Source organism: Clostridium sp. LS (assembly GCF_002760435.1).
In the GTDB taxonomy this organism is placed as follows: domain Bacteria; phylum Bacillota; class Clostridia; order Clostridiales; family Clostridiaceae; genus Clostridium.
The window spans coordinates 1-41,187 of sequence record NZ_AUUU01000091.1; the positions used below are offsets into that span (position 1 = coordinate 1).

General features: G+C 29.1%; 41 protein-coding genes. 27 read left to right on the forward strand and 14 right to left on the reverse strand.

Annotation, left to right across the window (positions count from 1 at the left end; all coding sequences use genetic code 11):
• Positions 1 to 412 precede the first annotated feature (412 nt).
• From gyrA to dnaA, 7 genes are all read right to left on the reverse strand, one after another.
• Positions 413 to 2,893 (reverse strand): DNA gyrase subunit A, encoded by a 2,481-nt coding sequence (gyrA, locus tag COL3_RS18840; protein ID WP_008419057.1) that lies wholly within the window; start codon positions 2,891 to 2,893, stop codon positions 413 to 415.
• Between the two features lie 22 nt (positions 2,894 to 2,915).
• Positions 2,916 to 4,823: a DNA topoisomerase (ATP-hydrolyzing) subunit B gene (gene gyrB, locus COL3_RS18845; RefSeq protein ID WP_008419056.1), complete on the reverse strand. Its 1,908-nt coding sequence runs from the start codon at positions 4,821 to 4,823 to the stop codon at positions 2,916 to 2,918.
• 51 nt (positions 4,824 to 4,874) lie between these two features.
• Positions 4,875 to 5,135 carry an extracellular matrix/biofilm biosynthesis regulator RemA family protein gene (locus COL3_RS18850; protein WP_008419054.1) on the reverse strand — a complete coding sequence of 87 codons (261 nt, stop codon included), beginning with the start codon at positions 5,133 to 5,135 and terminating at the stop codon, positions 4,875 to 4,877.
• Between the two features lie 14 nt (positions 5,136 to 5,149).
• Positions 5,150 to 6,232, reverse strand: a complete 1,083-nt coding sequence (recF, locus tag COL3_RS18855; protein ID WP_008419052.1) for a DNA replication/repair protein RecF — start codon at positions 6,230 to 6,232, stop codon at positions 5,150 to 5,152.
• A gap of 54 nt (positions 6,233 to 6,286) precedes the next feature.
• On the reverse strand, positions 6,287 to 6,493 hold the full coding sequence (gene yaaA, locus COL3_RS18860) for a S4 domain-containing protein YaaA (RefSeq protein WP_035282308.1): 207 nt from the start codon (positions 6,491 to 6,493) through the stop codon (positions 6,287 to 6,289).
• A gap of 36 nt (positions 6,494 to 6,529) precedes the next feature.
• Positions 6,530 to 7,630 carry a DNA polymerase III subunit beta gene (dnaN, locus tag COL3_RS18865; protein WP_008419048.1) on the reverse strand — a complete coding sequence of 367 codons (1,101 nt, stop codon included), beginning with the start codon at positions 7,628 to 7,630 and terminating at the stop codon, positions 6,530 to 6,532.
• Positions 7,631 to 7,890: 260 nt separating this feature from the next.
• Positions 7,891 to 9,240, reverse strand: a complete 1,350-nt coding sequence (gene dnaA / locus COL3_RS18870; RefSeq protein ID WP_008419046.1) for a chromosomal replication initiator protein DnaA — start codon at positions 9,238 to 9,240, stop codon at positions 7,891 to 7,893.
• A gap of 498 nt (positions 9,241 to 9,738) precedes the next feature.
• Between dnaA and rpmH the strand changes: the two genes are divergently transcribed.
• The 12 genes from rpmH (at position 9,739) to COL3_RS18930 (ending at position 19,476) form a co-directional block, all read left to right on the forward strand.
• The gene (gene rpmH / locus COL3_RS18875) at positions 9,739 to 9,873 is read left to right on the forward strand and encodes a 50S ribosomal protein L34 (RefSeq protein ID WP_008419045.1); all 135 of its coding nucleotides are present in this window, start codon (positions 9,739 to 9,741) and stop codon (positions 9,871 to 9,873) included.
• A gap of 61 nt (positions 9,874 to 9,934) precedes the next feature.
• A complete protein-coding gene (gene rnpA, locus COL3_RS18880) occupies positions 9,935 to 10,312 on the forward strand; it encodes a ribonuclease P protein component (RefSeq protein ID WP_008419040.1) in 378 nt (125 codons plus the stop codon).
• Positions 10,284 to 10,493 carry a membrane protein insertion efficiency factor YidD gene (gene yidD, locus COL3_RS18885; protein ID WP_008419038.1) on the forward strand — a complete coding sequence of 70 codons (210 nt, stop codon included), beginning with the start codon at positions 10,284 to 10,286 and terminating at the stop codon, positions 10,491 to 10,493. Before rnpA ends, yidD begins: the two co-directional genes overlap by 29 nt.
• 22 nt (positions 10,494 to 10,515) lie before the next feature.
• The gene (locus tag COL3_RS18890) at positions 10,516 to 11,283 is read left to right on the forward strand and encodes a membrane protein insertase YidC (RefSeq protein WP_008419036.1); all 768 of its coding nucleotides are present in this window, start codon (positions 10,516 to 10,518) and stop codon (positions 11,281 to 11,283) included.
• 38 nt (positions 11,284 to 11,321) lie between these two features.
• Positions 11,322 to 11,951 carry an RNA-binding cell elongation regulator Jag/EloR gene (gene jag / locus COL3_RS18895; protein WP_008419034.1) on the forward strand — a complete coding sequence of 210 codons (630 nt, stop codon included), beginning with the start codon at positions 11,322 to 11,324 and terminating at the stop codon, positions 11,949 to 11,951.
• Between the two features lie 167 nt (positions 11,952 to 12,118).
• On the forward strand, positions 12,119 to 13,501 hold the full coding sequence (mnmE, locus tag COL3_RS18900; RefSeq protein ID WP_008419032.1) for a tRNA uridine-5-carboxymethylaminomethyl(34) synthesis GTPase MnmE: 1,383 nt from the start codon (positions 12,119 to 12,121) through the stop codon (positions 13,499 to 13,501).
• A 15-nt stretch (positions 13,502 to 13,516) separates the two neighbouring features.
• Complete coding sequence (mnmG, locus tag COL3_RS18905) at positions 13,517 to 15,397, forward strand: tRNA uridine-5-carboxymethylaminomethyl(34) synthesis enzyme MnmG (protein WP_180277958.1); 1,881 nt, start codon at positions 13,517 to 13,519, stop codon at positions 15,395 to 15,397.
• A gap of 19 nt (positions 15,398 to 15,416) precedes the next feature.
• Complete coding sequence (rsmG, locus tag COL3_RS18910; RefSeq protein WP_008419028.1) at positions 15,417 to 16,136, forward strand: 16S rRNA (guanine(527)-N(7))-methyltransferase RsmG; 720 nt, start codon at positions 15,417 to 15,419, stop codon at positions 16,134 to 16,136.
• Positions 16,137 to 16,252: 116 nt separating this feature from the next.
• Positions 16,253 to 17,035, forward strand: a complete 783-nt coding sequence (gene noc / locus COL3_RS18915) for a nucleoid occlusion protein (RefSeq protein ID WP_008419025.1) — start codon at positions 16,253 to 16,255, stop codon at positions 17,033 to 17,035.
• 266 nt (positions 17,036 to 17,301) lie between these two features.
• On the forward strand, positions 17,302 to 18,063 hold the full coding sequence (locus COL3_RS18920; protein ID WP_035282319.1) for an AAA family ATPase: 762 nt from the start codon (positions 17,302 to 17,304) through the stop codon (positions 18,061 to 18,063).
• 8 nt (positions 18,064 to 18,071) lie between these two features.
• Positions 18,072 to 18,932 (forward strand): ParB/RepB/Spo0J family partition protein, encoded by an 861-nt coding sequence (locus tag COL3_RS18925; RefSeq protein ID WP_008419021.1) that lies wholly within the window; start codon positions 18,072 to 18,074, stop codon positions 18,930 to 18,932.
• A 19-nt stretch (positions 18,933 to 18,951) separates the two neighbouring features.
• On the forward strand, positions 18,952 to 19,476 hold the full coding sequence (locus COL3_RS18930; protein ID WP_008419019.1) for a DUF4446 family protein: 525 nt from the start codon (positions 18,952 to 18,954) through the stop codon (positions 19,474 to 19,476).
• A 2,070-nt stretch (positions 19,477 to 21,546) separates the two neighbouring features.
• Here COL3_RS18930 and yyaC read toward each other — a convergent pair.
• The 3 genes from yyaC to COL3_RS18945 all read right to left on the reverse strand — a co-directional run bounded on the left by yyaC (position 21,547) and on the right by COL3_RS18945 (position 24,045).
• Complete coding sequence (gene yyaC / locus COL3_RS18935; protein ID WP_008419017.1) at positions 21,547 to 22,122, reverse strand: spore protease YyaC; 576 nt, start codon at positions 22,120 to 22,122, stop codon at positions 21,547 to 21,549.
• Between the two features lie 108 nt (positions 22,123 to 22,230).
• Positions 22,231 to 23,388: an aminotransferase class V-fold PLP-dependent enzyme gene (locus tag COL3_RS18940; RefSeq protein WP_008419015.1), complete on the reverse strand. Its 1,158-nt coding sequence runs from the start codon at positions 23,386 to 23,388 to the stop codon at positions 22,231 to 22,233.
• Between the two features lie 9 nt (positions 23,389 to 23,397).
• Complete coding sequence (locus COL3_RS18945; protein ID WP_008419013.1) at positions 23,398 to 24,045, reverse strand: LysE family transporter; 648 nt, start codon at positions 24,043 to 24,045, stop codon at positions 23,398 to 23,400.
• A gap of 166 nt (positions 24,046 to 24,211) precedes the next feature.
• Here COL3_RS18945 and COL3_RS18950 point away from each other — a divergent pair, with 166 nt between their 5' ends.
• From COL3_RS18950 to COL3_RS19000, 11 genes are all read left to right on the forward strand, one after another.
• On the forward strand, positions 24,212 to 24,454 hold the full coding sequence (locus COL3_RS18950) for a DUF3343 domain-containing protein (protein ID WP_008419010.1): 243 nt from the start codon (positions 24,212 to 24,214) through the stop codon (positions 24,452 to 24,454).
• A gap of 15 nt (positions 24,455 to 24,469) precedes the next feature.
• Positions 24,470 to 25,312, forward strand: coding sequence for a mechanosensitive ion channel family protein (locus COL3_RS18955; protein ID WP_008419009.1), 843 nt, complete (start codon positions 24,470 to 24,472; stop codon positions 25,310 to 25,312).
• A gap of 42 nt (positions 25,313 to 25,354) precedes the next feature.
• Positions 25,355 to 25,549: a DUF951 domain-containing protein gene (locus COL3_RS18960; protein WP_008419006.1), complete on the forward strand. Its 195-nt coding sequence runs from the start codon at positions 25,355 to 25,357 to the stop codon at positions 25,547 to 25,549.
• Positions 25,550 to 25,650: 101 nt separating this feature from the next.
• On the forward strand, positions 25,651 to 25,938 hold the full coding sequence (gene rpsF, locus COL3_RS18965; protein ID WP_008419004.1) for a 30S ribosomal protein S6: 288 nt from the start codon (positions 25,651 to 25,653) through the stop codon (positions 25,936 to 25,938).
• A gap of 13 nt (positions 25,939 to 25,951) precedes the next feature.
• Positions 25,952 to 26,398 (forward strand): single-stranded DNA-binding protein, encoded by a 447-nt coding sequence (locus COL3_RS18970; protein WP_008419003.1) that lies wholly within the window; start codon positions 25,952 to 25,954, stop codon positions 26,396 to 26,398.
• 23 nt (positions 26,399 to 26,421) lie between these two features.
• The gene (rpsR, locus tag COL3_RS18975) at positions 26,422 to 26,682 is read left to right on the forward strand and encodes a 30S ribosomal protein S18 (RefSeq protein WP_008419001.1); all 261 of its coding nucleotides are present in this window, start codon (positions 26,422 to 26,424) and stop codon (positions 26,680 to 26,682) included.
• Between the two features lie 178 nt (positions 26,683 to 26,860).
• On the forward strand, positions 26,861 to 27,181 hold the full coding sequence (locus COL3_RS18980) for a MazG-like family protein (RefSeq protein WP_008418999.1): 321 nt from the start codon (positions 26,861 to 26,863) through the stop codon (positions 27,179 to 27,181).
• Between the two features lie 21 nt (positions 27,182 to 27,202).
• The gene (locus COL3_RS18985) at positions 27,203 to 29,143 is read left to right on the forward strand and encodes a DHH family phosphoesterase (RefSeq protein ID WP_008418996.1); all 1,941 of its coding nucleotides are present in this window, start codon (positions 27,203 to 27,205) and stop codon (positions 29,141 to 29,143) included.
• 2 nt (positions 29,144 to 29,145) lie between these two features.
• Positions 29,146 to 29,592 (forward strand): 50S ribosomal protein L9, encoded by a 447-nt coding sequence (gene rplI / locus COL3_RS18990; RefSeq protein ID WP_008418994.1) that lies wholly within the window; start codon positions 29,146 to 29,148, stop codon positions 29,590 to 29,592.
• A 12-nt stretch (positions 29,593 to 29,604) separates the two neighbouring features.
• Positions 29,605 to 31,500, forward strand: coding sequence for a Lon family ATP-dependent protease (lonC, locus tag COL3_RS18995; RefSeq protein ID WP_008418991.1), 1,896 nt, complete (start codon positions 29,605 to 29,607; stop codon positions 31,498 to 31,500).
• Positions 31,501 to 31,635: 135 nt separating this feature from the next.
• The gene (locus COL3_RS19000) at positions 31,636 to 32,973 is read left to right on the forward strand and encodes a replicative DNA helicase (protein ID WP_008418990.1); all 1,338 of its coding nucleotides are present in this window, start codon (positions 31,636 to 31,638) and stop codon (positions 32,971 to 32,973) included.
• A gap of 123 nt (positions 32,974 to 33,096) precedes the next feature.
• Here COL3_RS19000 and COL3_RS19005 read toward each other — a convergent pair whose 3' ends face one another.
• Positions 33,097 to 33,435, reverse strand: a complete 339-nt coding sequence (locus tag COL3_RS19005; protein WP_008418988.1) for a hypothetical protein — start codon at positions 33,433 to 33,435, stop codon at positions 33,097 to 33,099.
• A gap of 145 nt (positions 33,436 to 33,580) precedes the next feature.
• Here COL3_RS19005 and proC point away from each other — a divergent pair, with 145 nt between their 5' ends.
• Positions 33,581 to 34,387, forward strand: coding sequence for a pyrroline-5-carboxylate reductase (proC, locus tag COL3_RS19010; RefSeq protein ID WP_008418986.1), 807 nt, complete (start codon positions 33,581 to 33,583; stop codon positions 34,385 to 34,387).
• A 228-nt stretch (positions 34,388 to 34,615) separates the two neighbouring features.
• Here the strand turns inward: proC and COL3_RS19015 are convergent, their stop codons facing one another.
• Both COL3_RS19015 and COL3_RS19020 read right to left on the reverse strand, forming a co-directional pair.
• Positions 34,616 to 35,131, reverse strand: coding sequence for a hypothetical protein (locus tag COL3_RS19015; RefSeq protein WP_008418984.1), 516 nt, complete (start codon positions 35,129 to 35,131; stop codon positions 34,616 to 34,618).
• 372 nt (positions 35,132 to 35,503) lie between these two features.
• Complete coding sequence (locus tag COL3_RS19020) at positions 35,504 to 36,679, reverse strand: malic enzyme-like NAD(P)-binding protein (protein WP_008418983.1); 1,176 nt, start codon at positions 36,677 to 36,679, stop codon at positions 35,504 to 35,506.
• Positions 36,680 to 36,929: 250 nt separating this feature from the next.
• Here COL3_RS19020 and COL3_RS19025 point away from each other — a divergent pair, with 250 nt between their 5' ends.
• The 3 genes from COL3_RS19025 (at position 36,930) to COL3_RS19035 (ending at position 39,504) form a co-directional block, all read left to right on the forward strand.
• Entirely contained in the window at positions 36,930 to 38,216 is a 1,287-nt protein-coding gene (locus COL3_RS19025) for an adenylosuccinate synthase (RefSeq protein WP_008418980.1), read from the forward strand.
• Between the two features lie 105 nt (positions 38,217 to 38,321).
• Positions 38,322 to 38,504 (forward strand): DUF1858 domain-containing protein, encoded by a 183-nt coding sequence (locus COL3_RS19030; protein ID WP_008418977.1) that lies wholly within the window; start codon positions 38,322 to 38,324, stop codon positions 38,502 to 38,504.
• A gap of 238 nt (positions 38,505 to 38,742) precedes the next feature.
• The gene (locus COL3_RS19035; protein WP_008418975.1) at positions 38,743 to 39,504 is read left to right on the forward strand and encodes an acyl-ACP thioesterase domain-containing protein; all 762 of its coding nucleotides are present in this window, start codon (positions 38,743 to 38,745) and stop codon (positions 39,502 to 39,504) included.
• Positions 39,505 to 39,574: 70 nt separating this feature from the next.
• On the opposite strand, the gene COL3_RS19040 is transcribed toward COL3_RS19035, so the two are convergent.
• The gene (locus COL3_RS19040; protein ID WP_008418973.1) at positions 39,575 to 40,819 is read right to left on the reverse strand and encodes an NAD(P)/FAD-dependent oxidoreductase; all 1,245 of its coding nucleotides are present in this window, start codon (positions 40,817 to 40,819) and stop codon (positions 39,575 to 39,577) included.
• Positions 40,820 to 41,187: the final 368 nt, after the last annotated feature.

Genomic DNA, 41,187 nt, shown 5'->3' on the forward strand with positions numbered 1-41,187 from the left:
CTGTTCAATTTTCAAAGACCATTTTCTTTCTTACAACTACTGTTGTAATTTGTTTTAATTTTTTGTCACCCTCAAGCGACTTTTTTAGTATATCATTTAATATTCGTACTGTCAACATATTTTTTAAAATCTTTAAAGATTCGTATTTAAATTTTTTAAAGATCCTATGTCTCTTGACGACGTTTTTTATCTTAACATATTATTTACTAGTTTTTTTACTATACAACCTTACTATCTTAATTTAAATTTAATTTTCTTCAATTTACTCTATAATATTCATTATTTCTCACAAGGATACACTAGGTTCATATGATATCAATTTATTTATTTTATATATAAAACTAAGGCATTTAACAGTATTGTAAATATGCTAAATGCCTTAATTAAATATTCTATAATCCTATAACTAACTTTATTCTTCTATATTACCAGTTTCAATATCAATTATTTCACCTGCTTGTTCTTCTGAATCATCGCTGCTTAGTATCTTAGCTATAGCAACAACTTTTTCATCCTCACTAGTTCTCATTAGCGTTACTCCCATTGCAGATCTACTTGTAACTGATATATCAGATACATTAATTCTAATAACTACCCCACTAGAATTAATAAGCATTAATTCATCGTCAACTTTACAGATTGTAGCTCCTGCAAGTTTTCCAGTTTTCTCACTAATCTTATAAGTTATTAATCCTACTCCTCCCCTATTCTGAAGCTTATATTCAGCGATAGGAGTCCTCTTTCCATAGCCATTTTCACTTATTACTAGTAGCTCTTCACCATCAACAGCTATATCCATACACACAGCTATATCATCTTCTTTTAAATTTATCGCTTTAACTCCAGATGCAGTTCTTCCCATAGATCTAACATCTTTTTCATTAAACTTAACAGCATAACCATTTTGAGTTACAACCATTATGTTTGCATCCCCATAAGTATTCTTTACTTTTAATAGTTCATCTCCATCTTTTAGACTTATTGCAATTAAACCATTTTTCCTTAAGTTTTTAAATTCACTTAATGGAGTTTTCTTTACTATGCCTTGTTTAGTTCCCATAAATAAGAAACCTTCTTTTTTCTCATCTGTTACAGTTAACACTGTTTGAATTTTTTCATCAGATTCTATTGCTATAAGATTTATTAAATTTGTACCTTTTGCTTGTCTTCCAGCATCAGGAATTTCATAAGCTCTTAATTTATACACTCTTCCCTTATTAGTAAAGAACAACACATCAGAATGTGTTGATGTTATCATTAAATGTTCAACAAAATCATCTTCCTTTGTTGTCATTGCCTGAATTCCTTTTCCACCTCTTCTTTGAGCTGAATAAGTATCGGCTGAAATTCTCTTTATATATCCTGAGTGTGTTAATGTTATAACGACATCTTCTTCCTGTATTAAATCTTCTATGTCGATTTCATTAACAATTTTTTCAATATAACTGCGTCTTTCATCAGAATATTTAGCTTTTATTTCTAAAAGTTCACTTTTTATAACACCTAATAATTTTTCTTCACTCGCTAGTATAGATTTTAAATATTCTATTTGCTTCATTAGCTCGTTATATTCTTCCTCAATTTTGTCTCTTTCTAGACCAGTTAATCTTCTCAATCTCATTTCTAATATAGCTTGAGATTGCTTCTCTGAAAGATTAAATCTTTCCATTAAAGTGTTCTTCGCAATTTCACTAGTACTAGAATTTCTTATAATACTTATTACTTCATCTATATTATCTAATGCTATTTTTAAGCCCTCTAATATATGTGCTCTAGCTTCTGCTTTATTTAAATCAAATACAGTTCTTCTTGTTATAACTTCTTTTTGGAATTCTATATAATGTTCTAATATTTGCTTTAAATTCAGAACTATCGGCTCATTGTTGACTAATGCCAACATAATGATACCAAATGTATCTTGAAGTTTTGTATGCTTATACAATAAATTTAATACTACATTGGGATTAGCATCCCTTTTTAGCTCAATTACAATTCTCATACCATCCCTATCTGATTCATCCCTTAAATCAGATATTCCAGTAATTTTTTTATCTTTTACTAAATCTGCAATATTTTCTATTAGTTTTGCTTTGTTTACTTGATATGGTATTTCTGTGACAATTATTGTATGTCTTCCGTTCTCTTCTTCTATTTCAGCCTTTGCTCTTACAATAATTTTTCCCTTACCAGTTTCATAAGCCGCCCTTATTCCTGATTTACCCATAATAGTAGCTCCTGTAGGGAAATCTGGTCCTTTAATTTTTGTCATAAGATCCAATACTGTAACTTCTGGATCATCTATAAGCATAACAGTTCCATCAATTATTTCTCCTAAATTATGTGGAGGTATATTGGTTGCCATACCAACTGCTATTCCTGATGAACCGTTAACTAATAAATTAGGAAATCTTGATGGCAATACTACTGGTTCTTGTTCTTCACCATCAAAATTAGGCATAAAATCAACTGTGTTTTTGTTAATATCTCTCAGCATTTCAACAGCTATTTTATTCATCTTTGCTTCTGTATATCTCATAGCTGCTGCGCTGTCCCCATCTACAGAACCAAAATTTCCATGGCCATCCACTAGCATATATCTCATCGAAAAATCCTGTGCCATTCTTACCAATGCATCATAAACAGAAGTATCACCATGTGGATGGTATTTTCCTAAAACATCTCCAACTATTCTTGCACATTTTCTATATCCTTTTTCCGGAGTTAAACCCAATTCTTGCAAAGAATAAAGTATTCTTCTATGTACAGGCTTTAAACCGTCTCTAACATCAGGTAGTGCACGACCAACTATGACACTCATTGCATAATCTATATAACATTTTTTCATTTCATGTTTAATATCTACGGGTATAACTTTTCCCTCATTAAAATCCATGTACTCACCTCATATTTCAGTACTAAATATCTAAATTAACAACATTTTTAGCATTTTGCGTAATAAATTCTTTTCTTGGCTCAACCTTTTCACCCATTAAGATAGTGAAAATTTCATCAGCTGCCATTGCATCTTCTATATTGACTTTCAATAAAATTCTCTTTTCTGGATCCATTGTTGTATCCCATAATTGAGATGCATTCATTTCTCCAAGACCTTTGTATCTTTGAATATCCGTTGAATTATCTTTTCCACCTAATTCAGATAAAACATTCTCTAATTCAGAATCACTATATGCGTAATAATCTTTCTTACTCTTGCTAACTTTATATAATGGCGGCTGTGCTATGTATACATGCCCATCATCTACTAACTGTCTCATATACCTATAGAAAAATGTTAATAATAGTGTTCTAATATGAGCTCCATCAACATCAGCATCTGTCATAATTATGATTCTGTTATACCTAATTTTTTCTACATCAAAATCATTTCCAATTCCAGCACCAAAAGCGGTGACCATAGATCTAATTGTATCTGCATTTAAGATTCTATCCAATCTTTGCTTTTCAACATTTAATATTTTTCCTCTTAAAGGTAATATAGCTTGAAATTTTCTGTTTCTTCCCTGTTTTGCTGATCCACCTGCTGAATCTCCTTCGACAATGTAAATTTCACATTCTCTAGGATCCTTCGAAGAACAATCTGCTAATTTCCCAGGTAATGTAGATCTTTCCAATACCGATTTTCTTGTTAACTCTCTCGCTTTTCTAGCTGCATCTCTAGCTCTAGCTGCCATCAGTGCTTTATCAACTATCATCTTTCCAATATTAGGGTTCTCTTCTAAGAATACTCCTATATTTTCACCAACAATTGAATCAACAATTCCTCTAACTTCACTATTTCCTAATTTAGTTTTAGTTTGCCCTTCGAATTGTGGTTCTTCTATTTTTACTGATATTACAGCTGTAAGACCTTCCCTTATATCATCTCCAGTAAAATTTTTATCATTTTCCTTTATATGACCAAACTTTTTAGCATAATCATTAAATACCCTAGTTAATGCAGTTTTAAACCCAATTAAATGAGTTCCACCTTCAACAGTATCGATATTGTTAGCAAAAGTAAAAATATTTTCAGTGTAGCCATCATTATACTGAAGTGCTATTTCAACAGATACATTATCCTTTAATCCCTCAATATATATTGGTTCTTCATGAAGTGGTACTTTATTTCTATTTAAATAACTAACAAATGATTTAATTCCACCTTCATAATGAAAAACTTCTTCTTTGTCATATCTTTTATCTATTAGTTTTATATATATTCCCTTATTTAAGAAAGCTAATTCTCTTAATCTTTGTGATAAAATTTCAAAATCATATATTGTTTCATCAAATATTTCCACATCCGGTTTAAAATACGTTTCTGTTCCAGTTTCATCACTATCGCCTATTTGGGTAAGTTCATTTAATACCTTCCCTCTACTATACTTTTGTTGCCATATATGACCATCTCTTTTGACTGTAACAGTACACTCTTCTGAAAGAGCATTAACTACAGATGCACCTACCCCGTGTAATCCACCTGAAACTTTATATCCTTCACCACCAAATTTACCGCCTGCATGCAATATTGTCATTATAACTTCAACAGTAGACTTTCCCATTTTAGGATGTATTCCTACTGGCATACCTCTACCATCATCAGTTACTTTTATTGAGTTATCTTCATTGATGTTAACTTCTATTTTCCTACAATATCCAGCTAATGCTTCATCAATACTATTATCAACTATTTCATAAACCAAATGATGAAGACCTCTAGAACTAGTACTTCCGATATACATTCCTGGTCTTTTTCTTACTGCTTCTAACCCTTCAAGAACCTGTATCTGATTTTCATCATATTTCTTATTATTTTGTTCCAAATCAGACTCCTCCTAAACTTTTAAATATTAAAATTATCAACTATTATGAAATTAAAAATTGTATTCCATATCAGTTCTCTTCGTTAATGTTGTTGAAGATATTGGTGAAAAATAGATTTTACTTTTATTATCTACTTCAGCTATAATAAACGACTTTGGTTTTTCATCTGTAATCCTTTCTACAAAACCGTCTTCTTCTGCCAATCTTAAAAATTGTATTGTATCAGAACTATACATTGTGTTCTGCAGATCAAATATTCCAATAATATCTTTAATAGGAACTACAACATTTTCACCTAAATGTAAGAACACCAAATATTCCTCCTTTAATTTAAAATTTGCCCGCTTGATACAGTAAATAATTTAGATTTATCGTCTAAATGCTCTCCTAAATCATCTATTCCAGTGCATGTTATTATTGTTTGAATATCTTTGATTGTACTCAATATATATTTTTTTCTATTTATATCAAGTTCAGAAAGCACATCATCTAATAATAAGACAGGATATTCTCCAGTAATCTCTTTAATAATTTTTAGAGATGAAAATTTCATAGTTAAAATTGATGTTCTCTGTTGTCCTTGCGATCCAAATGTTTTAGCATCTATATCATTTATAAAAACTTGAAAATCATCTCTGTGAGGTCCTATTGATGTTAAACCTTTTTCTTTATCCCTAAAAATATTATCTTTTAATTTTTTCAAATAGTTATCTTTAAAATTGCTTAAATTAACAGTACAATTATATTTAAATTCAATTTTTTCTTTACCAGATGTTATATCCTTATGAATTTCATTACCATAAAAGTTTATCTTATCTATATATTCTAACCTTTTTGAAATAATATAATCAGCATATTCAATTAATTGTGTATCATATACTTCTAACATATCCTCGCTGAATTTATTACTTTTTAGTAGGGTATTCCTTTCATTTAAAATTTTATGATATTGAACTAAATTAAAATAATACTTTGAGTTTATTTGTGATAGCTCCATATCTAGTAATCTTCGCCTTAAATTAGGAGCCTCTTTTATAATTTTTAGATCTTCTGGAGAGAACATAACTACGTTAAATGTTCCAAATAGCTCACCGATTTTATTCACTTTTATATTATTTACCTTAATAGCTTTTTTGCCATCTCTTAATATACTTATATCAATCTTCTTATCAATCCTGTTCTTGCCAATAAGTAAACTTATATAAGCTTTATCTTTCTTCCAATTTATTAATTCTTTATCTTTTGAAGTTCTATGGGATTTTGCAAAAGCACCATAATAAATAGATTCTAAAACATTAGTTTTTCCTTGAGCATTATCTCCAATAAATACATTGACATTTTTATCTAACTCTATAGTTAAACTTTCGTAATTCCTATAATTAACTAAAATTATATTTTTGACATACATAAAACTACACCTGTAACAATTATATCATAATAAAATAATTGTCTATTTATTATTTTATATTATTTCAAATTCTGAATCCTCAAAACTCACAATATCTCCAACTTTTAATTTTTTTCCGCGTTGAATGCAAATTTCATTATTCACTTTCACTAAACCATCTTGTATATAAAGCTTCGCTTCTGAACCTGATCCAACAATAGCGGCCCATTTCAAAAAAGCATCTAACTTTATAAATTCAGTATTAATCTTTATTTTATTCATCATTTTTGTATAAATATTAAAATAATATTTATCCTCCTATCTCATTAGTCTTACTGGTAAAACTAAATATTTTGCATTTTCATTATCTTTTTCTTCAATTACACATGGACTTACACTTGAAGTCATTTTCATTACAACATCATCTTCTTCCATGTTTTTTAATACATCTAATAAGTATTTTGAATTAAATGCAATTTGTATTTCTTCTCCTTGCAATTTTATTGAAATTTCTTCTCTTACTTTTCCCAATTGAGAATTGGATGTTATAATTAAGTTGTCTTGTTGTAAATCTAATTTTATTAAATTTGTATTTCCTTCTTTAGCCATTAAAGATGCTCTCTCAATAGCATTTTGTAATTCTTGTCTATTAACATTAACAAATAACTTATGCTCTTGTGGCAATAATGAGTTATAATTTATGAATTTCCCTTCTAATAATCTCGATATTATTTTAGTTTTTTCTAAATTAAATAGTATATGATTATTAGTAAATGTTATATCTACAATATCTTCAATATCCTCCAATATCTTTGACACTTCATTTAAAGTTTTTCCAGGAATGACAACTTCTATATCTATATCTGTCTCAAGAAATTCACTTTTTACTGCTAATCTATATCCATCAAGTGCAACTAAATTTAAAATCTTATCTTTTACTTCGAATAGTATTCCTTGAAGAATTGGTCTGGTTTCATCTTGAGCAATAGCAAAAGATGTACCTTTTATCATATTTTTTAAGATATTTTGATTTACTGATATTTTTAAATCTTCATTAATTTTAGGTAACTCTGGAAATTCATTAGCATTCATATAAACTACATCAAATACAGATTTTTCGCAAGTTATTTTAATTAACTGGTTTTCAATAGTTTCTATTTTGATAGTTGAGTTTGGTAGTTTTCTTATTATTTCTCCAAACATTTTAGCATCAATAACTATATTACCTTCTTCTATGATTGTAGCATCCACGCATGTTTGAATACTTACATCCATATCTGAACCTATTAAAGTTAGTGTTGATTTATTTGTATTTATATATATTCCTTCAAGTATAGGCATAGTTGATTTGCCTGTTATGGCTTTCTGAACTATAGATATACCTTCTAATATATTTTGTTTTTCACATGTAAAAATCATTTGGAAACCCTCCTTATTTATTAACAGGAATAAAAGATATTAATTAGAGATAGATAAATATTTTTATAGTAATAATAGTAGTAGGGGCTGTTAATTTGTTGATAACTACCTTAAGCTTAGTAATACCAACAAAATTACATTCAAAAATATTGTGGATAATTCAGTAACAAATCAACCTGGTTATCCACAGTATTAAGTACCATATGACTAGAAAAATATTATCCACAAGATACTATGAAGTTATTATATACAGTTGTGGATTAATTTTGAGTTAATTTTTTTGTGATGTCATTAACTGTATGTTGCAGTGAATCATCAGTTTTTAAGTTTTCTGATATTTTTTCATAAGCGTGTATAACTGTAGTATGATCTCTTCCACCAAATTCTTCTCCTATCTTTGGCAAAGACATATCTGTTAGTTTTCTGCTTAAGTACATTGCTATTTGTCTTGGATAAGCTACATTTCTAGTTCTTCGTTGAGATTTTAAATCTTCGACACGTAAATTAAAGTAACTAGAAACTACATCTTGTATAGAATCAATAGTTACGTGTTTTCCTTGCTTTTTAGATATGATATCTTTTAGTGCCTCTGAAGCCAAATCTACTGTAACTTCTCGATTGGTTAATGAGGAATAAGCAATTATTCTTATTAAAGCTCCTTCAAGCTCTCTTATATTAGATTTAATTTTTGTAGCAATGTACCCCATAACTTCATTGGCTACATTTAGATTCTCAACATCGGCTTTTTTCTTAAGAATAGCCATTCTAGTTTCAAAATCAGGAACTTGAATATCTGCAATTAGCCCCCATTCAAATCTGGATCGTAGTCTGTCTTCAAGTGTTGGTATTTCTTTTGGAGGTCTATCAGATGATAATATAATTTGTTTATTTGCATCATGTAGCGCATTAAATGTATGGAAGAACTCTTCTTGAGTACGTTCCTTTCCAGCTATAAATTGAATATCATCTATTAGCAATATATCTACATTTCTATATTTATTTCTAAATTCTTCGTTCTTATCGTCTTTTATTGCATTTATTAATTCATTTGTAAATTTTTCAGAAGAAACATATACTACTTTAGCATTTGGATTGCCATCTAAAATATAATGACCTATAGCATGCATTAAATGAGTTTTTCCGAGTCCAACACCTCCATATATAAATAAAGGATTGTATGCCTTTGCAGGGGATTCAGCAACAGCTAATGAAGCAGCGTGGGCAAATCTATTGCTATTACCTATTACAAAAGAATTAAAAGTATATTTAGGATTTAATGTGGAAGACATTTCATCGTTTACTACTATTGATTTTGATGATTGATTATTGTTACTTTTATTATCTTCTTTATCATAACTTTCAGACATTATAACGAAATCAATTGTATATAATTTTGAACAGACTGCTTTTATTGAATTTGCAACTAAATCTTTATATCGTTTATCTAAAATATCTTGAGTAAAGGAATTCGGAACGCTTATCTTTAGAGTATCAGAAGAAATAGATATTGGTTCGCAACTTTTAATCCAGGTATTAAAGCTAACTTCACTTAGCTCACTTTTAATAATATCTAGGGTTTTATCCCACAAATTTTTAAGATCGGCATCCATTCATATTCCTCCAATATTTTAATAAAAAAATTTTTAAAAGTTTATATACAGGTTATTAACAGAGATATTAACATTGTAATATTATAGCCAAGTATGTATACAAATATATCAACATGTTAATAATTATGTGTATATATCCATTGAATGAAAAAATTAATAACAGTATAGTAAAAAAAGTTATAAACAGCCATCTAATAGGCATAAATAGCGCTTATAGTATGTACTTAATTAAAAAACAAACAAGTTATACACAATTCTATCCACACGTGTGGATAAGTTTTATCATTTAAAAGTTATTCACAACATAATACTTATGATAACATAAGTAATTATTCATATTCAATAAGTTATCCACAAAAAAATATATATAATTATAATTATCAACAATTATTACCACCTTGACAGAAAAATAGTATATATATATAATAAATAAGGTAAAATTTAAAATCGCAAAGTATAGTTTTACTATAAATAATAAATTTAAGGGGGTGCATTTTAATGTTCATGACTTACCAACCTAAAAAGAGACAAAGAAAAAAAGAACATGGTTTCAGAAAAAGAATGAGCACTCAATCAGGAAGAAACATTCTTAAAAGCAGAAGACAAAAAGGAAGAAAAAAATTAACAGCTTAAGGGCCGCTCTAAGTGGCCTTTTTTCTGCAAATGCAGGGAAAAAAGGAGAATATAAATATCTATGATTTATAGATTAAAGAAAAATTTTGAATTTACTATTATATATAGAAGAGGTAAATCAGTTGCAAACGAACTTCTAGTTATGTATATATTGAAAAATAAGAAGAATAAAGATAAAGATTTTAACTTTTATAATAGATTAGGTGTTTCCGTAAGCAAAAAAGTCGGAAATAGTGTTGTTAGAAGTAGATGTAAAAGATTAATAAGTGAAAGCTTTAGATTAAATTATAAATATATAATAAAAGGATATGATTTTATTTTCATTGCAAGAAATCCAATTAAGGAGAAAAGCTATTTTGAGGTAGAAAAAGCTATGAAGAGTTTAATTAAAAAGGCGGGCTTATATAATAATGAAGAAATTACTAATACGCCTAATTAATTTTTATAGAAAACATATTTCACCTGGAAGGCCTTCATGCTGTAGATTTACGCCAACTTGTTCACAATATGCTTTAGATGCCATAAATAAATATGGGGCTTTTAAAGGTGGTTTAATGGCTTTTTACAGAATATTAAGATGTAATCCTTTTTGCAAGGGTGGGTATGATCCAGTAAGATGAAACACAGGAGGTATATATTTTAATGTTTCAAGCGATAGTTGATTTTATGAAAGGTATATTTGATTCCCTGCATAACTTTATTATAAGTATGGGAATATCAGATATTGGGTTGTCATATGTTTTAGCAATATTTATTTTTACATTAATTATAAGAATTTTAATATTGCCATTTAACATTAAGGCAGCAAGATCTACACGGGGAATGCAAAAAATTCAACCGGAACTTAAAAAAATTCAAGATAAATATAAAGATGATCCACAAACATTGAATTCTGAAATGATGAAGCTATATAAAGATAATAATGTTAGTGTAGCAGGAGGATGTTTACCATCGCTATTACCATTGCCTATTTTAATGGCACTTTATTGGGTGTTTATGGGCATATCTGGGATAGAAGGAGCATCATTTCTATGGATTAAAGATTTGTTTGCACCTGATAGATATTATATATTACCAGTTTTAGCAGCGCTATCAACATATATACCATCATATTTGATGTCTAAAGCAACTCCATCTCAGCCTGGTGGAATGAATATGGGAACAATGAATTTTGTTATGGCTGGAATGATGGGATTTATGTCATTGAATTTTAAGTCTATATTAGTACTTTATTGGATAATTGGTAACATAATTCAGACAATACAAACTTATTTCTTAAACTATAGACCAGCAATGAAAGAGATTAATGATCAGAAAGAAGAAAAAGCTAAAGTAGAATCAGAAAAATTTGTTATGGCAGTTGAAGAACCTAAAAATTTAGCTAGTAGAAAAAGAAAAAATAAAAAGTAATTTAAGTTTGCTAATAATTAGAGGTGGTGAATTAACAGATGAAATCAATAGAAGTAGAAGGAAAAACTGTTGAAGAAGCCTTAAATAAAGCTTTAGTTGAATTAGATACAGATAAAAATAGAGTTAATATTGAAGTTCTAGATCATGGTTCAAAAGGTTTATTTAATGTTATAGGAGTTAAGCCAGCTAGAATTAGAGTTTCTAAGATGTATGATTACATTGATGAGGCACGAAATTTTATAGCAAATATACTTAATTGTATGGAAATAGAAGCTAAAATTGATATTAAAGAAGAAAATGATACTGTTATAATCAACTTATCAGGGGATAAAATGGGGGTAATAATTGGTTATAGAGGTGAAACTTTAGATTCTATTCAATATTTAGTTTCATTAGTAGTTAATAAAGTACATGAATTTCCTCATAAAAAAGTTATAATAGACACTGAGAATTATAGAAGCAAAAGAGAGGAAACTCTTAAGGGGGTTGCTCTTAAGACTGCCAATAAAGTTAAAAAGACACAAAAAGTATTTAAATTAGAGCCAATGAACCCTTATGAGAGAAGAATTATTCATTCTGCACTTCAAGGTGATGCTTTGGTTAATACATATAGCGAGGGCGAAGAACCATTTCGAAGAGTAGTTGTTGAATTGAAAAAGAATTTGTAAAAGAAAGCCGTTTAGGCTTTCTTTTTAAATTTATAAATAAATGAATATATTTTAGAAGAAAATTTTAGTTAATATGGCTTTGACTATTTATTATTTGTTATGTAAAATTGATATTAGTTTTGAAGAGGTATTAATATAGAAATTCTTCTTTAATGGAGGAGGATAACATGAAAGAATTTGATACTATTTCTGCAATAGCTACGCCTATTGGAGAAGGTGGAGTAGCTATAATTAGAATTTCTGGCGAAAAAGCTTTAAAAATTGCTAGTAAAATATTTAAACCTAAGAATAGCTATGATATTGAAAAAATGGAAACATATACCATGAAGTATGGAAATATTATAGATTTAGAAAGTAATGAAATAATCGATGAAGTTATTTTAAGTTATATGAAAGCACCAAATAGTTATACAGGAGAAAATGTAGTTGAGATCAATTGCCATGGAGGGATTGTATCAACCAATAGTGTATTAAATGAAGTAATAAAAGCGGGCGCAAGGCTTGCAGAGCCAGGTGAGTTTACTAAAAGAGCTTTTTTAAATGGACGAATAGATCTAAGTCAAGCAGAAGCCGTTATGGATATAATTACTGCCAAGACTGAACTAGCGATGAAAGCTGCAATGTTGCAAAGCAATGGAGCTCTTTCTAATGAGATAGCCAATTTAAGAAGATATCTATTAAATGTATTAGCTTTAATTGAATATGCAGTTGATTTTACAGAGGATGATGAGGATGTAATTGATGCAAATCTTTTAACTGAAGTAAAAGATGGCATAAGTAAAACAATTGTTAAGGTAAAAGGATTATTAGCTAATGCGGATGAGGGAAAAATAATAAGAGAAGGGCTTAATATGGTTATTGTTGGTAAACCAAATGTTGGAAAATCATCTCTACTTAATGCCCTTTTAAAGGAAAGAAGAGCAATAGTAACTGATATTCCAGGGACTACAAGAGATGTAATTGAAGAATACATAAATGTAGATGGAATACCTATTAGAATAATTGATACTGCAGGGATAAGAGAAACTGAAGATATAGTAGAAAAGATAGGAGTTGAAAAATCAAAAGAAAAGATTGAAGAAGCAGATTTAATAATATTAATGCTTGATGCATCTCGAGAGATTAGTGAAGATGATCAGCTTATAATAGATAAAATTAAGCACAAGAAATATATAACGCTATTAAATAAAGTAGATTTAGATATAAAAATATCAAGGGATATAATTGATAACCTAGGCAATAAGATAGGTATATCAGCGAAGACAGGAGAAGGTATAGACGATTTGAAAAGAGAAATTAAAAATCTGTTTTTCAATGGGGAAATAAGCTCCGAAAGTTTGATAATATCAAATACAAGACATAAGCAGGCACTATATAAAGCTTTGGATAATTGTAATATAGCATTAGATAAATTTAATGCTAATGAATATCTTGATTTAATTTCTATATACATAACTGCAGCTATGAAAGCATTAGGTGAAATAACTGGAGATGAATTAGAAGAAGATTTATTGAATAAAATCTTTAGTGAATTTTGTGTGGGAAAGTAGGTAAAAGTAATGGCAATAAATTATGATGGTGGGCAATTTGACGTAATTGTCGTAGGTGCTGGTCATGCAGGTTGTGAGGCAGCATTAGCTTCAGCAAGATTAGGACTTAGTACGTTAGTTTGTACAATTAATTTGGATTCTATAGCATTAATGCCTTGTAATCCTAATATAGGAGGTACTGCAAAGGGACATTTAGTTAGGGAGATTGACGCACTGGGTGGTGAAATGGGGATTAACATTGATAATACATTTATACAATCAAGAATGTTAAATACTTCAAAGGGACCAGCAGTTCATTCTTTAAGGGCGCAAGCTGATAAAAAAAATTATCAGTATAGAATGAAAAGAATTTTAGAAGAACAAGATAATCTTAAAATAAGGCAGATTGAAGTTACTCAACTTCAGGTTAAGGATGGGAAAATAGATGGTGTAGTTACTAAAAACGGAGCCATTTTTAAATGTAAGGCTGTAGTACTTGCAACTGGTACATATTTAAAAGGAAAAATTATTATTGGTGAAGTATCTTATAGTGGGGGACCTAATGGATTATTTCCGGCGAATGATTTATCTCAATCATTGTTAGATTTAGGAATTACATTGAGGAGATTTAAGACAGGAACTCCAGCAAGAATAAATAGAAAATCTGTTGATTTTTCAAAAATGATTGAACAAAATGGTGATGATAGAATAGTACCTTTTTCATTTATGAGTGAAAATTTAGAAAGAGATCAAGTGTCTTGTTATTTGACTTATACAAATGAGGAAACTCGTAAAATAATTAAGGAAAATATAGATAGATCACCGATTTACAATGGTAGCATAAAGGGTATTGGACCTAGATACTGCCCATCAATAGAAGATAAAATAATGAGATTTCCAGATAAACCTCAACATCAAATATTTATAGAACCTGAAGGGCTTGATACTTTGGAAATGTACGTAGGTGGATTCTCTTCATCATTACCAGAAGAGGTTCAGATAAAAATGCTTAGAACACTTCCGGGACTTGAAAATGTTGAAATGATGAGAACTGCATATGCAATCGAATATGATTCAATTGATCCAACACAACTGAATCCGACATTAGAATTTAAAAATATTGAAGGATTGTATGGTGCAGGTCAGCTAAATGGAAGTTCAGGATATGAAGAAGCTGGTGCACAAGGATTAATTGCAGGGTTAAATGCTGCTTTGAAAATTAAAAATGAAGAGCCGCTAATATTAACTCGCTCTGACGCATATATAGGAGTACTTATTGATGATTTAGTTACTAAAGGGACTAATGAGCCTTATAGAATGATGACTTCTAGAGCTGAATATAGATTGTTGTTGAGACAGGATAATGCAGATTTTAGATTAACAGAGATAGGTCATAGGGCTGGATTAGTTACAGAAGAAAGATATAACAGATTTTTAATAAGAAAACTAAATATTGAAAATGAACTAACAAGATTAAAGAACTTAAGAATAACAAATAAAAAAGAAGTCAATGAGTTTTTAATTTCATTAAATTCATCTGAACTGAGAAAACCAATAAGTTTTTATGAATTAATGCAAAGGCCAGAGCTAGATTATTTTGATTTATTGCCACTAGATCCTGAAAGACCAGAATTACCTTATGATGTTGGTGAACAAATTAATATACTTACAAAATATGAAGGATATATACAAAGTCAATTAGAACAAGTTTCCCAATTTAAAAAATTTGAAAAAAAATTATTACCGATTAATATTAATTATAGTGATATTAAAGGCTTAAGGACAGAAGCTATTCAGAAACTAAATAGTATTAGACCAATAAGCATTGGTCAGGCTTCGAGAATTTCTGGAGTTTCACCAGCTGATATTTCAGTATTACTTATTTATCTTGAGCACCACTATAATAAACAATCTTAGTTATTAATATGGAGGGATTATGAATTTTTATGACTTAATGTGTCAAGCATCAGAAGATGTTGGGATACAATTATCAAAGGAACAATTTGAAAAGTTTACTGATTATATGAAGCTTCTTCAAGAATGGAATGAAAAAATTAATTTAACAGCTATAATTGAGGATGAGGAAATAATTAAGAAGCATTTTATAGATTCGATAAAATCATTTAAAAGAGTTGAAATTAAAAATGCAGGTAACTTAATAGATGTTGGTACTGGAGCTGGATTTCCAGGATTACCAATTGCTATTATGAAAGAAGATATAAAAGTTACATTATTAGATTCTCTTAATAAAAGAATTAATTTTTTGAATACTGTTATTACAACGTTAGGGCTTTCTAATGTTACTACAATTCATTCAAGGGCGGAAGATGGGGCGAGAGATAGTAAACTTAGAGAGAAATTCGATGTAGCAACATCTAGAGCAGTTGCTAATATGAGTGTATTATCTGAATTTTGTTTACCATATGTAAGAGTAGGTGGTAGCTTTATAGCATTAAAAGGTCCAGCAGTTGAACAAGAAATTAATCAAAGCTTAAATGCAATTAAAATTCTTGGTGGAGAACTAGCTAATATATGTGAAGTACATATTGAAGGGACTGAATTAAGGCACAATCTTGTTGTAGTAAAAAAAGTGAAGGAATGCCCTAAAGTGTATCCGAGAAAAGCTGGATTAATTACAAAGAATCCGATTAAGTAACGCTTAATAAATCAGGTTAAATTATATTATAGTATAAAATTAAAGGAAAAATGCAACTAGGATAGAATAAATAATTAAATATGTTATAGTATTTTTATAAGGGATGGGTCGATAGCATGAATAATGAAATAGTAGAAATTAACATAGATAAGGTAATTCCTAATATTTATCAACCGCGTAAGTTTTTTGACGAGGAAGCGATTGAAGAATTATCACAATCAATTAAGCAATATGGAATAATTCAACCTCTAACAGTAAGAAAACGGGGAGAAGTTTTTGAGTTAGTTGCTGGTGAAAGGAGACTTCGAGCTGCAAAATTAGCCAGCCTAGACACCGTTCCATGTAATGTTATTGATATAACTGATTCTGAATCAGCTCAGATTGCTTTATTAGAAAATTTACAAAGAGAAGATTTAAATTATGTTGAAGAAGCAGAAGCATATTATAATTTAATTAATGATCATAATTTTACTCAAGATGAACTTGCAAAGAGAATGGGAAAAAAGCAATCTACAATAGCAAATAAATTGAGACTATTAAAATTAAGTTCTGAAGTTAGAGAATTATGTTTGAATAATAAATTAACAGAAAGACATGCTAGAGCATTGCTCACAATTCCTAGTGAAGCTTTACAATTAAAAGTAGTTCAGAAGGTAATTAAAGATGTTTTAAATGTCAAAGCAACAGAAGAACTAATTAATAAGGAATTACTTAAATTAGCAGGAGAAGAGCTTAAAAATAAAAGAAAAAGAAATATTAAAGGCGTTTTACCTGCAAAGTTATATATAAATACCATTAAGCAAGTTTTGCAAAAATTTGATATTCCAGCTGAGTATGCATATAAGGATGAAGAAGAATTTATAGAAGTTACAGTTAAAATTCCAAAGCCAAAGAAGTAAAATTCATTATTAGTAATATTAAAGTTAAGGTGTCACTAATGATACCTTAACTTTAATTATGTAGAGTGCAATAATATCATCTATTGAAATTAACAGTACTCCATGTTACTGTTTGTTATATGTAGATGAATATTAAGTTAAGGTATAGTATTTTTATTATAATATTAATCTGTTACTGTTTTTAAGAACATAATTCTTTTATTATCATAGAAAAATATATATAATATTATTATGGGAAAGGGGGGACGCTCTTTTTGGGCTATAGTATGAAAAAAATTTGTGTTTTTAATCAAAAAGGTGGAGTAGGAAAAACAACTACCAATATAAATTTATGTGCATATCTTGCAATGGAAGGTTATAAAGTTTTAACAATAGATATAGATCCCCAAGGGAATACAACAAGCGGATTAGGATTGGATAAAAATAATTTAGAATTATCTATTTATGATGTGCTGATTTCTGATACAACTATGAAAGAATCAATTCTTAGAAGCGATCTAGTTCAAAATCTATATATAGTGCCTTCAACTATGGAACTTGCAGGAGCTGAAGTTGAACTTATAAACAGAACTGATAGAGAAAATATAATAAAGAATAAACTAGCGGAAATAGAAGATGAGTATGATTATGTATTTATAGATTGTCCACCGTCTTTGGGAGTCTTAACAATAAATGCATTAACTTGTGCAGATTCTGTTTTAATTCCAATTCAATGTGAGTTTTATGCTTTAGAAGGTGTTAGTCAATTAGTTAATACCATACAATTAGTAAAAAAGTCTCTAAATAAAAATTTGGATATTGAAGGCGTTGTGATGACTATGTTTGATTATAGGACAAATCTTAGTAATGAAGTATTAAATGAAGTTCAAAAATATTTTAAGGATAAAGTTTATAAAACAACTATCTCAAGAAATGTTAGATTAGCAGAGGCACCGAGTTTTGGTTTACCAATTATGCTATATGATGAAAAGTGTAAAGGTGCGGAAGCCTACGTAAAATTGACTAAAGAATTTTTAAAGAGGCAGTAGGTGATAGAATGGCAAAAAAGTTTACTTTAGGAAAAGGACTAAGTGCTCTTATACCAGAAGAAGCAGAAAGTTTTAAAGAAGAAAGCAACAAGATTTTAATTTCAATAAATAAAATCAAAAGTGACGAAAAACAGCCAAGAAAATTATTCGATTCTGATAAAATTGCTGAGTTAGCAGAATCAATTAAGACTCATGGAATAATTCAGCCTTTAATTCTAAAAAAACATATTAATGATCAGTATATAATTGTAGCAGGTGAAAGAAGATGGAGAGCAGCTAAAATGGCTGGATTAAAAGAGATACCTGCAGTTATAATGGATTTAAGTGATAAGGACACACTGGAAATTTCATTAATAGAAAATATTCAGCGTGAAGATTTAAATCCTATTGAAGAAGCTTTAGCTTATAGAGAATTGTTAAATGATTTTAAAATAACTCAAGAGGAATTAAGCAAGAGAATTGGAAAATCAAGAGTAGCAATTGCTAATACAATGAGGTTAACCAATTTAGATGAAAGAGTTCAGCAATACATAATTGAGAGCATTATTTCAGAAGGACATGGCCGAGTACTTCTTGCAATTAATGATAAACTAAAACAATATGAAATAGCACAAAAAGTAATTGATGAAAAGCTATCAGTTAGAGAATTGGAAAGATTAGTTAAGAAAATTAATGATGAAGCAGGTAAAAATAAGAATGATGAAAGTGCTAATGAGTTAAATCCTTATTATAAAGAAATAAGGAATCAGCTCCAAAGTTATTTTGGAACTAAAGTAAATATTTTAAGTAAAAAGAACAAAGGGAAAATCGAAATTGAATATTATTCAGAAGAAGATTTGCAAAGAATTTTAGATATTATTAATATGTAGTGTTTCACGTGAAACAATTATGAAAGGAATGACAAAATTGGATACACTAATTAATACAATTAATGAGCTAATGCCGTACTTACTAATTGGAATGTTAGTAATAATTATTTTATTATTTGTAATGGTAGTAGCCTTATTTAAAGCGGTAGGAAGAGTAGAAAATAAATATAGAAGATTTATGAAGGGAACTAATAATACTAACATAGAAGAGATGCTAATTGAACGATTAAGTAGCATTGAAGAAACAAAAGAAATTTCCGATAAAGCATTACAAGAATGTAGAAAGTTAGAAATTAAAATGAAAGATTGTATTCAGAAAGTGGCAATAATGAGATATAAGGCATTTGAAAATGTAGGAAGCGATTTGAGTTTTTCTATTGCAATGTTAGATGATAAAAATGATGGGGTTATTTTGACAGGAATATATGGAAGACAAGAAAGTACAACCTATGCAAAACCAATTGATAAGGGAATTTCAAGATATGATCTTTCTGAAGAAGAACTTTATGTGTTAGATGAGGCATGTAATAAAGAAAGTAAATAATTTTAAAAAAACTGTTGCAAAATTAACAGAGTTAGTTTTGTGGCGGTTTATTTTTTTAGGCATATAAAAATGTGAATTAAGAAGAATTCACATTGATTATATAATTTAATTATGCAACTAACAAGATTATATATAAAAAATTATAATGAATTTAGTGATAACCTTCAACGTATATTATCTTCTGGAATAGAATGATAGGACTTTCTATATAAAACCACAAATTTATGAAATGTGGAAAAATAAGTTTGAAAAATGATATAAGTAAACGCAAAAAAATTGATTATGGTGTTTAAGTAGATTTATATATTTACCATAATGGTAGAAAATTAATATCAATGTCTATTATTCATAAAAAATTTGTTTGCGGGTATGAATTAGAAGCTACATTATCTAAGTGTGAATGTTGTGATATCTGTATTTATAAAAACAAAATGACAAAATAGAAGAGAATTAGAAAAATGTAAGTTTCAAAAAACTTCGTGGAAAAGTGTGAAATATTCTATAGGAATTTTAAAAATGAATTTACAACTAAGTTGAGAGTAAACAAATCTATTAAGTTGAAAGAATATTTGGGATTTAAAAAGTCACTATGAATTCAACTCTACTGCCTAGTTATGCAGTAAAAAAATAAAACTATTTAAGTGTGCCTAAAATTCAAAAAATTTCAGATAATTGATACAATATTTCAGATATCTGTAGATTTCTTCTTTTAAATCGAAAAGGAGTATTACTTCTAATTAAAAATTTAATTATTTAGCGAAAGCCTGTATTGGGGCTGATAGTATTAACCATTGGCTTAGAATAAGAGTTGACGCCGTGAGATGGAGTCTGAAGGAAGCCAGCGGCAAAGCCTCTGTCTGAGGTACACGAATCATATTTAGGTTCAATTATTTAGAAGGATTTGCCGTGAAAAGTATAGTACAACAACTATACGAGACAAAAAGAAAAAATGTGTCATATAGATAAGATGAATAAGTGATATTACGCGCAGAGGCTTGATATACGTACCAAAGGGTTTAAATTCTAGGATATAACCTATATTGTGACATGTAGGCAAATTGGATAAAGAACTTAGATAAGAGTCCATAAATTTTTATGCATGAAGATTATAATAGTGTATAAGTCAAAAGCAAAGCAGTTCTTAGATTAATAAAATCTATGGTTAATATAATTTAAAATAAATTAGAATTTAAAGCAAATAGAGATAGAGGCGCAGTAGACTTTGTATCTGAACGAAAATTTTTGGGATTTTAATTTTATGTCTCAAAGAGCAGAATAAAAATAAGAATCTATGAAAAATCTATTAAAAGATTTAAGGGTAAAATTAAATTCTATGCGAATAGGAATAATGTAATTAGTATATACTATAGTCTACTTAAATTAAATCATAAGAGTATGAAGATTATACTATAGAATAGCTAATTAATGATGCGGGAAGCTAGTGAAATTAGATAAATGTATTAGAAGAAGACTACGACTTTGTACATGAAAGTAATGGAAGAAGATTGGCGTTAAGCAAAGAGAACTTGTTAAATTAGTAACTAGTATATACAAAGCAGCGGAATAGCCGATACAGGAAGGTCTATTGGAGAATTTTTAAAAGTTATATCTAAGTAATTCCTTAAATAAACAATATCTATAATAACTCGAAATTGTTAGACTAATGCAAATATATCAAATAAAGATTATTATAAAATAATTATCTAAAAATGATGTGAATAAAATATAAAGATTCAACAATAATTAGTTAATTCTAAAAAGTAATTATATATAATTTGCTTTGAATTAGATTGCATTTTATCATTATTAAGAAATATATCTATCTAATTTTTATGTATAAAATTGCCACATAACTTTGAATAAGTTCGTGTAATAATTTATAAAACATTACTATAGTAAGTAAAAATTGTTTCACGTGAAACAATTTTAAAGCAATACAAGACAATAAAAAGCCATTTTTAATTATATATAGTATTAGTAAATAACAAAAACTATGGGAGTATAAATAAGTATATTATTTAAAAAATAGTTATTAACACAAGAAATTTTATTAACAACTATTCACACCATTTACATAGTGTTGTGTTTACAAATACCTTTATTCATGCTCTTTAAAATAAAATAATATATTCCTTTTGAAATCGAATCAGCTAAATTCATCACAGTATTTAATCTTGTGTTTTGTAACACCAAGAAATCAAAATTTCCTGATATATTAACAATGCCAGTTATACTCATTTCTCCAACAGGAGGAAGTTTTTTATTCAGCGCTAAACCTGGAATAAGAGGTTTCTTTTGAATAAATACTTTTCCAATATTATCTAAGGAGCCTAAGCATGAATCAATAGCAATTATATATGGATTTTGGAAAGTTGATTTGATTTCATCTAATATGCTTACTATATTTTTTGCATGAACTGGGTTTTCAAGTGTACCTAAAATAGAGATATTATTTTTTGAAAAATATTTTAATTTATGTCCAACTAAGGGCCCAAGAGAATCACCTGTTGATCTATCACTACCAATACAAAGAAAAATAATTGGTCTGTTTTCTTTAAGTATTGGTTGAAGTTCAACCAATAAGTAATCTTTAATTTTTATATAAGAAGTAAGAGAGCCAGAGTTTACAGAAAAATTCTCACACATGAAAAAACCTCCTTTTATTAGATTTATATCCAACAAAAAAAGGTTTTATTCATGATTTTATAATTAAAAACAATAAAGAAAATTATATATTAAAATATTTAACTCAAATTAAATATTTCTACTAGAAAGAATTTTATTTAAAGTATTAAGAGTATAATCAATTTCTTTCTTTGATGTAAAGTAGCTAATGCTTAATCTAACAGTTCCAGTTGGATGAGTTCCTATACTTTCATGGGCTAATGGAGCACAATGCAAACCAGATCTAGTTTTAATTCCATAACTATCTAACTGGTAACTTAATTCAGAGGGATCTAATGAATTAGCATTTATAGAGAGACATGTTGTTAACATCTTACCAGAAATATCTCCATAAACAGTTATCCCACTAATATTTAGTAATCCTTCAAGTAAATAATTAATTAAGTAATTATTATGATCATATATTTGATCCAAGCCTACATAATTTATATACTTGATTGCTTCACTTAATCCAATGATGCCAGGAAGATTATGAGTTCCAGACTCAAATTTATCTGGTAAAAAGTCAGGCTGTTCTAAGGATGAAGAAATACTTCCGGTGCCACCGTGAAGTAAACTAGAACATGAATCATTAAACTTTGAGTCTAATATAAAACCCCCGATGCCTTGTGGGCCTAATAAACTCTTATGTCCAGTAAAGGCTATTGCATTAGCTTTAATATTCTTCATATTAATATCTAAGACACCTGCACTTTGTGCAGAGTCAACAATAAAAAAAACACCATAATTATTACATATTTGTCCTATACTATATATATCTTGAATTGATCCTGTGACATTTGATGCTTGAGTAATTACGACTAATTTTGTTTTTTCTGTAATTTTGCTTTTTAAATCATTTATATCAATGAAACCTTGGGAATTTGCTTTAAGTATATCTAATTTGATATTTAAAGCTTCTTTACAAAAGTAAAGTGGCCTGATGACAGAATTATGTTCCATTGAGGACGTAATTACATGATCCCCATACTTCAATATACCTTTAATAAGAATGTTTAAAGAAGCAGTAATATTACTGGTAAAGATAACATTGCTAGGGGAGTTAAAACCAAAAAAATTGCAAATGGTTTCTCGAGCATCATATAAGTATCGATTACTTTGAAGTGCATTATTATAATTACCCCTACCTGCATTTCCGCCAACATTAAGCATATAGTTATACATAGCATCTATAACTTGTTTTGGTTTAGGAAATGTAGTTGATGAATTATCTAAGTATACTTCCATCGCTCACCTCTAAAAAATAAATTTATATATTCCCCAAATAATAAATATTATACCCAGTGCAAGGAGAAAATAGTCTAAAATCTTTGATGTATTATTAGTAAAATTAGGATTTAACTTTTTAAAACCTTTACTTACTAATATATTAAGAAAGCAGAACCAGGTTATACTTCCAACAATCATAGATGAAATTGAAAAAAAGAAAAATGTTCTTCCATGATGCCTCCACACATTGAATATTGTACCACTAAGAGCAATCCATAATGATGGAGTGGTTGGATTTAAGAATGTTATCAGAAAGCCGGTTAAAAATCCACTGGAGGCATATTTAGAAAGTGATATATCAAGTTTAGAATTTGAATTTTTTGCTCTTGATGATATTTTATTAGATAATATTAAGACAAATCCAGATACTATCCAAAATAGGCTATGAAACTTAGGATTCTTAGTTAATATGGTAAACAGTCCTAGATTTATGATTATTATATATGTAATATCAGCAGATACTGCACCAAGAGAAACTTTAAAACCTTCTCTAAAACCTTTTGAAATTGAACGGCTAACTGATTCAAGGCCAGAAGGTCCTAAAGGAATAGAGGCAATAAAGCCTGTAGAAAAACCTATTAATATAGCTTTTAATATATTAAATAATGAAATCATCATATTCTCCTTTAATTAGCATTTGTATATAATTATAAAATAAAAAGAATTATTTTTCACTAAATTTAAGAAGTTTTTATTATAAATATATTCTTATCTTTATAAAGTAGAAAAAATATATATAATATTAATTATAACAAAAGAAGTATAGGAAGGCGGTGAAAATATGAATTACTATATTCTAGTATTTAAAAATACGTATGATGCAATGGCAGCTGAGAAGAAATTAAAGGAATTAAATTGTAAATTTAAAATAATGCCTACACCGACATCTATAACAATGAGTTGCGGAATATGTGTAAGAATTGATGAAAAAGAAGAAATGGATAATCTAATGAATAATAACTTAATAGAATATAAAAATGCATATGTTAAAAACAGTGAAGGCTATTTGTTAATTGAAAGATAGAAGGGAGATTTATATTTGCAGTATAATTATTTAGTAAATTTGCAAGAAGATTTTCAGCAATATATAGAAGAAAATATACATCTAGGTTTAATTATAATTAATGTAATAAAAATCATTATAATATTAATTGTTATGTATTTTTTTATAAAGGTTGGAAATCACTTGATAAAAAAGTTTGTTGAAAGACAAATAAAAAGTAACGCTATGCTTTCATTAGATACACAAAGAGCAAAAACACTAGGCGAGGTGTTAAAAAGTGTTTTAAAATATTCAGTTTATTTTATGGGAATAGCGATAATAATATCAATAATATTTGGAGGAATATCATTTACATTTGCAAGTATAGGTGGAATTGCAGTTGGACTTGGAGCTCAGAGCTTAATAAAAGATTTGATTAATGGTTTTTTCATTTTATTTGAAAATCAATTTGGAGTTGGAGATCATGTAACCATAGGAAGCTGTAACGGAATAGTAAAAAGCATAGGTATAAGGACTACTGTAATTAATGATTTTAATGGTGATATTCATTCGATTCCAAATGGTTCGATAACTGGGGTAACTAATCATTCCAGAAACCAAATTAAATTTACAGTTGATGTGAATATTTCCCATGAAGAAAATGTTGTAAAAGTAATTGAAATTATCAAATATGTATGCGATGAGTTTAAAAGTAAAAATGAAGAGTATGTATCTGAGTCTTTAGAAATTACTGGGGTTGTAGCCTTAGGAATTTCAAGTGTTACAATAAGAGTAGTTGGAAAAGCTAAACCTCTTATGCAATGGAAAATGGAGAATGAACTTAGGATGGCAATAAAATTAGAGTTAGATAAGAATAATATAGAAATGCCAACAGTTTAAAACTAGTTTAAGTAATCAAATGTAGAAAAGGGTGATAATAATATGGTAGAAAGTTTTAGTCTAGGAGATATAGTGGAAATGAAAAAACAACATCCATGTGGATCAAATCAGTTTGAAATAATTAGAGTGGGCGCAGATATAAAAATAAAATGTACTGGCTGTGGAAGAATAGTAATGATTCCTAGGGGAAAGTTTAAAAAAGAAGCAAAAAAAATAGTAGTTATTGCAGAAAGTTAAGAAAATTACTTGATTATCATCCAATTAGATGATATAATCATTTATTGTAATCCCTGCTATGCAATGCATAGCCGTTAGTCCGAGGGGAGGAGGTGAAATTAATGAGAAAGTACGAAACTATATTTATATTAAGCCCATCATTCGATGAAGAAACAGTTAAAGCTAACATCGAAAAGTTTAAGGGTGTTATAGAAAATGGTGGAGGAACAGTAGATAACGTTGATTTCTGGGGTAAGAGAAAGCTTGCTTATGAAATTAAAAAAGTTGGTGAAGGTTACTATACTTTAGTTAACTTTACTGCTAATCCTGAATTACCAAGAGAATTAGATAGAATATTCAGAATTACTGATGGTGTTATCAGACATATCATTGTTAGTGAACAAGTATAAGGTGGTGTTGTAATTGAATAAAGTAGTTCTAATTGGAAGATTAACAAAAGATCCAGAACTAAGATTTACTCCAGGAAGTGGAGCAGCAGTAACAACCTTAACATTAGCAGTTGATAAATATAACACAAAAACTGGTCAAAGAGAAGCTGATTTTGTGCCTGTAGTAGTATGGGGCAAACAAGCTGAAAGTACTGCTAATTACATGAGTAAAGGTAGCCAAATGGCTATTAGTGGTAGAATTCAAACCAGAAGTTATGACGCAAAAGATGGTACTAAAAGATATGTAACAGAAGTAGTTGCTACTGAGGTTCAATTTTTAAGTAAGGGAAATGCGTCAGGAAATGCTGGAGCTAGTTTTGGTAACAGCAATGAATATTCGATGCCAATGAATGATGCATTCAATGGTGGAGGTTTTGAAGAGGATATAACTCCAGTTGATGATGGAGATATGCCTTTCTAATTTTTGAGTAAGGAGGGAATAAGATGAGCAGAGAAGAAGGTAACAATAATAGAAGACCAGGCGGTAAAATGAGAAGATCTAGAAAAAAAGTTTGTGCTTTTTGTGTAGATAAAGCTGAATTTATCGACTATAAAGATATAAATAAGCTTAGAAAATATGTTACAGAAAGAGGAAAGATTCTTCCAAGAAGAATTTCTGGAACTTGTGCTAAGCACCAAAGAGAATTAACAGCTTCAATCAAGAGAGCTAGAAACATAGCATTATTACCATTTACAACAGAATAAAGGTAATAATTATAATCCCCCTGAGAAATCAGGGGGTTTTTAATATAGAAAAATATAAGTGATAATCATACGTTGCTACTACATGGAATAATTTAGTAAAAGTTCTAGAAGTCCTTGCAATACTTAAAAAAAAAAATTAAAATAAGAATACAAGGGTTTTGAGAGAGGATGTATGACTATGAAAAAAGATAATTTTAATATAATAACAAACATTAAAATTATAGAAGATTTAAAAGCACAGCTTCTGTGTATAATAGGAGAGTTTTTTAAGCTTTTAACAAAAGGGAATAATATAGCCCGTGATTCAATTTTAGATTGTATTTCAGGTGCTATAAGTATATTGTATATCTTAGGTGAAAAATTAGGGTATTCATTTGTGGATATAGATGATGTTATAAAATCAAAATTAGATTTAGGAATCAGAGCTGAAGATCAAGTTGAAAAAGAAGGTAAAAGCTTAAGTAAATTAAAACGTTATATTACCAACAGAAGAGATTAAATATACCTTAGGAGGCTTTTTATGAATTGGGTAACTATGCTTAAACACTTGCTTAAGCCTGTATTATTTATGACAATTTTAATAATATCATTTAAATATAATTATACAGGAATAGGTATAATCATTCTTATAATTTATTTAATTGATGATTTCTGTCAATTAAATTATTATTGGAAAAAAGAGAATGACCTTAATGAATTTATAAAAAGCATAGACAAGGGGATATCAAATAATGCACTTAAATCTATTTATCCATTAGCATTAATAAAAGAAGATGGGGAACTAGTATGGTGTAATAATCTATTCAAAACTTTAAAACCAAATAGGGAAGATCCGGAAAAAAATATTTTAAGTATAACTAGGGGATTAAATTTAGATAATATATTGAAGCATGAGGAAAATTCGCATCAAAGGTTAAGTATTAATAATAAGCTATACGATGTATACGCAAACTTAGTCAAGACAAAAAGCAAAAAAAATTTATATCTATTATCTTTCAATGACATAACAAAACTTATAGATTATGAAACTACTCAAGAAAGCGTAATGTTAATAGAAGTAGATAATTTTACAGAAGTATTAGATAAAACTGATGAAAATAATAGGCCTCTTCTAGTTGCAGAAATAGAAAGAACAATAAATGCTTATGCGAATAATCTGAAGGCAATGATTAAAAAATATGATACTAATAAATATGTATTATCAATTCAAGATAAGTATATTGATGATGAAATAAAGCAAAAATTCAATATAATAGAAGTAATTTCAAAAATTGATAAAGGTAATTCCATTGAAACGACGTTAAGTATAGGCGTTGGAAAAGGTGGAATGTCTCCATTAGAAAATTATAATAACGCTAGTATAGCTAAAGAATTAGCTTTAGGTAGAGGCGGAGATCAAGTTGTTGTTAAAACTAATAGCGATATAAAATTTTTTGGTGGAAATACGAAAGAGATTGAAAAAAGAACTAAGGTAAAAGCACGTGTCATAGCTAGAGCTTTAAGCGAATTAATTTATGAGAGTAGCAAGGTATATATAATGGGACATAAGAATCCAGATATGGATTGTTTTGGATCAGCAGTGGGGTTAGCAAGTGTTGTTAAACAGCTTGGTAGAAATTGTAGTATTATATTAGGCAATGATAATAATGCAATTGATTATTTTTTGAATAAGTTAAACAAAGAATCAAAGTATGACGATTTATTTATATCTATAGAAGAAGCAAAAAATGAGTTAGATAGCCAAACATTAGTTATAATTGTAGATGTTCATAATAAAAGTTACATTGCTGATTTAACACTTGTGGAAAAAGCGCAGACAAAAGTCATAATAGATCACCATAGAAGAAGCCCAGATATGATAGAGCATGATATATTAAATTATATAGAAGTATATGCATCCTCTACATCTGAAATGGTTACAGAGATTATTCAGTATATGGTTGATAAGCCAAATTTAACAAGAAAAGAAGCAGAAGGATTGCTTGCGGGAATTTTTATGGATACCAAAGGGTTTTCATTCAAAACGGGTGTTAGAACATTTGATGCTGCATCATTTTTGAAATCTTTGGGTGCAGATCCAATTGAAATAAAAAAAATGTTTACCGATGATTTAGATGATTATTTACTTATTGCAGAAACAATAAAATCAGCAGAAGTAAATGATTGTACTGCAATAGCAATAACGCCTAAAAATATAGATACAGTGATTATAGCAAAAGCTGCTGATGAATTACTAAATATATCAGGAATTTCTGTAAGTTTTGTCTTAGGGGAAATAAATAGTGATATATATATTAGTGGAAGATCTGTAGGTGATATCAATGTTCAGGTTGTTTTAGAATCATTAGGCGGAGGAGGACATATGAATATTGCAGGAGTTAAAATATCAAATAAGACAATGGCAGAAGCTGTTGATGAATTAAAGGAAGCAATGAAAAAATACTTAAGGATAGGTGAATAAATATGAAGGTTATTTTATTACAAGATGTTAAAAAAATAGGCAAAAAAGGTGATGTTATTGAAGCGTCTGATGGATATGCAAGAAACTTTTTATTTCCCAAGAAATTAGCTCAGGAAGCTAGTGCTTCAAATATGCATATTTTAAACAATAAAAAAGAAAATGAAAGAAAACAAAAATTAGCTGAACTTGAGGCAGCACAAAAATTAGCTGGGGAATTAAAAGGAAAGGAAATAACAATAAAAGCTAAGACAGGTGAAAATGGTAAGTTGTTTGGAGCTATTACAAGTAAAGATGTAGCAGAATTAATTAAAGAACAACATAAAGTTGAGATAGATAAAAAGAAAATTGTTATGGATACAATAAAATTGGCAGGTGGATATGAAATAGAAGTAAAGTTATATCCAGAAGTTAGCACTAAAATGAAGGTGATTATTGTTCCACAGGAATAAGGAGGATTAATTTTGAATTTATATGATGACTCAAGCTTATTACAGGATATTATATCAGGAACTTTATCATTAGATTCACAAATTGAAGCGCTAATTTCTATAACTAAAAATATTCTCGATAAAGGTGCGTTTAGAGCTAGAACAGTTAGATTTAAATTAGATAAATATATACAGTCATCAAATCCTTGTGATAGAGTTTTTGCGATAAATACCATCCTAGCTGAAGGCAAGGATTTAAAATCAGCACCTAAAAAAGAGGAATTACAACAAGCTATAGATAAAACTGTTAGATTAATTTCAAATGAGCTGGCAAAGAGATATGTTCAAAATAAAATTGAGTCTCAAGTTGAGCAATCAATTATGGAGAAGCAAGAGAAGTACATAGATGAAGTTAGACTTTCAGTAATAAATAAACAAAAAGGCGCTGAAAACAAGAAAACTATAAGTAAATTAAATAATTTAATAGAATTGGATAGCAGGACAACTAGTAAGAATATTATGAGTTTTCTTAGACCTACAAATTTTAGTCAGGTGGTCGGACAAGAGAGAGCAATTAAGTCTTTAATTTCAAAACTTTCATCTCCATATCCACAACATATAATATTATATGGACCACCTGGAGTAGGAAAAACTACAGCTGCACGACTTGCACTAAATGAAGTCAAGAAGCTTTCATTTACTCCATTTGATGATAATTCTAACTTTGTTGAAGTTGATGGTACTACATTAAGATGGGATCCTAGAGAAATTACGAATCCTTTGTTAGGGTCAGTACATGATCCTATATATCAAGGAAGTAAAAGAGATTTGGCTGAAGTTGGAATACCAGAACCTAAGCCAGGATTGGTTACGCAGGCACATGGTGGAGTATTATTTATAGATGAGATAGGTGAGTTGGACTCTATGCTTCAAAATAAACTTTTGAAAGTTTTAGAAGATAAGAGAGTTGAATTTTCATCATCATATTATGATCCAGATGATGAAATGATTCCTAAATATATTAAATATCTTTTTGATAATGGTGCACCAGCAGACTTCGTTTTAATTGGAGCAACAACCAAAAGCCCTAGTGATATAAACCCAGCCCTAAGGTCAAGGTGCACAGAAGTATATTTTGAGCCACTTTCTTCAAAAGATATTATGCTTATAGTAGAAGATGCTGCCAGAAAACTTAATGTTAGATTGGAAAAAGGTGTCTCTCAAAAAATAAGTAATTATACTTTTGAAGGTAGAAAAGCTGTCAATATATTAACTGATACATATGGATATGCATTACACAGAAGTAAACAATTTATAGATGATTTAGAAATAAAATTATCAGATTTAGATGAAGTAATATCAATTGGGAGATATGTTCCATTTGAAAGGTTAGCAAGTACAAATAAAAGTGAGGTAGGGCATGTTTATGGATTAGGTGTAAGTGGATTTTTAGGCTCTACAATTGAAATTGAGGCGGCTGTTTTCCCTTCAAAGAAAAAGGGAGCAGGTATAGTTAGGTTTAATGATACAGCTGGAACCATGGCTAAGGATTCTGTGTTTAATGCTGCTTCAGTTATTAGGAGCTTAACAGATAAAGACATTAAAGATTACGATATTCATGTTAATGTTGTTGGTGGAGGAAAAATTGATGGACCTTCAGCAGGAGCAGCAATTACAATATGTATAATAAGTTCATTATTAAATAAGCCTATAAGGCAAGATATAGCTATTACAGGAGAAATATCTCTTCAAGGAAAAGTTAAACCAGTAGGAGGAATCTTTGAAAAAATATATGGTGCTAGAAGAATGGGTATAAAACTAGTCCTAGTTCCAAAAGACAACGAAAAAGAAATTCCTTTAAATATTGAAGATATAGAAGTTAAAGCTATAGCTTCCATAGCAGAGATTATGGATATCGCTTTTAGTTAATTTAATAAGAAAGTCTCTTAATAAATACGGGAGACTTTTTTTTATGACTAAGAAATGATAAAATTATTATGGTAATCGTACAAATGATAAAGTGTAAAATAATTGTCAATAGATAATTAGATAGGAGGAAAAAGCTTGGATGCATCAGTTATGAGGAGTTTGCCTCAAAGCATAGAAGCGGAACAATCAGTTTTGGGATCTATGATCATAGATAAAAATGCTATTGCTAAAGTATTAGAGAGTTTAGAGGAAGAGGATTTTTATAGAGATGGTCATAAGGTAATATATAGAACTATACTAGAGATGTTTAGAAACGATATAGCAGTGGATTTATTAACTTTATTAGAATATCTAAAGAGTACTGATATGCTTGAAAGAGCTGGAGGGGTAACATATATAACAGAATTAAGTTCTTCTGTGCCAACCACTGCAAATTTAGGTGCATACATAAAAATAGTTTCTGATAAATCTACATTGAGAAAACTTATTAAATCATCTACAACTATTATCGAGGAGAGTTACAATAACCAAAGCAATGTTGAGGATGTTGTAGATAGTGCTGAAAAAAAGATATTTAATATAGCAGAGAAAAGAACATCAAAAGATTTTGAACCACTAAGCGATGTATTAGAAAGAGGATTCGCTCAAATAGAAAAACTTTTTAATAATAAAGGGACTATCACTGGAGTTGGGTCTGGATTCACTGATTTAGATGCAAAAACTTCTGGATTTCAAAGTGGTGATATGATACTAATTGCAGCTAGACCATCTATGGGTAAAACTACATTTGCGTTAAATATAGTAGAACATGTTGCACTAAGAGAGCATAAAAGTGTTGTAGTATTTTCTCTGGAAATGTCTAAAGAACAATTAGCTTATAAATTGCTTTGTTCAGAAGCTAATGTAGATATGTTAAGACTTAGGACAGGAACATTAGAGGATAAAGATTGGGAAAATATTGCTATGGCAGCAGGACCTCTTTCAAAAGCAAAGATTTATATAGATGATACTGCTGGTGTTACTGTAATGGAAATGAGGTCAAAATGTAGAAGACTTAAAATGGAATATGGAATAGATTTAATTGTTATAGACTACTTACAACTTATGTCTGGAGGATCAGGGAGTGATAATAGACAACAAGAAGTATCTGAGATATCCAGATCAATTAAAGCATTAGCAAAAGAGATGGAATGTCCAGTAATAGCATTATCTCAGTTATCTCGTGCTCCTGAACAAAGAGCAGATCACAGACCAATGCTTTCTGATTTAAGAGAATCAGGTTCAATAGAGCAGGATGCGGATATAGTTATGTTCTTGTATAGAGATGAGTATTACAATAAGGAAACTGAGGATAAAAATATTGGCGAATGCATAATGGCTAAACAAAGAAATGGTCCAGTTGGAACAGTTAAACTTGCTTGGCTTGGACAATATAGTAAATTTGGGAACTTGGATGTAATTCATAAAGAATAAAAATTAAATAAATTTGAAAAACTAAAAAAGATATAAGAAATCATATTTATAATGATTTCTTATATCTTTGAATATACTTAATAAAATTATGATTTTAAAAATTCTATGTAAGCACTAAATTTGCTAAGTGGCCTTTGGAATTATTAAATTTATGCTATTTCTATGTTCATGGAGAAGAATATTATTCAAGTCGATTTTTAATAGATAGAAAATCCTTTCAAATAGGAGCTGTCTAAAATCATTATTAAGAACAAATTTTAAGATTAAAAAATTATTTTTATATGATATTTCTAATATATGTTTGTCATCATAAAATGAGTTTATATTTATGTAGTAAAAGTCTGGACTTTCTTCAATATCACATGTAGGAAGTTGTTCTTTTGGCTCAGTATATAAAACAGAATTAATAAAATCCTCTGGGCTGAATAAAGAATTATTATATACTAAAGAATTATCTTTCATATATATTCCTCCCTTCATATTTAATTATAGTTTGTGAGTTTTTGATACAAGCTATCCTATGAGTGTGGTGGTTTATAATTAAGATATTCATATAAAATGATAAAATTTGAATTAATAACAAAAAAATTTTAATGGGGGCTATGATATGAATAAAAAGGTTGGTTTTATTGGTTGTGGTAATATGGGGAGTGCAATGGTCGGAGGTCTTATTAAATCAGGATTTTTAAAAGCTGATGATATAATAGTATCAACTAAAACAGAAGCATCTTCAAAGAGACTAAAAGAACAGTTTGAAGTTGAGACAACTTTAGATAGCGCTACTGTTGCAAAAGAATCTGATGTTATTATTTTAGCTATTAAACCTTTTATGTTTAAACAAATAATAAATGAAATTAGATCCGAGTTAATAGAAGATAAATTAATTATTACTATAGCTGCAGGAATTACAATTAGCAATATGGAAGAATGGATTAGTAATGATGCTAAAATAATTAGAACGATGCCAAATACACCAGCACTTGTAGGGCAAGCGATGTCAGCAGTATGCCCTAATAAAAATGTAACTAAAGATGAGTTGGAATATTGCTTTAAGATTTTTGAAAGTTTTGGAGAGTGCGTTCAACTAGAGGAAAAAGATTTTCACGCATTTACTGCACTATGCGGATCATCACCTGCATATGTGTTTATGTTTATAGAGGCTATGGCAGATGCAGCAGTGAAATTAGGAATACCTAGAGCCAAAGCTTACAAAATGGCAGCTCAGAGCGTTTTTGGATCATCAAAAATGGTTTTAGAAACAGGAAAACATCCAGGAGAATTAAAGGATGCGGTTTGTTCGCCTGCTGGCACTACTATAGAAGCAGTAGTCGAGTTAGAAAAGTTAGGGTTTAGAAATAGTGTCATACAGGCTATAGACAAATGTGCTGAGAAATCAAAAAATATGCACCAATAGAAAAGTGCGAAGCACAATTAAGAACATTTCACAATTAAAAAAAGCGCGTATGCACAACCAAGAAACTAAAATAAAGAAGGTGCGAAGCAAAATTAAAAAAGTGCGCATGTACAACTGAAAATTTAATTTAAAAATCTAAAATAATAAACAAAATATTGAGATGGATTAATATAGTATAATAGTAATCTATCTCAATATTTTTATGTTTTTTAATCTATAAAATTCATATTAATTGGAAAGATCAAAAGATTTAGATATATTGTAGTAAAACTCAAGATCTTCCTGAGTGTTAAAAAAGCACGGAAATTTTAAATCATAATTTCCCCAGACAGTAATGGGTTTATAAGTAAAATAAAAAGTAACGAAAAATATTTCTCGAGTATTTAGACGAACTAAGAAAGGTATAAGTTCCTTATGAACAAGCTTAAAAAATACGCTAGTTTGTGTATCAAAATTTAAATGAGATTTCAATATATCCGTATCTTCATCTGGAACTAAATCGAAAAGTTTTTTCTTATCTTCATCTGAAATCTTATTTATGTAGAAATCTACATAAGCATTGTAATTATTTATTTTAAAAATATATTCTATAAATTTAATAATTTTGCTTTCACCGTTTTCAATATTACTTGCTGTAAGAGTAAAATTTTTAAATGAATCGAATCCTTCTAGTATATTATTAAATCTTATAGTAACTTCAGTTTTAAAAGTATCGTCATCTATAGGTATTAATAGCTTACTCATATAATTCACTCCTATATGGTTGATATTAATTTTATATTAACTAAATGCTTTAGTATTGTCTAGGATTAAGTATATTTGTGGAGAATATATACTTATCAACATAATATTTTAAAATGTTTTGTGTGGATAAGATTAATAATAATATAATGTGGATAATTATATGATATTTATTCTGTGGATAAATTTAAAATATAAATTTGTGAATAATTTTTACGAAATGAAGCTGTGGGTAAAATTAATCTTATGATTATTATCAGATAAAAATTCAACTAAGAAAATAATATAAATAATAAAACCTACAATTGAATTAAAATTTCAATATGCAGGTTATTTATTAATATAATCTATTTAAAATTAAGATTTTTAGGAATATTAAATACTTGCAACACCACTTTTTATAGCAGCTTCTTTAACAGCTTCTGCAACTAAAGCTTGTACACTTAAGTCAAATGCTTTTGGAATTATGTTATCGGGATTTAGATCGTTGGCAGATATAGCATTTGCAATGGCATAAGCCGCGGCTACTTTCATTTCCTCATTAATTTCAGTAGCTCTAACATCTAGTGCACCCCTAAATACTCCTGGGAAGGCTAATACATTGTTTATTTGGTTTGGATAATCTGAACGGCCGGTACCCATTACTGCAATTCCAGCCTCTTTTGCATCCTCAGGGAAAATTTCTGGTGTTGGATTTGCCATGGCAAATATTATTCCGTCTTTATTCATAGTTTTAACCATATCTTTAGAAACTATATTTGGAGCGGAAACACCAATAAATACATCTGCATTTTTTATAACGTCTTTAAGTGTACCTGCTTCATTATTTGGATTAGTTATATTAGCTAATTCTTGCATATAAATATTATGGCTAAGATCTTTATCTCTGCTTATTACACCATCTATGTCACACATCACTATATTTTTAACTCCTGAAGAAAGCAATAACTTACATATAGCAGTTCCAGCAGAACCAGCGCCATTAATAACTACTTTTATATCTTCTAGCTTTTTATTCACTATTTTCAAAGCATTTACTAACCCGGCTAAAACAACTATTGCTGTCCCATGTTGATCATCATGGAATACTGGGATATTTAATTTTTCTTTTAATTTTTTTTCGACCTCAAAACATCTAGGAGCTGAGATATCTTCTAAGTTTATTCCGCCAAGAGTTGGAGCAATATTTACAACTGTATTAACTATTTCATCCACATTTTTAGTATCTAAAACTATAGGGAATGCATCTACATTACCAAATTCTTTAAATAAAATACTCTTACCTTCCATAACGGGCAAAGAAGCAAGTGGCCCAATATCTCCAAGCCCCAAAACTGCAGTACCATCAGAAATTACAGCAACTGTATTCCATTTACGAGTATAAGTGTAAGCCTTTGATGGATCTTTATGTATTTCGCGGCAAGGTTCAGCTACTCCAGGTGTATATGCAAGACTTAAGTCTTTAGCAGTTTTTACCTCACAAGTAGGTTTGATTTCATATTTACCTTTTTTTTCTTCGTGAAATTTTAAAGCTTCTTCATAAATATTCATTAAAAACACTCCTTAACATGTTACATATATTTAAATTCACTAAAATATAAGCTTAATAATAACAATATAAAACAATTATACGAATTATTTATAAAAAAAGCAAAAAAATATTCGATATATAGTTGACCATGGAAAAGTACTTTGCTACTATTTAAAGGGAGAGATTAAAGTAATTTAATGTAACTCCAAATTAATAATTAGAATTGAAGCTAAATGTGCAGGCTTATTTATATTAAGGGAGGCAAGATAAATGTCAGCATTTATTGTTTTAGGAGCGCAATGGGGAGATGAAGGAAAGGGAAAGATGACAGATTACTTAGCAGAAGAGGCTAATGTAGTTGTTAGATTTCAAGGTGGAAATAATGCTGGTCACACTGTAATGGTTGGCGATAAAGAATACAAGTTGCACTTAATACCATCAGGAATTTTATATGATGACAAATTAAATGTTATAGGAAACGGAGTAGTTGTTGATCCAAAGGCTCTATTTGAAGAAATAGATTACTTAGAAGGTGTTGGTGTTAAAGTTACACCTGAAAAGTTAATCGTAAGTGACAGAGCTCAACTTATCATGCCATATCATAAAATATTAGATCAATTAAAAGAAAAAGCTAGAGGTAAAAATGATATAGGTACTACAGGTAAAGGAATAGGACCTTGTTATACAGATAAATTTGAAAGATGTGGAATTAGAGTTTGTGATTTAATGCACGAAGATGTTTTCACAGAAAAATTGAAAGAAAATGTCGAAATGAAAAATGCCTATATTACAAAAGTATTAGGCGGAGAAGCATTAAATTTTGATGAAATATTAAAAGAATATCTAGATATTGCTAAGAAATTAAGACCATTTGTTCAGGATACATCTGTTAGAGTATACAATGAAATAAAAGCAGATAAAACTGTTTTATTTGAAGGAGCTCAAGGTATGTTACTAGATATTGATTATGGTACATATCCATATGTAACTTCTTCTAATACAACTGCTGGGGGAGTATCTAGCGGTGCAGGTATTGGACCGAATATGATTACTAATTCAGTTGGTATAACAAAAGCTTATACTACAAGAGTTGGTAAAGGACCATTTCCAACAGAATTACTTGATGAAACTGGAGATTGGATAAGGGAAAAAGGACATGAATATGGTGTAACTACAGGGAGATCAAGAAGATGTGGTTGGTTAGACTTAGTTATAGTTAAAACTGCAGCAAGGGTTAGTGGATTAACTTCATTAGCTGTTACAAAAATTGATACATTAGCTGGGTTAGAAAAAATTAAGGTATGCGTTGGATACAAGTTTAATGACACAGTAATTGATTATTTTCCAGCAAGTCTAGAAGATTTAGCTAAATGTGAGCCAATATATGAAGAATTTGATGGTTGGGATGATAGTGTAGCTGATGTTAGAAGTTATGATGAACTGCCTGAAAATGTTAAGAAATATTTAGCTAGAATTTCAGAGTTTACTGATACTAAGATTTCAATAGTTGGAGTTGGTCCAAAGAGAGATCAAACAATGAGAATAGATAGTATATAGTCTATTGTTTAGTATTATACTCGGGTATTGACTTTATGTTTTGTATAAAATATAATTTTATTGTAGACAATAATTACATAAAGTTATATTAAAGAAGGTGAAAGTATGATAACTAAAGATATGACAATTGGTGAAGTAGTTAGTTCAGATCCATCTAAAGCTCAAGTTTTAATGAGTTTTGGAATGGGATGTGTTGGATGTCCATCAGCTCAAGCTGAAACTATAGCTGAAGCAGCAACAGTTCACGGATTAAACTTAGACGATTTATTGGAAGCATTAAATAGATAATAATATTATTTATTAGGGGATTTTCTTTTTAGAAAGTCCCTTTTTTGTTAAAGAAGTATTGTAACTCATAATCAATTAAAGAATATTTATAGAATATAAATATACAAATTAACTGCCGTAAAATGTTATTATAATAGTATATAGTATAAGGGGGGGAGAAAAATTGTAAATATAGAAATAGTGATTAAATTAATTTATAAAAATAATCGCTAATTTTATTATTTTACAATTAATAAATATGAGTAAAGGCTTTACAAAAAAATATGAAATACATTATTATGAGGTAAATTCTCAATTAAGATGTAAGTTATCATCAATAATTGATTTTATTTGCGATGTTGGAACTCAGCAATCAGAATATCTTGGTGGAGGAATTGAGTATTGCACAAAAAATAATTGTGCGTGGGTATTTTACAAGTATGATATTAAAATGTACAGATATCCAATGTTTGGTGAAAACATAAGCGTCACAACTCAGCCAGTAGGTTTTAAAAAATTCTATGGGTTGAGAAAATATTTTATCATGGATGAAGAAAATAATCTTATTGGAGAGGCTTTAGCACTATTTTTCCTAATTGATATAGAGAAGAGAAGGCCTATGAGAATACAAAAGGAACAGTATGATATTTACGGTGTAGATGGTGATGTAGATTATGATATAAGTATGGATAAAGTGGAAAGAGTTGATGAGGAGCAGTATATAAAGGAATTTAATATTAGATATAGTGATATTGACTCAAATAATCATGTTAATAATGTCAAATATGTTGAATGGGCAATTGAAGCTGTACCACTTGATGTTGTTAATAATTATGTTCTTAGAAGAATTAAAGTAACCTTTGAGAAAGAAACTAAATACGGGGATACAATATCATCAGTTGCTACTGTAAGGGAGTCTGATGAAAAAAAATTAAAATCATATCATACTATAAGAAATGGTGAAGGAACTTTGGTTACATTATTAGAAGCAGATTGGGAGAAATTGAAGAATCAATTATAATAAAAAGGACAGTCACAAACTTAAAATTAATTATATTTTGTGACTGTTTTTACATTGTCTAGGTTAATATTTACCTATTAGCTACGGATTTTGCAGCTAAGTATCCAGAACTCCATGCCCATTGAAGATTAAAACCGCCACAGTCCCCGTGGACATCTAAAATTTCTCCACAAAAATAAAGATTTTTAACTAGCTTAGATTCTAAGGTTAGATTGTTTACCTCATGAGTATTAACTCCACCAACAGTAACTTGAGCATTTGAAAAACCATTAGTATCTATACAAGTAAAATCCCATTTTTTAAGTTTACCAATTAGGGCATTAATGTGTTTCCAATCAATATTACTACAGGGCATATGTATGTCTTTAATTCCAACATCTTTTAAAAGTGTAGGAATTAATTTTTTATTTATAACTCCAATTAATGCAGAAGACACGTCCCTATAACTAAATAAAGAGAAATGTGTCGATAAGAAATTTTGTACATCTTCTTCGCTTTCATATGGGAACAAATCGAGCCTTATATTTACCTTTGAATTATTATGAAGGGCTTTAGAAGCATAATATGATAACTGCATTATAGGAGGACCTGAAATACCATAGTCGGTAAATAATATTTCGCCAGTATCTGTTCTTACGGTTTCATTATCAATCAAAATTGAAGCAGATCCATCAAATTTAATCCCAGATAGAGCTTTTAGGTAAGGATAATCTAGTTTTAATTGAACAATGCCAGGAAGAGTATCTATAATGCTATGACCTAAAGATTTACATAGTTTATATGAAGAACCATCAGATCCAGTCTTAGCAGCAGATTTACCACCACAACTTAAAATAAGTTTGCTACAGGAAAAATTTTTATATTCATCGTTATTGCTAGATAAAATAAAATTATTTTTTTTGTTTATAGAATTAATTTTACAATTTGTATATAAAGGAATTTTTCTATCATCTAACGCCATTCTAAATATATCTATTACAGAAGAGGCTTGAAGAGATTTTGGGTACATTTTACCATTTTCTAATTCAATTAAAGGTAAACCAAGGGAGAAAAACATGTTTTCAGTATCTTTTACTGTAAATCGATTTAATGCTTCTTGAAAAAAGGTATTATTTTCACTATGAAAGCAACTGTACGGATAAGAGATTTTTGTATTAGAAATATTGCATCGTCCATTTCCGGTAACAAGAATTTTCTTTCCAATTCTATCATTTCCTTCTACAATGGCTACGTCAATCCCAAAATCTTTTGCCACAATAGCGGCCATCAATCCAGATGCCCCGCCACCAACAACAATTAAATCATGATAAATCATTTCTCAGTCACTCCTCACTTTAGTAATAAATAGATTTTATCATAGTAGTTATCATGTTAAAAGAATCAATAATGAAAGTTAATTATTAATCAGTTTCTTTAATTTTATTATTAACAAAAAAATCAGTTAAAATAGCTCTTAGGTATTGAACAATGGTTATAAAAATTAATTAATTGCGTAAAAAATAAAAAAAATGAAAAAATGTGTTGACACACAATCTAATTTTAGGTATTATAGTCTATGTGGTCAGCAGCTTGAATAACTCAAGGACACTTAGTTAAGACATTTAAGCAAAAGACAATACAGTAGCATGGCTCCTTGGTCAAGCGGTTAAGACACCACCCTTTCACGGTGGTAACAGGGGTTCG

Coding starts and splice junctions, on each gene's coding strand:
- gyrA (WP_008419057.1), bottom strand. CDS start 2,893: ATGGATTTTAATGAGGGAAAAGTTATACCCGTAGATATTAAACATGAA.
- recF (WP_008419052.1), bottom strand. CDS start 6,232: ATGTATGTCAAAAATATAATTTTAGTTAATTATAGGAATTACGAAAGT.
- yaaA (WP_035282308.1), bottom strand. CDS start 6,493: ATGAATAAAATAAAGATTAATACTGAATTTATAAAGTTAGATGCTTTT.
- dnaN (WP_008419048.1), bottom strand. CDS start 7,630: ATGATTTTTACATGTGAAAAACAAAATATATTAGAAGGTATATCTATA.
- dnaA (WP_008419046.1), bottom strand. CDS start 9,240: ATGGATGCCGATCTTAAAAATTTGTGGGATAAAACCCTAGATATTATT.
- rpmH (WP_008419045.1), top strand. CDS start 9,739: ATGTTCATGACTTACCAACCTAAAAAGAGACAAAGAAAAAAAGAACAT.
- rnpA (WP_008419040.1), top strand. CDS start 9,935: ATGATTTATAGATTAAAGAAAAATTTTGAATTTACTATTATATATAGA.
- yidD (WP_008419038.1), top strand. CDS start 10,284: ATGAAGAAATTACTAATACGCCTAATTAATTTTTATAGAAAACATATT.
- COL3_RS18890 (WP_008419036.1), top strand. CDS start 10,516: ATGTTTCAAGCGATAGTTGATTTTATGAAAGGTATATTTGATTCCCTG.
- jag (WP_008419034.1), top strand. CDS start 11,322: ATGAAATCAATAGAAGTAGAAGGAAAAACTGTTGAAGAAGCCTTAAAT.
- mnmE (WP_008419032.1), top strand. CDS start 12,119: ATGAAAGAATTTGATACTATTTCTGCAATAGCTACGCCTATTGGAGAA.
- rsmG (WP_008419028.1), top strand. CDS start 15,417: ATGAATTTTTATGACTTAATGTGTCAAGCATCAGAAGATGTTGGGATA.
- noc (WP_008419025.1), top strand. CDS start 16,253: ATGAATAATGAAATAGTAGAAATTAACATAGATAAGGTAATTCCTAAT.
- COL3_RS18920 (WP_035282319.1), top strand. CDS start 17,302: ATGAAAAAAATTTGTGTTTTTAATCAAAAAGGTGGAGTAGGAAAAACA.
- COL3_RS18925 (WP_008419021.1), top strand. CDS start 18,072: ATGGCAAAAAAGTTTACTTTAGGAAAAGGACTAAGTGCTCTTATACCA.
- COL3_RS18930 (WP_008419019.1), top strand. CDS start 18,952: ATGAAAGGAATGACAAAATTGGATACACTAATTAATACAATTAATGAG.
- yyaC (WP_008419017.1), bottom strand. CDS start 22,122: ATGTGTGAGAATTTTTCTGTAAACTCTGGCTCTCTTACTTCTTATATA.
- COL3_RS18940 (WP_008419015.1), bottom strand. CDS start 23,388: ATGGAAGTATACTTAGATAATTCATCAACTACATTTCCTAAACCAAAA.
- COL3_RS18945 (WP_008419013.1), bottom strand. CDS start 24,045: ATGATTTCATTATTTAATATATTAAAAGCTATATTAATAGGTTTTTCT.
- COL3_RS18950 (WP_008419010.1), top strand. CDS start 24,212: ATGAATTACTATATTCTAGTATTTAAAAATACGTATGATGCAATGGCA.
- COL3_RS18960 (WP_008419006.1), top strand. CDS start 25,355: ATGGTAGAAAGTTTTAGTCTAGGAGATATAGTGGAAATGAAAAAACAA.
- rpsF (WP_008419004.1), top strand. CDS start 25,651: ATGAGAAAGTACGAAACTATATTTATATTAAGCCCATCATTCGATGAA.
- rpsR (WP_008419001.1), top strand. CDS start 26,422: ATGAGCAGAGAAGAAGGTAACAATAATAGAAGACCAGGCGGTAAAATG.
- COL3_RS18980 (WP_008418999.1), top strand. CDS start 26,861: ATGAAAAAAGATAATTTTAATATAATAACAAACATTAAAATTATAGAA.
- COL3_RS18985 (WP_008418996.1), top strand. CDS start 27,203: ATGAATTGGGTAACTATGCTTAAACACTTGCTTAAGCCTGTATTATTT.
- rplI (WP_008418994.1), top strand. CDS start 29,146: ATGAAGGTTATTTTATTACAAGATGTTAAAAAAATAGGCAAAAAAGGT.
- COL3_RS19005 (WP_008418988.1), bottom strand. CDS start 33,435: ATGAAAGATAATTCTTTAGTATATAATAATTCTTTATTCAGCCCAGAG.
- proC (WP_008418986.1), top strand. CDS start 33,581: ATGAATAAAAAGGTTGGTTTTATTGGTTGTGGTAATATGGGGAGTGCA.
- COL3_RS19015 (WP_008418984.1), bottom strand. CDS start 35,131: ATGAGTAAGCTATTAATACCTATAGATGACGATACTTTTAAAACTGAA.
- COL3_RS19020 (WP_008418983.1), bottom strand. CDS start 36,679: ATGAATATTTATGAAGAAGCTTTAAAATTTCACGAAGAAAAAAAAGGT.
- COL3_RS19025 (WP_008418980.1), top strand. CDS start 36,930: ATGTCAGCATTTATTGTTTTAGGAGCGCAATGGGGAGATGAAGGAAAG.
- COL3_RS19030 (WP_008418977.1), top strand. CDS start 38,322: ATGATAACTAAAGATATGACAATTGGTGAAGTAGTTAGTTCAGATCCA.
- COL3_RS19035 (WP_008418975.1), top strand. CDS start 38,743: ATGAGTAAAGGCTTTACAAAAAAATATGAAATACATTATTATGAGGTA.
- COL3_RS19040 (WP_008418973.1), bottom strand. CDS start 40,819: ATGATTTATCATGATTTAATTGTTGTTGGTGGCGGGGCATCTGGATTG.